Annotated in this window: 55 protein-coding genes (2 of these 55 running past the window's edge); 7 read left to right on the forward strand and 48 right to left on the reverse strand. The window is 37.4% G+C overall.

Annotated elements, in window-relative coordinates; all coding sequences use genetic code 11:
- Positions 1 to 573 carry the 5' portion of a metal-dependent phosphohydrolase gene (locus ACFVS2_RS21460; RefSeq protein ID WP_390237451.1) on the reverse strand. It extends 390 nt beyond the left edge of the window, so only the first 573 of its 963 coding nucleotides appear in the window; it begins with the start codon at positions 571 to 573; the stop codon falls past the left edge of the window.
- A gap of 426 nt (positions 574 to 999) precedes the next feature.
- Here ACFVS2_RS21460 and ACFVS2_RS21465 point away from each other — a divergent pair, with 426 nt between their 5' ends.
- Positions 1,000 to 1,431, forward strand: a complete 432-nt coding sequence (locus ACFVS2_RS21465; protein ID WP_390237453.1) for a hypothetical protein — start codon at positions 1,000 to 1,002, stop codon at positions 1,429 to 1,431.
- Positions 1,432 to 1,608: 177 nt separating this feature from the next.
- Here the strand turns inward: ACFVS2_RS21465 and ACFVS2_RS21470 are convergent, their stop codons facing one another.
- From ACFVS2_RS21470 to ACFVS2_RS21545, 16 genes are all read right to left on the reverse strand, one after another.
- Entirely contained in the window at positions 1,609 to 2,316 is a 708-nt protein-coding gene (locus ACFVS2_RS21470; RefSeq protein WP_390237456.1) for a hypothetical protein, read from the reverse strand.
- 15 nt (positions 2,317 to 2,331) lie between these two features.
- Positions 2,332 to 3,147, reverse strand: a complete 816-nt coding sequence (locus tag ACFVS2_RS21475) for a hypothetical protein (RefSeq protein WP_390237457.1) — start codon at positions 3,145 to 3,147, stop codon at positions 2,332 to 2,334.
- A 34-nt stretch (positions 3,148 to 3,181) separates the two neighbouring features.
- Entirely contained in the window at positions 3,182 to 3,679 is a 498-nt protein-coding gene (locus ACFVS2_RS21480; protein ID WP_390237459.1) for a hypothetical protein, read from the reverse strand.
- Between the two features lie 203 nt (positions 3,680 to 3,882).
- Positions 3,883 to 4,824 (reverse strand): hypothetical protein, encoded by a 942-nt coding sequence (locus tag ACFVS2_RS21485; protein ID WP_390237462.1) that lies wholly within the window; start codon positions 4,822 to 4,824, stop codon positions 3,883 to 3,885.
- A 15-nt stretch (positions 4,825 to 4,839) separates the two neighbouring features.
- Positions 4,840 to 5,784 carry a pilus assembly protein TadB gene (locus tag ACFVS2_RS21490; protein WP_390237463.1) on the reverse strand — a complete coding sequence of 315 codons (945 nt, stop codon included), beginning with the start codon at positions 5,782 to 5,784 and terminating at the stop codon, positions 4,840 to 4,842.
- A gap of 12 nt (positions 5,785 to 5,796) precedes the next feature.
- A complete protein-coding gene (locus tag ACFVS2_RS21495) occupies positions 5,797 to 7,401 on the reverse strand; it encodes an ATPase, T2SS/T4P/T4SS family (protein WP_390237466.1) in 1,605 nt (534 codons plus the stop codon).
- Positions 7,402 to 7,415: 14 nt separating this feature from the next.
- Positions 7,416 to 8,165 carry an AAA family ATPase gene (locus tag ACFVS2_RS21500; RefSeq protein ID WP_390237469.1) on the reverse strand — a complete coding sequence of 250 codons (750 nt, stop codon included), beginning with the start codon at positions 8,163 to 8,165 and terminating at the stop codon, positions 7,416 to 7,418.
- A 17-nt stretch (positions 8,166 to 8,182) separates the two neighbouring features.
- Entirely contained in the window at positions 8,183 to 9,034 is an 852-nt protein-coding gene (locus tag ACFVS2_RS21505; protein ID WP_390237472.1) for a LysM peptidoglycan-binding domain-containing protein, read from the reverse strand.
- Between the two features lie 92 nt (positions 9,035 to 9,126).
- Positions 9,127 to 9,627, reverse strand: coding sequence for a hypothetical protein (locus ACFVS2_RS21510; protein ID WP_390237475.1), 501 nt, complete (start codon positions 9,625 to 9,627; stop codon positions 9,127 to 9,129).
- A gap of 180 nt (positions 9,628 to 9,807) precedes the next feature.
- Positions 9,808 to 9,993, reverse strand: a complete 186-nt coding sequence (locus ACFVS2_RS21515) for a hypothetical protein (protein WP_390237478.1) — start codon at positions 9,991 to 9,993, stop codon at positions 9,808 to 9,810.
- Between the two features lie 115 nt (positions 9,994 to 10,108).
- The gene (locus tag ACFVS2_RS21520) at positions 10,109 to 10,294 is read right to left on the reverse strand and encodes a hypothetical protein (RefSeq protein WP_390237481.1); all 186 of its coding nucleotides are present in this window, start codon (positions 10,292 to 10,294) and stop codon (positions 10,109 to 10,111) included.
- Between the two features lie 65 nt (positions 10,295 to 10,359).
- Entirely contained in the window at positions 10,360 to 10,545 is a 186-nt protein-coding gene (locus ACFVS2_RS21525) for a hypothetical protein (RefSeq protein ID WP_390237483.1), read from the reverse strand.
- Between the two features lie 67 nt (positions 10,546 to 10,612).
- Positions 10,613 to 10,804: a hypothetical protein gene (locus ACFVS2_RS21530; protein ID WP_390237484.1), complete on the reverse strand. Its 192-nt coding sequence runs from the start codon at positions 10,802 to 10,804 to the stop codon at positions 10,613 to 10,615.
- A 151-nt stretch (positions 10,805 to 10,955) separates the two neighbouring features.
- On the reverse strand, positions 10,956 to 11,159 hold the full coding sequence (locus ACFVS2_RS21535) for a hypothetical protein (protein ID WP_390237486.1): 204 nt from the start codon (positions 11,157 to 11,159) through the stop codon (positions 10,956 to 10,958).
- Positions 11,160 to 11,298: 139 nt separating this feature from the next.
- On the reverse strand, positions 11,299 to 11,916 hold the full coding sequence (locus ACFVS2_RS21540) for a prepilin peptidase (RefSeq protein ID WP_390237489.1): 618 nt from the start codon (positions 11,914 to 11,916) through the stop codon (positions 11,299 to 11,301).
- Positions 11,917 to 11,930: 14 nt separating this feature from the next.
- Positions 11,931 to 12,944, reverse strand: coding sequence for a cobalt ABC transporter permease (locus ACFVS2_RS21545; protein WP_390237492.1), 1,014 nt, complete (start codon positions 12,942 to 12,944; stop codon positions 11,931 to 11,933).
- A gap of 203 nt (positions 12,945 to 13,147) precedes the next feature.
- Between ACFVS2_RS21545 and ACFVS2_RS21550 the strand changes: the two genes are divergently transcribed.
- A complete protein-coding gene (locus ACFVS2_RS21550; RefSeq protein WP_390237495.1) occupies positions 13,148 to 13,474 on the forward strand; it encodes a hypothetical protein in 327 nt (108 codons plus the stop codon).
- Positions 13,475 to 13,707: 233 nt separating this feature from the next.
- On the opposite strand, the gene ACFVS2_RS21555 is transcribed toward ACFVS2_RS21550, so the two are convergent.
- The 18 genes from ACFVS2_RS21555 to ACFVS2_RS21640 all read right to left on the reverse strand — a co-directional run bounded on the left by ACFVS2_RS21555 (position 13,708) and on the right by ACFVS2_RS21640 (position 33,935).
- Positions 13,708 to 14,136, reverse strand: a complete 429-nt coding sequence (locus ACFVS2_RS21555) for a hypothetical protein (RefSeq protein WP_390237498.1) — start codon at positions 14,134 to 14,136, stop codon at positions 13,708 to 13,710.
- Between the two features lie 56 nt (positions 14,137 to 14,192).
- Positions 14,193 to 16,031 carry an ATP-binding protein gene (locus tag ACFVS2_RS21560; RefSeq protein ID WP_390237499.1) on the reverse strand — a complete coding sequence of 613 codons (1,839 nt, stop codon included), beginning with the start codon at positions 16,029 to 16,031 and terminating at the stop codon, positions 14,193 to 14,195.
- 219 nt (positions 16,032 to 16,250) lie between these two features.
- Entirely contained in the window at positions 16,251 to 16,898 is a 648-nt protein-coding gene (locus ACFVS2_RS21565) for a P-loop NTPase family protein (protein ID WP_390237502.1), read from the reverse strand.
- 30 nt (positions 16,899 to 16,928) lie between these two features.
- Positions 16,929 to 17,219, reverse strand: coding sequence for a hypothetical protein (locus ACFVS2_RS21570; protein ID WP_390237503.1), 291 nt, complete (start codon positions 17,217 to 17,219; stop codon positions 16,929 to 16,931).
- Between the two features lie 53 nt (positions 17,220 to 17,272).
- Positions 17,273 to 19,828 (reverse strand): metallophosphoesterase family protein, encoded by a 2,556-nt coding sequence (locus ACFVS2_RS21575; protein WP_390237504.1) that lies wholly within the window; start codon positions 19,826 to 19,828, stop codon positions 17,273 to 17,275.
- 12 nt (positions 19,829 to 19,840) lie between these two features.
- Positions 19,841 to 20,368, reverse strand: coding sequence for a hypothetical protein (locus ACFVS2_RS21580; RefSeq protein WP_390237506.1), 528 nt, complete (start codon positions 20,366 to 20,368; stop codon positions 19,841 to 19,843).
- Between the two features lie 126 nt (positions 20,369 to 20,494).
- Positions 20,495 to 21,268 (reverse strand): hypothetical protein, encoded by a 774-nt coding sequence (locus tag ACFVS2_RS21585; protein WP_390237509.1) that lies wholly within the window; start codon positions 21,266 to 21,268, stop codon positions 20,495 to 20,497.
- Positions 21,269 to 21,273: 5 nt separating this feature from the next.
- Positions 21,274 to 22,374, reverse strand: a complete 1,101-nt coding sequence (locus ACFVS2_RS21590) for a cysteine protease StiP family protein (protein ID WP_390237512.1) — start codon at positions 22,372 to 22,374, stop codon at positions 21,274 to 21,276.
- Between the two features lie 16 nt (positions 22,375 to 22,390).
- Entirely contained in the window at positions 22,391 to 23,701 is a 1,311-nt protein-coding gene (locus ACFVS2_RS21595; RefSeq protein ID WP_390237515.1) for a phosphoribosyltransferase family protein, read from the reverse strand.
- Entirely contained in the window at positions 23,676 to 24,830 is a 1,155-nt protein-coding gene (locus ACFVS2_RS21600) for an HpcH/HpaI aldolase/citrate lyase family protein (protein WP_390237518.1), read from the reverse strand. The genes ACFVS2_RS21595 and ACFVS2_RS21600 overlap by 26 nt, the downstream gene beginning before the upstream one ends.
- A 108-nt stretch (positions 24,831 to 24,938) precedes the next feature.
- Positions 24,939 to 25,937: a DNA cytosine methyltransferase gene (locus ACFVS2_RS21605; RefSeq protein ID WP_390237520.1), complete on the reverse strand. Its 999-nt coding sequence runs from the start codon at positions 25,935 to 25,937 to the stop codon at positions 24,939 to 24,941.
- Positions 25,938 to 26,173: 236 nt separating this feature from the next.
- Positions 26,174 to 26,890, reverse strand: coding sequence for a hypothetical protein (locus ACFVS2_RS21610; protein ID WP_390237522.1), 717 nt, complete (start codon positions 26,888 to 26,890; stop codon positions 26,174 to 26,176).
- Positions 26,891 to 26,967: 77 nt separating this feature from the next.
- The gene (locus ACFVS2_RS21615) at positions 26,968 to 27,471 is read right to left on the reverse strand and encodes a hypothetical protein (protein WP_390237524.1); all 504 of its coding nucleotides are present in this window, start codon (positions 27,469 to 27,471) and stop codon (positions 26,968 to 26,970) included.
- A gap of 228 nt (positions 27,472 to 27,699) precedes the next feature.
- Entirely contained in the window at positions 27,700 to 28,947 is a 1,248-nt protein-coding gene (locus ACFVS2_RS21620; RefSeq protein WP_390237526.1) for a DNA cytosine methyltransferase, read from the reverse strand.
- A gap of 654 nt (positions 28,948 to 29,601) precedes the next feature.
- Positions 29,602 to 30,297 carry a methyltransferase domain-containing protein gene (locus ACFVS2_RS21625; protein WP_390237528.1) on the reverse strand — a complete coding sequence of 232 codons (696 nt, stop codon included), beginning with the start codon at positions 30,295 to 30,297 and terminating at the stop codon, positions 29,602 to 29,604.
- 340 nt (positions 30,298 to 30,637) lie between these two features.
- Positions 30,638 to 31,225, reverse strand: coding sequence for a hypothetical protein (locus tag ACFVS2_RS21630; protein WP_390237531.1), 588 nt, complete (start codon positions 31,223 to 31,225; stop codon positions 30,638 to 30,640).
- The gene (locus ACFVS2_RS21635) at positions 31,203 to 31,988 is read right to left on the reverse strand and encodes a ParA family protein (protein ID WP_390237534.1); all 786 of its coding nucleotides are present in this window, start codon (positions 31,986 to 31,988) and stop codon (positions 31,203 to 31,205) included. Before ACFVS2_RS21635 ends, ACFVS2_RS21630 begins: the two co-directional genes overlap by 23 nt.
- Positions 31,989 to 33,746: 1,758 nt before the next feature.
- Positions 33,747 to 33,935, reverse strand: a complete 189-nt coding sequence (locus ACFVS2_RS21640) for a zinc ribbon domain-containing protein (protein WP_390237536.1) — start codon at positions 33,933 to 33,935, stop codon at positions 33,747 to 33,749.
- 418 nt (positions 33,936 to 34,353) lie between these two features.
- On the opposite strand from ACFVS2_RS21640, the gene ACFVS2_RS21645 reads away from it, so the two are divergent.
- Together ACFVS2_RS21645 and ACFVS2_RS21650 are read left to right on the forward strand one after the other, a co-directional pair.
- Complete coding sequence (locus ACFVS2_RS21645; protein WP_390237538.1) at positions 34,354 to 34,917, forward strand: hypothetical protein; 564 nt, start codon at positions 34,354 to 34,356, stop codon at positions 34,915 to 34,917.
- A gap of 100 nt (positions 34,918 to 35,017) precedes the next feature.
- The gene (locus tag ACFVS2_RS21650) at positions 35,018 to 35,278 is read left to right on the forward strand and encodes a YgiT-type zinc finger protein (protein WP_390237540.1); all 261 of its coding nucleotides are present in this window, start codon (positions 35,018 to 35,020) and stop codon (positions 35,276 to 35,278) included.
- Positions 35,279 to 35,341: 63 nt separating this feature from the next.
- Here the strand turns inward: ACFVS2_RS21650 and ACFVS2_RS21655 are convergent, their stop codons facing one another.
- From ACFVS2_RS21655 to ACFVS2_RS21670, 4 genes are all read right to left on the reverse strand, one after another.
- Positions 35,342 to 37,210: a zinc-ribbon domain-containing protein gene (locus ACFVS2_RS21655; protein ID WP_390237543.1), complete on the reverse strand. Its 1,869-nt coding sequence runs from the start codon at positions 37,208 to 37,210 to the stop codon at positions 35,342 to 35,344.
- 148 nt (positions 37,211 to 37,358) lie between these two features.
- The gene (locus tag ACFVS2_RS21660) at positions 37,359 to 40,304 is read right to left on the reverse strand and encodes an Athe_2463 domain-containing protein (RefSeq protein WP_390237547.1); all 2,946 of its coding nucleotides are present in this window, start codon (positions 40,302 to 40,304) and stop codon (positions 37,359 to 37,361) included.
- Positions 40,305 to 40,557: 253 nt separating this feature from the next.
- Positions 40,558 to 42,444 (reverse strand): zinc-ribbon domain-containing protein, encoded by a 1,887-nt coding sequence (locus tag ACFVS2_RS21665; protein WP_390237550.1) that lies wholly within the window; start codon positions 42,442 to 42,444, stop codon positions 40,558 to 40,560.
- Positions 42,445 to 42,590: 146 nt separating this feature from the next.
- On the reverse strand, positions 42,591 to 43,595 hold the full coding sequence (locus ACFVS2_RS21670) for a stalk domain-containing protein (RefSeq protein WP_390237552.1): 1,005 nt from the start codon (positions 43,593 to 43,595) through the stop codon (positions 42,591 to 42,593).
- A gap of 1,011 nt (positions 43,596 to 44,606) precedes the next feature.
- Here ACFVS2_RS21670 and ACFVS2_RS21675 point away from each other — a divergent pair.
- The 3 genes from ACFVS2_RS21675 (at position 44,607) to ACFVS2_RS21685 (ending at position 46,851) form a co-directional block, all read left to right on the forward strand.
- A complete protein-coding gene (locus tag ACFVS2_RS21675) occupies positions 44,607 to 45,134 on the forward strand; it encodes an ADP-ribosyltransferase-containing protein (protein ID WP_390237554.1) in 528 nt (175 codons plus the stop codon).
- 482 nt (positions 45,135 to 45,616) lie between these two features.
- Positions 45,617 to 46,021, forward strand: coding sequence for a hypothetical protein (locus tag ACFVS2_RS21680; RefSeq protein WP_390237556.1), 405 nt, complete (start codon positions 45,617 to 45,619; stop codon positions 46,019 to 46,021).
- Positions 46,022 to 46,068: 47 nt separating this feature from the next.
- Complete coding sequence (locus ACFVS2_RS21685) at positions 46,069 to 46,851, forward strand: peptidase (RefSeq protein WP_390237558.1); 783 nt, start codon at positions 46,069 to 46,071, stop codon at positions 46,849 to 46,851.
- Between the two features lie 269 nt (positions 46,852 to 47,120).
- Here the strand turns inward: ACFVS2_RS21685 and ACFVS2_RS21690 are convergent, their stop codons facing one another.
- The 9 genes from ACFVS2_RS21690 to ACFVS2_RS21730 all read right to left on the reverse strand — a co-directional run.
- Positions 47,121 to 48,719 carry a stalk domain-containing protein gene (locus ACFVS2_RS21690; protein ID WP_390237561.1) on the reverse strand — a complete coding sequence of 533 codons (1,599 nt, stop codon included), beginning with the start codon at positions 48,717 to 48,719 and terminating at the stop codon, positions 47,121 to 47,123.
- Positions 48,720 to 48,744: 25 nt separating this feature from the next.
- Positions 48,745 to 50,055: a PhoH family protein gene (locus ACFVS2_RS21695; protein WP_390237563.1), complete on the reverse strand. Its 1,311-nt coding sequence runs from the start codon at positions 50,053 to 50,055 to the stop codon at positions 48,745 to 48,747.
- A gap of 814 nt (positions 50,056 to 50,869) precedes the next feature.
- The gene (locus ACFVS2_RS21700; RefSeq protein WP_390237565.1) at positions 50,870 to 52,093 is read right to left on the reverse strand and encodes a hypothetical protein; all 1,224 of its coding nucleotides are present in this window, start codon (positions 52,091 to 52,093) and stop codon (positions 50,870 to 50,872) included.
- Positions 52,094 to 53,270: 1,177 nt separating this feature from the next.
- Complete coding sequence (locus ACFVS2_RS21705) at positions 53,271 to 54,707, reverse strand: hypothetical protein (protein WP_390237566.1); 1,437 nt, start codon at positions 54,705 to 54,707, stop codon at positions 53,271 to 53,273.
- Between the two features lie 320 nt (positions 54,708 to 55,027).
- Positions 55,028 to 55,219 (reverse strand): hypothetical protein, encoded by a 192-nt coding sequence (locus ACFVS2_RS21710; RefSeq protein ID WP_390237568.1) that lies wholly within the window; start codon positions 55,217 to 55,219, stop codon positions 55,028 to 55,030.
- A 73-nt stretch (positions 55,220 to 55,292) separates the two neighbouring features.
- Entirely contained in the window at positions 55,293 to 56,330 is a 1,038-nt protein-coding gene (gene recA / locus ACFVS2_RS21715; RefSeq protein ID WP_390237571.1) for a recombinase RecA, read from the reverse strand.
- Positions 56,331 to 56,458: 128 nt separating this feature from the next.
- Positions 56,459 to 56,791: a hypothetical protein gene (locus ACFVS2_RS21720; RefSeq protein ID WP_390237573.1), complete on the reverse strand. Its 333-nt coding sequence runs from the start codon at positions 56,789 to 56,791 to the stop codon at positions 56,459 to 56,461.
- A gap of 54 nt (positions 56,792 to 56,845) precedes the next feature.
- Positions 56,846 to 57,175: a hypothetical protein gene (locus tag ACFVS2_RS21725; protein WP_390237575.1), complete on the reverse strand. Its 330-nt coding sequence runs from the start codon at positions 57,173 to 57,175 to the stop codon at positions 56,846 to 56,848.
- Between the two features lie 216 nt (positions 57,176 to 57,391).
- Positions 57,392 to 57,671, reverse strand: the 3' portion of a protein-coding gene (locus ACFVS2_RS21730) for a hypothetical protein (RefSeq protein ID WP_390237577.1). It continues 110 nt past the right edge of the window; only the last 280 of its 390 coding nucleotides appear in the window; its start codon lies beyond the right edge, outside the window — the gene reads right to left on this strand; it ends in the stop codon at positions 57,392 to 57,394.

The raw sequence follows: 57,671 nt of genomic DNA on the forward strand, positions 1-57,671 counted from the left end.
TAAAAAATCTTCGTTAATCTTAGTGACGAAATGATCAGAGTTGTGATTCCACTCGTTAAATACAGCCGCAACAGATTTTATCAATCGTATCGAACGAACGACGAAAGCAAGAACACCACCTTCAAAGCTATAACCACTCATCATGGTGGCTGGCGCTTTGAAATATGCTTCATTCATATCAGGACGAGAAAAAACTGCTTTAATGAGTTTTTTCAACTTTTCATCTTTCAATCCTGACAAAGCATCGCGAAGCTCTGCTTTCAATCCATCCACATCGATTAATCCTACCTCTTTCTTTTCAACAATCTCGAATGAACGGATCTCAACATTAATGTATTGTCCTGCCTCCGTACATTTGACCGTCGCCTCAATAGTTACTCCATCAGGCATCTCTTTAATTGTTGGATACAACTCTAAGTTATTCCAAATCTTCGCATAGCATGTCCCACTGTTATCCGTAAAAACAAGAAGAATCCACGGCTCCCCCTTTGTTTTTGTTTTCGGTTTTTTTGTAATTGATCCACTAATAACCGCTTCCTGACCCTTTTTCAAATCTTTGATTTTTGTTTTCATAAATAAAAAATCCCCTTCCAAAAAAAATTTCCTAATATAATCCCGTTTTCTTCTTAACCGCATTATATAACCGCTTCATTTTCGGTCAAATATTTTTTACCAAACAAAACGAAAATTGTAAAAAAGAACAACTGTCCCTCCTTCTTTTTACAAACTTCTATATTTTATTGTCCATACCGTTATTTATTCGATTGATAAAGGTTAGGAAAAAGAAAAGAACAACAATATGACCGTCTTCTTAAAAATACAAAACAGCCATCTTTAAAAGACGACTGTCAATTATCCGGTGTGATACTGTTATGCAATTTTTATGAATGAATTATATAACAAGCTCCTACTCCGTAAGATATACGAGATTAGATAAAAAATAACAGGTTGTATTTCTACTACTTTATTTAGAAAAGATTTGAACAGGAGGAATTTTACATGGAAAAAGCAATCGTATACAGTTTTGAAAGTAGAAAACCAGTGGAAACAGAGAAGGCAAAGAGATTGCGCATTCGATGGAATCGCGTTGCTTTAGCTCTTGGAGTTGCTATTTTATTGATTTACGGTGCAATTAGTCTTGTTTTGGATGTGTTTGATTCCATTTCGAGTTGGGCACAAGCACAAGAGGTACAACTTACTCAAAAGGCTATTTCTGAGTATGATCAGGTAAAAGTAGTCATCGAATCTGGGGATACAGCTTGGATGATACAAAGTAAACTAACACCAAATGAGCGCGACCTTCGCCATCCGCTTTATTTAGCAAAATCATTAAATCCTGGAGTTCAAATGGGGGATTTGAGAGCGGGACAAGTGTTGATTATGCTGAAAGAAAAAAGTGATGACAATTTAACTGCTCAAGCAAGTAAATGAGACGAGGCAACTCGTCTTTTTTTTCAACCTGCTTTACCTTTACTACGACATTTTGCATAGCATAAAACCCCTTATAATTTGTACAATATAAGGACATGTCAAGGCAGAAGGACGGAGATTGAGACACGGAAAAAGAAAAGGTCAATGTCCTTCACCATACATAAAGGCTCCCCTATTCTATGGGGAGCCTTCTGATTGTGTTTTTTTCAACGATTGTCCATATTTCTTTTCCATATCTCTCATATGTAGAATGCTGACCCCAATCTCACTTTCTATTTCCTGAAGGGATCTATTTTCGTTAATCATCCGCATAAACTCTTCTAAAAGAGTAAAGCCCTTATACTTCATAGAATATTTAGCAATGTCCTCTAATATTTCCTGATTCTCGTAAAGAAATTCAGTTGTTGCTCGAACCAAACCTGAATTGTCCAATTTTACTTGTGCTTGTTGGGAAAGTTTTATTTTCAATATATCAAAATGCTTTTTATTTTGATCCAGAAATAATAAATTATACCTCTTGAAGAGATCTGTCTCTTTTACAAGGGAGAGATCATCCTCATATTTTTTCTGCAACGTTCGATAATGCTCAATTGATACCCCTAATTGATTCTCGATTTCTTCTGGTGTTTTATGAAGACTCACCATTTGTTGAAAGCTTTCCAAGATGGTAAAACCCTTATACAATACTACATAGGAAACGATATGTGGTAGATGAGTTTGATGTTCAAATAAATACTCAATTATTGCTCGAAAAAATCCTGAGTTGTCGAGTTTTACATTTGAGATCATAGATAATTTTTCTTTTAGATCATCGAAACGTTCTTTGTTTCGATCCAGCAATAAAATGCTGAATTTTTTAAAGAGATCCGTTTCTTTCACTTCCATATCAATAACCTTCCTTTATCTTCGAGCTTGTCTTCTCATTGGAACAAGAGTATCCGGTGTTGTAGATTTTGTAGGTTCACTTTCTTCCATAGGAACGTCTTGTACAGATGCAATTGGATATACTTCTACTGCGATTTCTTCCTTTTGATAATCTACAGGCACTTCTTCCTCAATATTTATAGGATACTTCATTTTATTATCTATGTCATTCGTCTGTTTCCATGTGGCAAGCCCCTCTTTATGCTCATACAAAACTTTCTCCATTGCAACCTGCAAACTAAATCCTCGTTCTCTAACATATTGCATCACACGGATAGAAAAATCCTGAATACTTATGTAGCGATTTTTGTAGTAGAGTACATAAATGAACAAGAAAAAGATAATAGCTCCTGCAATTGCTCCATTCCCATTCAAATAGTTTAGCTTCATTCCTTCAACAAGCCCAGGCAAGTCTCTTTCTTCAAACGTGAAATACTGAATAAGAAAATTACCCACAAGCAAGCTTGACCGAAGGACAGCGCCAAACCATAAAGCTGTGTAGACGATGCTTAAAAAGGAACCTGTTGTTTTTGTGCGGTAGTGTTTTCGATAGTATGCCCGAATCGTACCATTCTTTATCAACGGTTTCACCACTACCGCATAAAGAATTGCTAACAATACCATGGTTGCATCCATCGATGCAAGGAAATTGGGGAATTCCCTGGTAAAATACAGGACGATATAAAACGGAATATGGACAAGAACGAAAAATCGAATAAACTCTTTACGAAACAACAGGTTCAATTCAGGATGACGTAAATATCTTGATTTATTTAGATTTTGATTAAACATAGTAATCACAAATCCTCTCTACACTCTTATTTTACTATTTTCCTTGTGATTGCTCTTTTTTTAAAGAATCAACTTGCTTTGATGTCATGACTTTTTGCAATTCTGTATGAGACTGTTTAATGGCCTCTTTTACTTCACCATCATTATAAGCTTCCAATTTAGTCTGTAGCTCCTTCAATAGTGCTTCCTTGTCTACTGAGTTAATTTGATTCCCAGCCTCTTGTATAGCGCTTTGAATCGTCGAATCAATCACTTTTTTAACCTCTTCTGTCTTAACTACACCAAATTGCTCACGTTTATCAGCAAAGGTTCCATACGTAGATTGAATCGATTTGTTAGCATCAGGATTAAAAAAACGATTCAATTGAAGTTTATCGTTAAGGTCATCTACCCCCCATATAAAACCGAAATGGAACAGTAGATAAATAATCGCTCCAATCAGAATAAACTTCATAAATGAACGAACCAAAAAGCTAACAACAACAACCAATACAATCCCAACTATCGCCATCATAAGAAATCCTGCATCCATTGTTTCACCTCCTAAGAATATTGATGAGGTATTATATTCATCTCATCGCGTTCTTATCGGGGTGAAAGGTGCTTATATACCCTGTATTTATTATACAATTAAAAAACATTTATGTAAATAATTTTTTACAAGGATATTCTATATCTTGTGCTTCAAACATCAAAAACTACCTATAGATAGAAAAAAAAGCCCCGAAGGACTTTTTACATATTCATCGAAGTGGTGAAAATCGTGATACCCATGATAACAACAGGCGCAGCTCCCAGTAGGATGATTGCCATAAATGGGATAACCATAGAAGCTTGAGAGTAAACCAGTTGTGATAAATCGTTTCTTCTTTTCACCATATTCGTTTCATCCACAAGATTCTTCATGTTACTCTCCATGATTGAAACACACTCGTCTTTTGCGTACTCAGCAATATCTTCAAGCAGATTAAACATTTCCGCAAAACGATCATTATCAAATTGAGAACGAAGATATGCCATTCCCTCGTGCTTATTTCGTAAGTACATCCGATATCCGCGTTCAAACACCTCTTTATAGTGCGTATTTAATTTCGTTAAGGCGTAAATAATCTCAGTTACCGTCTTATTCGAGCGGAGCATGAGAATCGTAAACATGTAGATCATCGGCAGATCACGACTGCGTGCTAAGATGGACTTCTTTGCTATGTTTTTCATTTTTATACTTGGAAACAAAGCAAACATCATAAAGAAGGCAATGGTTATAAAAATCACATTAAGAGGAACTCCCTTGCTATCTTGAGCCGTGACATTTTGAATATTCATAGCGGTATTCATCAACGTTGGCAATTTCTCCATGAGAAATAGTGCTAACGTTACCATCACCATAGATGCAAAAAATATCAACACCTTAAATGCCATAAAGCTTCTAACCGTGTAGTTTTTGTCATAGCCAGAAAGCTTGAGTAACTCTTTGACTTTTTCTCCCTTTGGAGTCAAATTTCTATCGTCTTCAACAAACCATTTAAAGGGCGCGATGAAGGACAAGCGATAGATTTCTTGATGAAATGGACTTCCGAATGTAGGTTCTCCACTTGTTGTCTCACGATCTCCTTTTGTTTGAAAATACACTACGATAGCCATTACTGCCCAAATGATGAGAAAAACTAAGTAAATCATATGATGGATCCCCCCTTAGAACGTTTTCTTCGTCAATACAAAGTTGATTAAGAATGTCCCCAGGATTGCTGTGAATCCAATTAATAAAGAGATCATTCCTCCTACTGAATTGAAGAAAAACTCAGTAGCATAACTATTAAATCCAAGATTAGCGACCAAAGCGAGTAAGGATATAACACCCAAACAGTAATTCAATATGACGATTGACTTTTTATCTGTTAGACTTTTATCTTTTAGGTAATTTTCTTTCTCCATCATATCTGCCAACGTCGTCAAATTCTTGATTACGTCTGTTTTCTTGCTCTGTTCCTTGTAACTCAATAAAAGAAAAGCGAATGCATACGTCCATGTATTATCAAGTTCTTCTGCAAACTCCATTAAGCTCTTCTCGTAATTTTCCGTAATCATCTTACGTGATAAATCAAAGAACTTTGAGCGAAGTGGCTCTTTCAAATTTTTACTTGTTTCATACATAACCGTTTTTAGATCACTCGTTTTGGTCATTGTTTTAATTAAATGCTTAATGGCAAGCGGGAGTTCTTTTTGAATAAAAGAGTGAATGCTATCTGCGAGCAACTCCAAAGCTTTGCATACAAACCAATGAATCATCAGTGGGAATAGTAAGGCAAATAAATACATTTTGTTGGCTGCAAACATCACAAACAATGATAGTTCTACCATTAAGATCGTTATATAGATGATATTTGCTTTTCGTTTGTTGTCTTTAAAGAAGAAATATATTTGAAGATTTCGTTTCAACTTTTTGAAATACATCAGCTCAAACTTCTTTTTTTCTTTCACTTTAATTTCAAGCTTTGAAAGGTTGAACAGTTCGGTTGTCTTTCGTCGTAGCTTCATACCTTTCAAGAAGAAGTAGAGAGAACCTCCCATCAACATAATCAACAGGAGATTGAAGCCACCCTTCCCTATCTGATGAAGTATAGATTCGATTATTTCCATAGAGACACTCCTTTACAGGTGTTCCATTTGAGTCATTGGAACACCATACTTATTTAGAAGGGCTTTTAATCTGTTGGAGATACGGTTGTCGGTGCGACGATACTCACCTTTCGTAGCATCTTCTGGATCTTGGTGCCAGTAGTATAAAACATTCATCTTGTCAAAATTTCGATTATCATCTAAGACAACTTCACTTACAGAATCAATTCGAATGCGAGTACCAACTTTTCGCATGATGACAATGATTGGAATTGTCTTGGCAAGTTTGTTCTTTAAATGATCTAAATCGAATCCAGAGCCATCCCCCACATACATATCGACGCACATATCCAGAAAGGCATAATCATCAAGGGCGTGTGCTGTAAACATGTTCCCTGCCGTTTTTCCATTAGCTTCGTATACTTGCTTAAACTCATTACCCCTTGTTTCAGGCACGATAATTCGGCTTGCTGTGGTGCGAAGAGATGCCCGAATATGGCGTGGGAAGGTGAAGTTTTTCTCATCATCGACATTAAGCATGACTACATCGTGCCCCTTGAGCACCCGATCAACATCCGTTTCACTTACCGAAGCGATAACAACTTTTCGTTCATCTGGCTTCGTGTAAGTCAAAAGGTAATTGATTAATGTAGTCTTACCTGTCCCCATTTCTCCGCCAATACCGATATTTGCTTTACCTTTCACCAATACCATAAATAAACGATCCAGATATTCATCGATAGTTCCAAATTTCTTCATGTTCTCTAAATCAGGAACAAAGTTTCCAAACTTACGAATATTCATCACGTAACTCTCAGAAGCATCTGGAATAATGATATTTACACGATCTCGGTTTGCTCTTGTTGCTTCAATGATCGCATTTTCTACGTTATTTAGTTCCTTCTTCGAAAATGCAATAGATCGGGAAAAGACATTGTACATATCCCCAAAATTCTTAAATGTCTTCTCGTACATGATCTTCTCTCCATTTTTGACATAATAGATGTCACAACGGAAAGATGGATATGTGTAACCATTCACCATGATCTCCCCAACTTCTGGATCATCATCAATTTCTTGTAGAATTCCCATACCATAAAAGTTTGCATAGATTCGATGGGTGAACCCTTCAACTTGACTATCAGATAAATCTGCGTTTTGAGCGACGATATGACGAATTTTGTTTTCTACATAACTTCTTGCGTCTTTATCCATCGTTGCCTTATTCATCATAAGGGTGTGATATTGAGTTTCCTTTGGAGATCCTTTTGGATTATCCATCAGCTCTTTGACTAATGTAGAAATCTTTTCATATAGCGCTTCTTCACTCAGTGATTTTATACTTTTTTCCTTTTCACTGTCCGACAAATTGAATGCTCGCATCAAATCAACACGTCTACGAAATATAACTGATTTATCATTAGGATCAACATACAGAAGGGTAATTGATCCAGAAGATGAATCAACGCTCAAGAACGTCTGTTCATCTACTTCGCCTTTAAACAATAGTTCATTTTTTTCATCAGAAATCTCTAAGACAAATTCTTTAGCGGTGTGGTCAAGATCAAGTTCAATGACTCCGACATTTTTATTCTTATGTTTTACAACAATTGGATTCGATGAAAATTTGTAGTTCAACAATATCCCCCTCCTTATACTAAATGCTTTTCGATCTCAGCAAAGGTTTTTGCATTTATTCGTTTTGATAGAAACATGGACTCTTTTTTATCTAAATCCACATTATCAATGGATCGTTCGTCATACTCCAATACGCCTGCAACCTTTAATTCAAAGGGGAATTCTTTCAACTTTTCGTTCACCTCAGCTTTTGATTGAACATTTTGCATGTTGTAAACGATCAAAGTTGGATTTTCCCCTTTCGCGTATTGATTGACAATTCTCATTGCTACATCTACACGCAAATAATTAGAATAATTATTACGCAAAACGAGAATGACTTGATCAGCATGAAACAGGGTATAAACTGTGCCCGCATTATTAACCTTTGGAGATACAACGACGATTACAATGTCGTAGAGTTTTCGAGCTGTATCCAAAATCGCTTCGATATGGAACTTTGAGAATTGTTTGTACTTCCCAATAAATTGAGTCCCCCTCAAAACATCCACATCGATACGTGTTGCAATGATGTTCTCTTGGAAAATTTCCTGACTAATCCCTGACTCATGAATATGTGGAAGGAGGTTGTCGATACCATGAGTTTTATCCTGTTTAACGAAGTCATATGCTAAGTACGGATTTTCAAAATCAAAATCCACAAGGAGGATTTTATTATTCTCCTTTTTTTCTTTTCGCTTCATCGCCCTCGCCAAATTGGTCGCTACATACTTTGCTCCGTTTCCTTGAACAACGGACATAATTGCGTAAACTTTACCGCTCACCTACATCTCCCCCTTCCTTATTTCTTTTTGATTTGCAATTTATCGCCTGGGTGTAAGGTGACAACTCCAGGGTTTTGCTCTTTGATTTCCCCTTCGGTAGAACCATGTGCTTTGGCAATACTTTCAAAAGTGTCACCTTTCTTTACAACATAACTAACAGTTGTATCAGTTTTATTACCTCCACGCTTTTTGGAATCCGCTTGTAATTGAAGCAACTCATCTGCATTTTCTTCAAATCGTGGAACCGTAGTCGTATCTTTTTCGGTTAGATCATGGTAGCGAATCACCAACAGATTTCCTGTTTTTTGAGCATCAAAGTATGTTACTGCTTCTTTGTCGGACAGCAGTAAATCAATTGATTGAACAACTGGTGTGTCTTTACCCGCTGAACTTTTCTTGTAATTTACCCCATACACTTCTTTCTTTTCAAAAACTTCGTATACTTTGCTACCTACTTCCGTTTGAACAAAGACGCGAACAGCATCTCCTTTCTTAATAGAGACAGGCATATTCTTCGCTTCTACACCTACCGAAAATTGACGCGTTCCATCTCCACCCTCATTAACACGAGGTTTTGTTACCACTTCATTGGCAAGAAGATCAGAAGTTGCGGTCTTACCCTTAACATCATCGAATTTTGTGATATAAGTCGGCAAAACCATCTCTTTATCAATTTTGATTGCACCAATGTTATCCGTTGAAAACTCCGTTCCTTTTGCAATATCTTTTTTCATAACCAGCACCGTTACTTTATTTGCTTGATCCTGTTTCTTTAAATATATATTGTCGTAATAAAACATTCCCGAAGTCGAAACAAAAGTGAGTAAAAGCACAGATAGCATCAACTTGTTTTTTCCCAGCAAACTCATACACCTCCGATTTTTCGTTGATTAGTTGTTAACATTTTACTTTCATTATGTCATTGACAATAGACAATTATAGTCGAATCTCGTTTGATTCATTAATACCGTTCAGACATAAACGTTTCCTTGAATGTATAGTGATCGATAACTCCACCAACGCCAAAAAAATTTGCTACAGGTTTTAATATTACATTTTGAGATGGAATACTCACTGTCAATTCAATGAAGTCTTTATTGTCTCGTTTTACATAATAAGTTCCTGCATCTTCTAACCCATCAATTCCAATAGCATCCATATTTCCAAGGATGGTATGTGCGTTTACCTCAACTACACCCTTTGTCAAATCTACAAATGCGTAATTTGCTATTCTATCTTCAAACCTCTGTACATCATCAACCGTTAATCCACCCTGGCGTTGTGCGAGAGTTGCCAATGTATGAACTTCACGATCTAATTTCGTGTACGGATGAACATATGAGAAGAAGCCGATACATAGAAGAAAAATGATTAAAAAAAATGACATTGCAAACACTGATTCAATTGAAACGTATCCTGAATTACTTCTCATTCGCTCTTTAATTTTTGAATGATTCTTCAAATTTACCCCTCCTTTACTCAATCAATTTATTGCCTATAAGCAATTTTGACTTTATCATACGATCAAGGTCTTTCCAATAGGCTTGCGTTGCTATCCTGATCTACAAAAAAAAGCTCTACGTCAACCAAATCAAGCTGAACATAAAGCCATTTTTATCGGGATTCATTGAGTAAAGAAGGATTAAGAAACTGTTACATCCAGAACTTTATTCACGTTGTCGATAGCTTTTTCAGTTGTGGATTGACCTGCCATGTAGAGCTGTGTCACAGCATAAGCACCCAATGCAATCATCAATCCTGCAACGATGACGGTTTCAATGGAAATGAAACCTGCTTTGCTTTTTAAAGTGTTCAATACTTGTTTCATCGTGAGTTATTCCTCCTTTTTTTAAGTTTTACATCCTATTGGTTTGCTTCTTTCAAATGTATGTTTTGTTAGAAGCCTCAACGATAAAATTGAGACTTCTATTAATCCCATCTGATTAAGAAACGGCTACATCGAGAACCTTATTCACGTTGTCGATAGCTTTTTCAGTTGTAGATTGACCTGCCATATACAGTTGTGTAACAGCATAAGCACCCAACGCGATCATCAATCCTGCAACGATGACGGTTTCAATGGAAATGAAACCCGCTTTATCTTTCAAAACATTCAGCACATTTTTCATATTGACATTTCCCCCTTTCTTTAATCTTGATCGTAGCAACTGTTCTCACTTCCTATCGTTTCCGATTAAGAAACGGCTACATCGAGAACTTTATTAACGTTGTCAATTGCTTTTTCAGTCGTCGTTTGACCTGCCATATACAGTTGGGTTACAGCGTAAGCTCCCAATGCAATCATCAGACCTGCAACGATGACGGTTTCAATGGAAATAAAACCTGCTTTATCTTTCAAAGCATTCAGTACACCTTTCATTCCTGGAACTACCTCCTCTTCAAATGAATTTTTTATAGTCAATGAAATAATTTACTAATCACTTCAATTAAGAAACCGCTACATCGAGAACTTTATTTACGTTGTCAATTGCTGTTTCTGTAGTCGATTGACCTGCCATATACAGTTGGGTTATAGCGTAAGCACCCAATGCGATCATCAGACCCGCAACAATGACAGTCTCGATAGAAATAAATCCTGCTTTGTTTTTCAGAATAGTTACTACTTGTTTCAATTCCATCTCCTCCTTTATAACAGTTTCTTGTTTGTCAATAAGATTTTTGTCTTATTGCTTATTGTCTATGAGATTATAACGATATTTTCTTTTTTTATTCGAAATGTTTGCTTGATAGTGTTTAATGCTGTTATCAAGCAAACATCATCTGGTTTTCTTACGGAATTGGAGTTTCTGTTACCGCAATATCGAGAACTTTGTTTACGTTATCGATGGATACTTCTGTGAGATTTTGACCACCCATGTAAAATTGAGTGATACCATAAGCACCCAAAGCAATCATCAATCCCGCAACAATAATCGTCTCAATGGAAATAAATCCAGTATCATCCTTCAGTTTTTCAAACGCCTTTGTAAACATTTCGCAACCCCCTCCTTTGTCAAGAGTTTATTTTCACTATTCATGTTTGTATGTTATGTAATGCCGTTGACTTTATAACACAAAAAAGAGGCATAAAGCAGGGTTAGACTACTTTATGCCTTGACTGAGTATTTTTTTATTATCCGAATGGAATGCTTAGAATTTTTTCATGAATCCCAAGTGTAAGATCGAAGAAAGCTATCACCATGTAAGGACCGAATGCAATCTTTCCTTTGATCGTATTTTTCTTTAAAATCAATAAGATAACGGACACTAACGCTCCCAACAAGAATGTCACGATCAAATAGTTCATTAAATACCCGATTCCCATCATCAATCCTATCGCAAGCGACATCTTCACATCTCCCATGCCAATTGACCCCTTAGTTACAAAAAAAATAACAAGAAATGTGAGTGCGAAAAAGAATCCACCTTTCACAAAAACTGTCCAATACTGCGAAGTATTTGCAACAAAGAAAATGGCTAACGCGAACAATGCCAGATTGTATTCATTCGGAATGATATAGTGTTTTAAATCGACGAAGAATATAGAAACCAAAATTGAACTTGCTAAACATAGCAGTAAGGTTTTTGTTGAGTATCCATACTTAGCAAGAAACCCCATCCAGATTGCCATATTTGTAATGATCGCGATAAACTGTTGAGTCTTACTGTAGCCAAAACCCTTTTTTTCACTGTATTTATTCAAGGCTAACACTGTAAGAATTGACAGTGCTAACATAATTACAATTGTCATGTAGTCCTCCCTAATTATTGTTGATAAACCTTTTGAAATCGAATGAGTTTATTTAAATTTGTCTCAATATCTCCAATGATTTCTCCTTCATCTTGAAAGCCTACCGCATCATTCCCTTTCAGTTGAGTGCCCGATATATTTTCAAACTCAATAGTTGTAAAATCAAGCGTTACAGTCGATCCAATTGGGACCTCATCAGGGAGTTGTATGGTGTCTGTTAATACGTTATTGCTTACTTTTTTCATGCTTCTCGAAATCTCACTTTTATATCTTTCTCCGTTCAGTCGAAGCACATAGTCTGCGTGTATTAAATCGGTATCTCCTAATGTGCTGTGAATCGAAACCTCGATATTACCACCAGCCGCCATTGGTAATGGCGAGAACTGCCAATCTAACGGAAAAGTTCCTGTAGGATGATTGAACCGAAGTGGATTCACGACTCTGTTCATCGTTACCACTAATCCATCTACTGAGATAATTGGGTTGCTTGATACATTTGGTTCTTGATCTTTCTTAAAGAAGCTTTCGTATGCTGATATGGATTTAATGGTTACGAAACGATTAAAGAATACTCCGTTTGGCTTCACTTCTGAATACACAATTACTGTTGGATTTTTTATCTTAAAAACAAAACCTTCATCTGTTATGAATTCGCTCGGTGATTCTCCATTGTTGTGATTTACTACATATACCTTTACCAAAGGCGCTTCTTTAACAAATGAATCTACAGCAGGTGTCATATCTTCATTCAGTATTAAGTTTTCCGATAAAATCCGATCAACAACTTCTTTCGCATCTTGATCGATCAATGTAATGTTTGCATCTTTTATTAGCTCTTTTTCCATTTGCATTACTGCCGCAGAAGCCGCCGCATCATTAAATCCTTGAAATTTATCCTTCATGCCATTCAGATAGGTCATTTCAACGAAATAAAAAAGCAACAATGGCAGTAAACTCGCTACAAAAAAAACCATAAGAATGGACATAAAGCCTTTTTCTTCACGTATTTTTTTAAGTTGCTTTATCAATATTTCACCTCCCTCGCTTTTGTCTATTTATTAAACAGTTACATTCATTAATTGATTATATTCAGTTTAGGAATTTCGTAGTTTATAGTCAATGTGATTTGTGTCTAATAAAGACTTATTGACCTCGAACCTTGTTAAACCATTTTTTGTCCTTTTTACCGATGTATATTTTTATAATTTCTATGAGAAAGGAGTTGAAAATGATGAATAATTTGCTTTTAAAATGGTATGTTTCTCGCAGAACAGAACAAATGATTTCTAAAACACCACACTACTGCTCTGATTGCAAAAAAACAGATATTACTGTGCGAAGAATGAGCGTTCTTTATTTGTTAGGGTACATTCTAATCGGGGTGGTTGTGGGGTACTTCTTCAATTGGTGGCTTGGATTTGTTGCCACGTTTGCTTGTCTTTTCATTAACGCAAAGGTAGCAAAACGTCAGTGCAAACATTGCTTATCAACTCATGTACACATTCCTAACGGTGAAGTCGAGCACGATGAGGTATCAAATGAACACACGCCATCATAATCAGAAATTGCGAGATCGTCCGTTTCATAAAATTAGTTCGAATGGAATGTTGTATGGACAAGGAAAAGTCATATCCCTACACCATCCAAAAAGCCTGGAGGCATTAAAGACAGGAATTAAAAGAGGAATATACAATGAAAATGATCTTTTAGGGATATCGATTGACGAAAAGGCCTAAATACAAAAAAGAGAGGGAATAAATCCCTCTCTTTTTCATGTAAGAAGCATAGCAGTTACTTCGTGTATTCAGATTTTAGTTCAATTTTAAGATCGAATCCCTTAACTATAAAAGAATACTGTACAGCTCGATGGTAGCTCATGTAAGGAGCAATAACGTTTGAGAAAGATAAAATATTAGCATCACTTTGTAAATCTGAAACAATCACAGTTACATAGGAATGTCCGTCTAATGATCTCCCGTTCTTATAAAGGGAGAGCCTATTACTTAGATCGCTTTTTGTTTTGGTTAGAAAAGATGAGAAAGCATCTTCGTTGTCATAGTAATAGCATTCTGGTAGCAATGCATTGATACGATTGGAGTCAGATGTTAAATCTAAATAGTGAACCTCACTTTTTTCTAACATTTTGTTTGCGAGTAGTTGTAAAGTTAGTTTTTCTACCGATTCATTATTAGAATGAAAAGTTATTAATTGATCACACATGGTGAGCACCCTATCCTTTGTCTTTTCACTTTTTTTACATTCCTTTCAGCTTTCTATCAATTTTTCAGCTTATACCTTGTCCCAAAAGGACTTTCTTCTTTTTCAACCTCTTTCAGTTTCACCATTGCTTCTAAGACATCCATGATTTCATAATTAGGGATCATTCTTCCTAATGCTTTATTTATATCGGAATGCTTTCTATTAATGGTATCAATAGACAATGGTAAGAAGGACATAAGTACATTTTTCGTTTTCGTATCTACTTCTCCAAACTCATCTAACTCATCGAAAGGATGTCCAGCATGTGGTGATGCTGTCTTCGTTGTCCTAAAACGAATATAGAACGTCTTCTTTAATGTAGCAGAAGATACAAAGGCATTTCCTGTCGGTAAATCAGGAAGCCGAGATACTTGTTCAGCACTCAAATTTGTCTCCGTTTGAATCATTTTCATATCTGATTCAATTCCAGTTCTGAAGATGAACTTTGTATTGAGTTGTGAGGCAATTGTTTTATCAAGTAGAGCTGGTCGTTGTGTTCCAAGTGCCAAGAACACACCATACTTACGACCTTCTTGGCTTACTTCTCGCAAGATAGCCTTAATAGGATTCATTCGCTCCCCATCAGGGGCGAAGATATGAGATTCGTCTGTAATACTAAAAAAGGGAGGAAACTTTGGTGGTTGGTCAACCCCTTGCTCATTTTTTCTCCAATCCCGATAAGCTCTTCTTTTTCCATACAGCCTCCGTGTGATATAAGAAGCAATCATCTTCAATTGACTAACTTTTCCTCGAATGATTGCCATTTTTCTTTTAAGCATACAAGCTTCTACCTTAGAGATATCATGATTGAAGATTCCCGTTTTATGCAATTGATCAAGTCTCCACGAGAGTGCTTGCAAAGTTGGCAAACCAGACACTTTGTCTTTCAATCGCTCATATAACTTCACGATTTCATCGGGCAATGTTACTTGATCCCTCTCATGCTTCGATAGCTCTTGAATTTCAAAAGCTTTTTTCAGATCAGTCAGACGCTTATACAAAGTTGTGAAACTATCATTCTTTTGATGAAGAGCTTCCATCGCTCCGCGCATCGGCATCGTCAAATCTCCGATAAACTCCAGTAAGTATAATAACTCCTCTGTATTTAACTCAGTGAAGTTGATTCCTACATTTTCTCCAATATTGAAAATTTCGTGTTTGGATGAGAAATCTTCCATATGCTCTTCTGCCAAGCCATCCGTTGGTTGATTAAATTCCAACTCATTATGAGGATCAAAAGCTACCGCTGGTATTGAATGTCGCATAATTTCCTCACATCCAACCCGAAGACCATACGTCTTTCCACTTCCTGTTCCACCAAAGTACCCGAGATGTGGATATTCTCGCAGTTGGTAATGAGGCAGGATAAAAGGGACACCTTTCTGATCAAGAATACCAATACCACGTTCATAAAGCGGTGATAGATTTCTTAAATAGTCAGGTAGAAGATCCTGGATTTTTTCTGTACCTCGGATAATACCGAGAACTAAACCTTTATTGGGCGGAGTAGGAATCAAGAGGTCTTCAATATCATCAAAACTTGGTGTTGTAACAGCAGAATGTGTAGTAACAGGTGTCGTGATTTCATCAAGCAATTTTAGCTTTGCTACAGAAACAGGTTTCCCATCTACATTCAAACCCAAATCTTTCAAACTCTGATAGATACCTGTTTCGGTTGAGAACGTGCCCGATTCTACTTTGTGGTACAGTTTCGTCTCGATGACTTCTCCAATCAAAGCTCCATTGTATGAATCTTTAATCAGCAAATATTCATCTAATACTAATCGTCTTTCAATCGACGCAATAACAATTTCTTTTGGGGTTGTACGTCCCACTACAAACATATTATTACTCATACATCAAACTCCTCTCTTCTGAATTATACTTTTAATATCTTATTTTGTAAATTTTAATTTACAAGTAAAACCGTCTGTTATTCATCGCAAATCAATCTACCTACTTCTTACGTTATTATAATTTATTATGAATAAATGATGAATTATCTACGTAATCACATACGGAATAATATTGTTAAACATAATAAGCCGACCAGGGAAACCCTAATCGGCTTATTATCATGCAAGCTTTGTTGCGATAGTGCTTCCATCTATTTTTTTGAATAGGTAAGCTACGTCTCCTACATTTGATAAATATTCATCATGCGTTACCATCATCGTTTGACGTTCAAAGTGACTACTGATTTCTGATAAGAATCGGGCAACTTTCTCAGAGTGACCTTTCGATACAAACTTAGAAGGTTCGTCCAAGAATAGTGGAGCTACGTTATAATCACCCGTTAATTGAAGCATCGCTGTTTGTGTCGAAATTGCTACAACATCGGCAGCTCCCCCGCCATCTTCTTCGGCAGGGTCTGTTTCAATTTGATAGTCTTCAGCTTCCTCTTCCTTTGTAAAAAAGTTGGCAATCCAATGCCTTGCTTGTTCTTTTAACTCGATCTCAAGAGATATGTTATCGCCCAAAATAAATTGTAATGCCCTTGTCCCCATATCTTGTAAAACATCTCTGGATTGTTCCCGAGCTTCTGTTGCGGCATCCGTGACCAATATCCTTTTCAATTCAACCTGGTCGCGCTCCTCAAGCAAGCACTTAACGGCATTCTCCTTTTCAGCCTTATTCCGTTGAAGTTGTTGCAGAACAGCACTTTCTTTGTGATAGATACTCCTTAGTGATTCCAAGTAATCATTTGCTTTAACTGCATTCACGGAATCCCCTCCTTTCTTCTCATGAATCCATTACTTCAGCATGTTGTATTTTTGTAACAGGTCAAACGGAATCATGCTTTTAATTTTTTCAAACTTATTCTCGATTTCAGCATCAATAGCCTGAACTTCTTTCTCAGCTTGTTCCGCAGTAGTTCCCAATGCTTTTAATTCCGCGTCATTTTCTTTCAATTGTGTAACATACGCATCTTTGTTGGCAATTGCTCTAAATCGTAGTTGTTCAGATGCTTTTAATGCTTTTTCTGTTTGTTGCAATTCTGCTACGAATGCTTCGTTATCGTTTGAATGAATGTGTTGACTCATCATATCCATCTCCTTTTAAATTCCTTTAATTCGATTTATATCCATGTCACGTTTTATGATGCCGCAAACTGTTCCGCAATTCGATTTACCGTTACGCGATCAATCGTTCCATAACAAACTGGACAAGAACCTGCTTGCTCTAACAAACTTTTGTATTTATTGACTAAAATAGCTGATTCATTATTTTGTTTTTTAATGGTTGAATCATCGTCAGTAATTTGCTTAATGATCTTTTTCCTTCCATCCATGGCTTTTTCAATGTTTGACTTCCGTTTAGTGATCGCGGCAAAACTATCAAACACCTTACGTGCTTCTTCAATATACTTAGTTTTTGCAAGTGTCTCATCGATCAAAGCAAGCTTTTTCGAGACTTCTTTTCTTGTTAGCTCCAAACGTTTCGCCCGTTCCGCCAATCCCTGCAACTCCTTGCGTCTAATCTGGGCGGTTTCAACTTCTTTTAGTAAACGATAAGCTTCATCAATTAGCTGTGTTTTTGTGAGAATTTGATTTTCTTGTTCTATCAAAGCGGTTATACGAGTTCGTCTCACCAAAATTTGCCGAATTTCCTGACTCTGTTTCTGTAGCAATGACACCGTTTCATGCATTTCCTTTGCTTTATCCAAATCACGTAAAGCTTGCAATGCTTCTTCTAACAAATTGTACTTCGTTTGCACAGCCTGTCTCTTGCTGAGTAGGGAAGCCAGTTGGCTTCTTTTCAATTCTTGTACTTTTACTTGTTCCAATTTAAGAGATAATTGCTCGATATCTTGTAAACGGGAGATAACGTGCTCATTTTCTTGAATAACAGCTTCTGTTTGCTTACGCTTGTTTATTAAAACAACGATCTTATCTCGTCTCTGGTTTAAAGCCTCGATTTCTTTTAATAGCCCTTCCACATTTGACATTGTTTGTTCCAAATCATCGAGGTGTGTATATTGCCGAATCTGTTCGTCCAGTTTTTGCACATCCGCCTGCGCCTTTTTTAATTCGTCATTCACTTTTCGATCCTCAGCGTCAAGCTCCCTTGCTACTGCATCCGCATAATGAGTCCCGTAAATTGCCCCGATAATCTTTGCTTTTACAGGAGCAGAGAATTGATCACCGATCAAGAACCAACCAGAGCCTTGCTTCATAAAGTTCAAATTAAACTGCAAGTCGCTGTCGATAACAAATGGATTGTAACCAAGAATTTTCTGTACTTCGGGTAACATCTTCGTATTATGATAAGCAACTTCACCAGTCATTGGATCTGTTATCTCATATCCGTTTCTACCGTTAGACTTCTTTTCCATAATTCGCGAAACAATATATCCATTTGATAAAAACAGCGTTACTTTTGCATATTTGGCACCTTTTTTAATAATCCGATCACCTAATGGTTTGTTTTCGTAAACCCACCTGAAGGCTCGAAGAACGGCTGTTTTCCCTTGACGACTTTCGCCTACAAAAATATTCAAACCTCTGGACAGTTCAAGCTCGGTATATTGGTGTGATTGGAAGTTTTCAAGAATGATCTTATCTACATGAGCATTATTTAAGACTTTTTCAACGACTTGAGACATTTCTCGTTTTTTTTCGCTAATTCGATCAATGACATCATCTCGAATAATGAGAGGCAATTCTTTTGTCTCAGCTTTATTTCGAATAATTTCAATGATATCCGTCGATTTTGTATTTCCTGCATCGCGTACTGCCTTTTTAAACTCTGATAGACGATCTTCCCGCTTTTTACGCTCTACAATTTTTCTGCGATTCAAGACTAATTCTCCGTCTTGCGCAGACTTCAAGAATATTTCCTTGAGTTGCAAACCGTTTTTTTTCGTAATATCAATGAGCAACACTTTCGGTTTGCGGTTCATTTCTTTTACATCATTTTTTGTCCGAGGAATTGCTCCAGGATTCACAAACCATTTACCATTGATTTCAGTAAGCGGAAAGCCAATGTGGTCATGTCCAGTAATCGTTAAATCCGCTTTAGTGTGCTGGATATGATCAATCAATGTATGACGAAACATGTTTCCCATGCTTTTATCACTCAAATATCCATGAACAATATGAATATGAAAATCGCCAAGTTTCTCTTCCACAATATAATCATCAATGTGTTCAGGAGCATCAATATCCAAGTGGTAGTGAGTGCCAGTGACAGCAACTTTAGCTCCATCTTCGGTGTAAAAGAAGTAGGGATTCTCTTTTGTTGCAAAGGTCATCAACCCCACCTTATTTAAAAAACCAATAGAAGTCTTCGGTAGCGTTTTAATGTTATTTCCATACAATTCATGATTACCTGCTACCCCAATGAGAGGTACATAATTCTTTAATTGACTCAGTGCTTTCTCTTTATCTGCATCACTATTCGAGGTCAATAAACGCAATGCTTCATAAACACTGACACCCGACCAAACTTCCATTAACCATGCAAGATGATTATCAGGTACATTGGGTGAATCTAAGAAATCACCTGGTTGAAGAAAACCGTTTACCTGATGTCTTCTTCCAATATCAATGATCTCAAGTGTTTTCAAACGTTGTGTCTCTACAAAATCATCCATTCGATTCTCTGGGCTTGTAACACGTTCATGTTTATCCCCAAAGTACAGGAGTCTCATGTTCCTTCCCCCTTACATATTCTTTTCTTTCAAAAACTGCTCAAGCGACATGGTTTCAATTCCCTTTGCTTCCAAGGTTTTCGAAATTGTCTCCAATACGTAACGCAAAGTAACAACCCACGTTTTGCTCTTTCGATAAAACCAATTGTCACTAACCTCACTATCATCTGTAATTAACAGATGCTTATATTTCAATCCAGAATCTTCCTTGTATGCAAGAAATGCTTCTGATACTGCATTCGCATAAGGCATCTTCGTCAATACGTCTCTTACGTGTTCGTTTTCGTACCATATATCAAGCGCCTTCGATTTAAGACCAAGATATTCAAATGTAACTTCCTTTTCATCAATCTCAAATACTTTTCCAGGCAGTTTCTTTTTCCTAAGCAAATTCATAAATACGATTCGATCCATGATCCATGTTCTCCCATCACCCAAAAGCTTTTGGTCAATCCATTGACGAATGGCACAATCTGCTACACCAATAAATTCATTAAATGCTTCTTTTGTCGTTAATACTATATTTACACTTTTTTTCATAGGTCTTCTTCCTTTTATATTGTCTGCCGTTTTTGTATTTTTCGTGTTGACTATAGTGTATATCTAATTTAACATTTCGTCAATTAAAAAGTAAATTATTTTTTACACAAAACAAAAAAGCCTGCTTTAAACGCAGAGCTTCTTTTTGGCATATGCAATGATTTCTTCACTTGCGTAAATGCCCGACTGCTGTGTAATTGAACACTTAGGGAGAAGAGAGATCGTATGATGGAGCGGCGCAATTCCATCAGAAGTAACCGCAAACATAGATGCGTCCATCTCTGCGTCACCTGAACTAACTGTTATAAGTGGGTTGTACAATTGGATCAGGTATCGAATGGCACTTGCCTTTGATATGCCCTGCGGAATGAGATAAACTTTCCTTCCTTGTATAAGGAGAAGGCATCCCCTTTCGTAGAACCAAGAATACATGTCCGATACCCGTTCTTTTTGATCTTTTGTCCAGCCATCAACTTTTGTCATTACCATATACTCATTGATGCTCCATGCTGGATATCCGAGTGCTTTCATCTCTACGAAAAATCGTTCCATTGCTTCTTTTCGGTCTTCTTGATTTGCTTCCATTAGATGGTAGATATGAGCATCCCAAAAAACATCGCGTCTTCCATTTCGGAATATAGATCTTCCCGCCTCACAAACAAGGATTTCAGGAGGGTCATTCTTAATAAATGATATACGCATTGCTTCTTCCCATTTACGTGCTGTTACAGGAACAAACGTTGTTAGGCTTCTCATCTCTTGCAAGGATATGTAAGAAGCGGGAGTCATATATGATATCTCTCTCCCGTCTTTCTCTTCAACCAGGACAAGTGGCGTATCAATTCCTTCTACAAATCGCTTGGAATAGATTAGAGTACGATCTAAATCACTAAAAAACATGATTATCACTCCTTTATCAATCCCATACAGGAATACGACATGTTCTTGTACATCTCAACAGGGACACCCTTATCATTTGCAAGCATTAGTATGTGTTTCATTTCAGGAGCATTCATGTTCTTCACAAGGATTTTCCATGGCACTCTTCTGAGTAACACTCTGGTGGTTTCTCCTATTCCTGGTTTAACCTTATTAATGCTGTTTATATTAAATCGCTGTTTAACTTCTTCCACTTCTCCCCATCCTCGATTCGTCACTTCTTCACGCACACGTCGATTCGGCAATGTGTCATCAAATTCTTTCTCGACTGTCTCAATAAACAAACGTGACAGATCTTCTTTTTCCCAACGCTCATAATATTTAGCTCCGTGGTAATCATAAGATCCAATGATGTCGTCTCGATGGACGGTTCGACTTGCTAATCCACTTACTATCGAATTCAAACAAGAAGAAGGCAGAAAGTAATCACTTCGCGTGCCGAAAATAGGAGCAGCCTGTGCTGGATCAGCCAATACTGCTAAATCTGACATAAGAGAAAGCTCATAACGTTTGTTAATCAACTCTATTGACTGATGAAGAACCTTGTTGATCGTGCCTTTACCTGTCCAACCATCAATAAATTGGATCGGATTTCCTTGATGCTGATTCGCAATATAAAGGATCGCATTAACATCTAACCCTTTTCCACGAATAATAGAAACACTATAATGAGCAACATTCATTCCATATCGATATTTAAGATAGCGTTTAACCAAAACACCAATTGGTGTACCTGCACGGGCTAACGACACAAGGACTACATCCTCACCTTTGTCCAGGAGGATCATTTCTGCAACATCCGCCACATACTGAGCCATTAATGGCGAAGAGGATTTGAGCGAGGAGTGAAACAAATTCAGATATTCCTTTGAGGGAAACGATTCAATCGGAAGCATTTCGGAATAATGAATCCCGCCATCCATTCGATCTTCTCGTTCTTCATTTCCCTCTTCTTGAATGGCATCTCCAATATCTTTAAGCATGAAAATACAATCTCCAGTTTCATAACTTCCTTTAAACGTTGGAGTTGATAAACACGCTACTGTTTGTTTGAATAAATCATTCATACAAATTCGCTCCTCTTTACAGAACTACAAGTGAAATATGTTCTATTCCTTTTTGATGAAGCAAGCTCGCTAATTCTTGCTTTAATCGATCCGATGGCTCTCGTTCAAAAAGCAAAAACACTTCATCATATTTCCCACTCATGTTGTACATGTAATACTGAGTGCCATCATCGTCTTTATAAGCAATTCGGTCATGGATAGGATAGGATATCATTGAATTTGGATAGATAGGACTTCTCGTTGTTGATTTGTGGGTTACACCATCACCCATGTAAGATGCAATGCGAGAAGGTAGATACATAAATTCTCCAACTCCCATCACCAGTGTACGTCCCCCCATCCGCTTTTCTTTCAACTTGTTTCCGACCTGTTTACAATCTTCTTCTAAAAAATCAGAAAGCAAAGAAGGTATACCGAATCGTCCAGTATCTGCGAGATATTCAACGGTTCCTTGATTTATATGTTCGTGAGTAATTTTCTGACTCAGTGGTTCATCAATCATTCGATAAGAGACAACTTCCATCTGTACTGGTTCTCCCTCATAAGAAAAAAACGCCTCTTTTGCCAGATCAATCTCACCTCGTATCAATGATAGAGTTGTGATCTCAACTCCAAGCTCCGTTTCCACTTGTGCATACGCCTGTTCTTGCACTTTTGTCCTCCAGTCCAATAACGATAAAACTACATATTTCTTTTTAGGATAAACGGCATTCAACGAACGTATCAGATTCAGAGTTGTTTTACCTGTTGTCATTTCATCGTCGATGAGTACAATTTGCTCAGCATCCTTAATCCAACGTTCATCGAATAAATAACAACGATGATCCACGGCATGAGAGTGCTCTTCTTCGAAATCAAAAATGGATGTCGCACTGACAATCTCTTCCCTTGTCGTGTGGACAAAAAAAGCATTATCAAAAGCAGAGTATACGGCATGACCAAGACCTGTAGCGGTTTCCGCAAAACCGATAAATAGAGTGGATTCAGGCAGTAGGTATCTGTATGACAACTCATTCTTTAGTTGCTGTGTAAATTGCCCTGTCTTTACAAGGTGTATAAGCTGATCCATATTCGATGAAAAATAGGCACCACTCAAATGTTTCACAAGAAGATTAGCGAGTAGATATCCCGTCGCTTTTGGTACGTCTGGTTGTACATCCAAGTGTTTTCCAATCAACTTGCTTATAAAAAGAAAGCTTCGTTTTGGGTTTACTCTTGCTCCCATATCAAACAGATCAGACAGTTCCAATCCAAAAGGATTAACATCTACTTTCACATTCAATTTAAGTTCATCCAAAATGTTAAAAGAGGTCAATGTAGCTGTCATTGTCCTTCACCACCCCATACAATTTTGCTCGAATCAGAATTTTCTTTGCCCACGACATATGAGGATTCATTTCATTCATTTTGTTTCCAGATGAGCTTTTGAGAACCCCGCCACCAGAATTATTTAGGATCATATCTGCATCCTCATACTCTTCTTTTGTGACTACTTGAAAGGCATTCACATAAGAAATGTGAGAAGGATGAATAATGGTTTTTCCACAAAATCCATTTGCTTTATCAAGAATCAGCTCTCGAATGAGTCCGTCAATCGCTTTATCAATAATGTGCTGCCGCTTCGTCAGCTTATTTTTTGCCTCAAATGGTGTAACCCTAATATTATTTTTGAGAATTCTTTGGTTCGGAAAGTATTCCCATACTGGAGCAGAGACTACAAATCCATCTCCTGAACGCATCAATACATTCTGGATGTCTTTGAGGACGTCTGCGACAACCATAATGTCATACATCGTAAAGTCAATTCCTCTACGTAGTCCAAATAGTGAGGAAAAGTCTGTTCCACCAACTCGCACATTCAGTATGTACTTTCTATAACGAGAGAGAAGCTGTTTCAGATTGATTAGCTCTGTCATACGAGTTTCTTGATGCATAATGGTCGATGACTCAAGAATAGGCAAACCATACAACTTTGTTTGATATCTCTTGTTTAATGATCTCAAGTATTCAAGATAATGCTCACCACTGAATGAATCGAACTTTGGAAATACAAAACCTGTTAACAATTGAACTTCTTCAAACGTAAGCATTTCGGAAAATTCCTGAAATTGAACAAAGTTTCTCACTCTAACAAAGAATAGTGGGACTTCCTCTTTTGCAAGTGTTCCAGATTGGATCGCACTTACAAGAGATGCAAGGATACGCTTTACATTCTCTTGCCCACGTTTCACATCTTCTACGCGGATTGCATCTTCAAAGCACATAACAAAGGATGTTAGACCGTTCATCTCTTTGTTCATGAGCTTTCCAAGAATATCTTGATAGGAGGGCATGTAAAGGGTTGCTCCTAACGCATAAGCCAACTCTTCACGATCTGTCTCTTTCGAAAATTCTTGAGGTTGAATTTCAAAGATCTGTTCCTTTTCTTTCACACTCAAATATTGAAAATGCTTCATTGATAGCCCCTCTCCACTCGTTCACAAAATTATAGACAACAAACCGATTATCATTGCCTATAGTCATCATAAGGCAAGTATAAGTAGTTCGTTGTCTACAGTCAATATTCAATGCGTATTTTTTTCAATATGTCTTAAAATTTCTTTTTCCAAGCAAACAGCAACTTGCTTCATCAAAAGGGGAGGAACAGACGAACAAATTTCTTTCCAATCGACACATTTATAGTCATCAGGAAACGATTGTATACGTTTTGCTTCTTGAATCGTAAGAAGCCTATCTACTTTTGGATGAAATGGTCGTATTGTTGAGTTAGGCAGAGGATGATAGGGCTGTTCCCATCGGTCGCGCTTATAGTAGGCGGGGTGAACGGAAAGTTCGTTTTCCTCTACAATTCGTTTCACTTCAACAAAGGAACAACCAGGAGGGAAGTATTTTTTAACCATTTCCATTCGTGTTGCATTTGGTTCTAAATCACTTTTCATATCCAATAGGTCGCCAATTGCCTTCTCGGTTGATTCCAGAACCTCACATGCTTCTGGAAAAACAGGTTTAATCGCAATATCTTTTCTAACACCAATCATAAATGTCCACGGTTTTTCTTGTGGAACGGAATAGTTCGATGCTTTTAATACCTCCATTTGTACTTGATAGCCCATGCTTTTTACCAAGGCTAACAACTCGTTTGCAAATAAGGCTCCCTTTCTTGTATCCATTCTGCCATGTGAGTGAATTACGATAATTTTGGGTTTGACTCGATAAACAATTCGCATCGCATTTAATACAAATGATTCTTGGTTTTCCCCCTTTTGCTTAAAATGTCGAAGGGGAACATACAAATCTAATACATCGACTTCATCAACAATCTTCGAATTGATCACCTTAATTTCCGATTCAGTCAACGCCTCTATTGACTTATCCAAAGTTGCAATATGAGGAAAGTTTATCCAATGAATCATATTATTTTTTTCATTACTATCTACTGAGAGAACTACATTTAGTCCTGATGCTGTATATCCTAATGTGCCTGCACCTATTCCACCACACAAGACAACAACATTGTATCCTTTTTCTTTTTGGTTAACGCTCTCCAATGCAGGAAACTTCATATGATTAGACCTCCCTTACCCATTTTTTGTTTACACTCAATCTTAGGTGGAATCTTCCCAAATAATAACGATCCTCTTGTGAGAATGAATCATTACATAGATCAATTTCTGACTCGTTTGACGTCTTCGTAAGTTAGTTCGAATCATATTGAGATCCTGATCAAAAAAAGAAGCCGCCCTTTGGACGACTCCTTGCTTTTGTCTTTATTGAGTTTCCTTGCACTATGTTCTGTTTCTTATTGCCGCCCTTTTCCAGCTTTCATCCACAAATCTATGGAACTTACATTTCCATCTGCGACAATCAATGCTTTTGATCTGGGATTATTGAAACACCAATAGACATAATCTACAAACTCTGCTCTTGATAATCCATTTAGATCCGCAAGGTAATCTACCAATCTATTGAATTTTTGTCGGTAACTTAACTTTTTTAGTTTTCGTTTCCACTCAAATGGATTCTCTGCGTCTTTCCATTCGTTAAATTCAAAACTCAATGGGAATACATTCCCAACATAAGTACCACCATGTCCGATACTTAATGGAATGAAATGATCGACACTGAGATTGAAAGTGCTTTCTGTAATGGCACAGCGATAGTTGAATTCCTGAGCTACATTCATAAAATCATCTACTGTAAAATCAAAAGGTAACTCTGCTTTGATGGTTCTCATTCTTAACCCATCGAGTCGCTTTTGAATCTCTTTGTACCTTCTTCGTTTTGCAGTTTTCCGATTTCTACGTTTTTTGATGGTACAAAGTTTGCAGTAAACTTCAAAGTAATATTTACTATTTTCTTCGCAATGCGTACAAATATCAATAAATGGTGTTCTTTTACTTGGAATTATACCAATCGGTTGGATTTGATTTATCTTTGAGTCACACACCGTGCAATACATTTGATCGTAGTATTTAGCATTGATTTCACATTCGGTGCATATGTCTGTGAGAATCATTTCTTCCACCACTTTATCGATTTTTCACAACCTGTGTAAATCGTTACTATCATTGCTTTCTAATCCATGTAGATAGCTTACTCTGTTACTTTGGATCTGCTTTTTCTCCGTTTGTACAGATCCTCATTTTCATAATACTCCTTCATAACCACTTCACAGACAATGTAGCTCGATCCAGATTTGTAAACCAGTCCACAATCCATAAAAGACTGTAACTTTGCTGGATTCCCATCTTTAGCGTGACAATCTCTTTTTATTGTTCCTTGAGGTAGACCGTACTTACTCTCCCACTCACTACTTACTTTAAACTTTGTATAAATAACTCTGCAATGCGGACATATTTTTATGCTTCCTACTCCTCTTGTTTCCTCTTCCTCGTATGAGCGATCACACAATCCACAACGATGACTATGAGCCTTGTTTTGAAAGTTCGACAACATTTGCTCGGTTTTGTTGATTTTTTGATCTATGGTAAAGATTATCGAACGCAACTCATAATCGACAGGATTTAGTTCCTGTAGAAACTCCTTTGTTTTCTTTAATTGCTCTAACCCTGTTTTATATTGTGAAACAAGATCCATGGCGAGCACCTCAACCTTAATCCTCTTTTGGATTAATATTACCGCAAAAGGATTATGAGATCAATATCACCTCGCCATATTAATACCAATGCGGATTAGTTCTCGTTTTTAAGGATTAATTTACTCACTCTCTTCGATTTCCCATCCTCTCAATTACCCGTTTTTTATAAAGAGGATGAAGAAAACCGCTATGTACCAACGGTTTTCTCCTGTTCCTCTCAAGATGTACTATCGCAAGGTGCTTTCCAATGCTATTCCTAATTTATAAGCCATCAAAGATGGTATCCCGCTGCACCTTTCGTATTGATGGGACAAGCTTACATCGTCTTCAAATGAAAACCAGTCAGGAACAGTTTGCAGACGCAAGCACTCTCGAACGGTAAATCGCCTTGGAGGTGGACAGTTTCTCACATTCATCACTCGAATGTCATAATTTGCAGGTTCAGGATGAAGCGGTAATTGTCTTGCTTGACTGACAATCGTAAAGGAAGGTTCATCCCATTGTTTTTGACGGTTCCGACTCATATAGCGAGAAGAATAACCACCGTTGTAATACTTATCTTGGTTATCAACAATTTGTGCATTGTTTTTACCATTCATCGTGGATGTAATAGTGAAAGCAGGATGATCAAACAACACTTTCCGCAAGAATCCAGTTCTGCCACCTCCTGAATAATATGCTTTTCCCAAAAACGCTATTTGATCTTCCACTGGCAAATCCCGCCAGTTCCCTCCTGGCGGCACTTTGTCGACAAATGGCAACTCGTCTTTTCTAATTCCGTAGCCATAATGATTGTTTTCTCCATCTGGATCAGGCAAGTCACCAATGGCATAGCGTATATTCCTTCGCTCCTCAATCGGAACTGGTTTTGGAAACGTAAATTTCTTTTTCAAATCCTTACGAATCCCCACTACAAATACTCTTTTCCGCAGTTGAGGAACGCCATACTCACAGCAATTAATCGCGGAAGGTTCCCCTTTCTTAGTAGTAGGAAAGTTCACATCATAGCCAGCTTCCTCAAACATCCTCATCAATTTCTTGAAGAACGTTATATGGTTTTTGCTCACTATCCCGTCAACGTTCTCCATAATAAAAGCTTTTGGCTGTTTATCTCTAATAATTCGATAAAAATGATATCCTAAATCGCCTTTTTCTTTATCAGATTCCCCCTTCCCGCTTCCACTGAAACTAAAGGGTTGGCATGGAAAACCCCCTGTGATCACATCTGCCCATGGAATATCATTTGAACAGACTTTTCGTATATCTAAACAAAAAGCATGTTCTCCAATATTTCGATTGTACGTATTTACTGCATACTTTTGATTGTCGATTGCGTAAATGGTTTGATAGCCTGCGAGTAAAAAACCAGAAGCACCAACACCAGCTCCGCAAAATAAATCAATCATAGTAAGTCCATTTTGATCACGTTGAACCATATTCCAACGCAATTCAGATAACTCTCGTATTTTCTTCATCCTTTCGCTCCCTTCCTAAATGACTTCAACTTTCGGAATACATAAAGTCATTTATTTTAGGGAAAAGCTCGAAGGATTATAAATGTTTAACTGTTCAACTTATCCGTAAATAGAAAGTGATTTTTTCGATTCTAACTTTCGGAATACATATACCTATATATTAGCGATCAAAAGTTTTGGCATGTTGTTCTGACATCCAAAATCAATAGACAAATCGCATAACGAATTGTAATCATCACATTAATGGGTTGGCAATTTCTACGTTTTTGCAACTCAAAAGGTGTGCTTGCGATTTCACTACGGTTAGCATTCACTAAACGCCTTCGCTAAAAGAAAAATGCCTATCAACCTGTTGGATTATTTCACCCGGTTAATAGACACCAAGAGATAATAACAACTTATCAACTTTCGGAATACATAAAGCTAATTTTACCTGTAAAATGCAAACCGTTATTTTCTTAGATTGGATTGCAAAACAACAACCTAATATCGCATGTGGCAGTGAATCAGTGTGCATTTCGATTAAATGTAACGACAAAAACAACCTGGTATCGTAGGCAGGTTGTTGAGGGCACTATCTGTGGAACGTAAAGATTCGTATAGATCTGAATGACGTTATTACTTTTATCATTCGTCACTATAGGGAGAGTAATCTTAAACGTATGGTTTTATTGCTATAAAGCCTGTGAATTGCCAATGCTTTAAGAAAATTTCAACATGAAACCCAGCATTGTGTAGAATTTGTAGATTGTCTTGTACAGTAATTGGCACCATCACACCTCTAAGTGCTTGTTGTTTGCGGAAAACTTCTTCATACGATAGTCCTGATTCCAACTTGATGTCGTACTGACTGTGGGTGAAGATGTCTTGGAAGATAGGCGAAGATGATAGGGTTTTCTCTACATATATAAACGCACCACCTTCATATAAACATGCATAAATGTTATGAATGATTTTCTTTCGTGCTTCGATTGGTAGAAATTGAAGAGTTAAGACCGAGAGAATACACCTACTCTTTTCTTCAAAATTATATTTTTCCAAGGGAGCATGACAAAATGATATCCGTTGGTTATCGCAATTCTTTAGTCGGGCTTTTTCAAGCATTTCAGCGGAACTGTCTATGCCGATATAGCGAAGGTTTTTATCTGGATGACGCCTTTCAATCAGTTGTATTGTTTCACCTGTCGCACATCCCAGGTCGTATATCAGACCGTGAGAGGAGACAAAGTAATCAGATAAGCTTGCAATAGAAGATTGAATCAAATCGTAAAAGGGAACGCTTTTACGAACATGATTATCAAATTGTTCACTGACCTCTTTTGAAAATGACCATGATGAGTTGCGGTACATTGCGATCCCTCCTTTCCTTACTTATCTTATTCAGAGGATTGAGGGAATACGAGAATCAGCGTGTCCTATATGTTCGTACACCAAGTTATGAATAATATTCATAACTAATCTTATTAAACATGAACTTATACGAAAACATTGCGGTGGATTGTATATTTTCTTTCGATAAGAGGGGGGATTTCTTCTGCTTTCCTCCTTACTCATTTCAATAAACCACATTTTTTATCCAATAATATTCATAACTTATTCATACCTATTTAATCATTATTTTTGCTTAATACCCTTCCATACTCAAAATAAAAAGTGGCGAGCATTTAGCCGCCACTAAGACTTCCATCTATTATTTTATTTTGATGCGATGGGCATACTCTGGGTATTCTTGATAGATTAGTAATTTCAACGCTTCATTAACAAATCTGTATTTTCCTCCAGTATCGTCTCCTACGATGTCTTCTATGATTTCTACAATTTCTTTTTCAATGTAATATGACTTTTGTTCATGTGTATCAATCAATCTCTCTTTTTTATGCCTTTTGGGTTTGTATGAAAGTGGTTGGCTGGGTGTAGAAACGGTAGACATTGGTTCGCCCCTACTTATCTGCGACTCAGCAGATTGTAATGTGTCTGTGCTTGTATTTGTGTCTGTGCTCGTACCTGTGCCTGTGTCTGGTTTTTCTTCTGATGTTGTTGCTACCGATGCTATGGATGGCTCACCCATATTCACTGGCCCTGTCACTGGTGAATCTATAGAATCCCCTATTGGTTCGGTTCCGACTTTCTGAGAGGTTCCAGGCGGGTTTGTATCTTTATCTTCTTGATTATTAGAAAGTGCATTCCCAGAGTTCGCTTGTGACTGCACCAGGTTAGGTATGAGTCGATCACGCGCATTCGCAGCCTGTTTGATTCTATTTCCGAACGTGCTTGACATTTTTCATCAACTCCTTGAAGAATGGTTCATATTGTTTAACGACTTGTTTGAGTTCTGGATTACCAATGATTCCGAATGCTGGCAGTCTACCGACAACCGCCGTACGTTGAATGATAGTTTTGAAACAGATTTCCTTGAATTCCTCCTGAATAAGCTCAGCATAATATTTATTATCGCTACGGCGGTTGTCGATCATTGCTCGAAGTATTCCAGCAACTTTAAGATCGTTATTTAATTTTTCTTGGACTGCTTCAATTGTTTTCAGGTAACTCAGTAAGGAGGAGTGACAAAATTTACTGGTTTCAAACATAACTACAACAAAATCAGAAGCCGTAAGTGAACAAATACTAATTTCGCCCAAGGCGGGTGGATTATCGATAATAATATAATCATACAGATGCGACACTTTTTCTAAGGCGTGTTTGAGTGTAGTGGCATATACCTTTCCAGCCTGTGGAAGAGTAACGTGAAAATAAGGGCCAAGTGTGTTGATATTTTCGTCACCGGCTAATATATGTAGTTTATCATTGATCTTAATGATGTGATTGGTTGCATCTTCTTCCATAATTGCATCGTAAACAGTGTTACCATCAAACTCAAATATATCTTCAACCCCAGTAAGAAGTTGCGTTAAATTACCCTGTCCGTCCATATCCACTGCTAATACCTTGTGTTTTTGACTGAGGAGGTACGCTACAATACTGGAAGTTGTGCTTTTTCCACTACCACCCTTCTGAATTCCAATGGAAATTGTGGTTGCCATTCTACATGCCTCCTATCATTTATATCTATGATTGTCTCATAATCTACTAATCAAAGTGTACGAGATAATGCATTTTTAAGTCAAACCATTATGAAATATGATTATAACCTTAATTGCCGTCTTAATAGTAGGGGTAAAAAGGGATTATATCACGCTTTTCATATCGATTAATAAGATGTATTTAATACCGGAATCCGAAATATTATGAGTTGTATTTATGCTTGTAAACATGCATGCATAAATACATGCAAATATAAAACTACAACTACATTTATGATTATTACTAAGAATACTGATATAAACATTTATAGATATTTAAGTGCAATTGATATTAGTTCTTGTTTTGGTTCTTATTATATATTTAATTTTGATACTGCTTTGGGTTGTGAAAGATAATCTGATTTATGTTGTGTTACGTATTTTAGTAAATGATTAACAAATAAAAGAGTAATAGCATCTCGTATAAATTATAGTTGTGTTATTAAATGCGTATTTTAAATCTCATTTGAAATCAAATATGCAGCTAAAAGTTAAAGTATTGATGTTTTTGTTTTATACACTTATAACAATTCAGAAAGAAAAAGCTCATTTACTTTTGGTATTAAAACTAATTTTAATACCGTCTTCGGAACTGCTTTTGTTGATGCAAGTGTCATTAAATTAAGGAACTCTTTTACTTGTATATACGGTTGATGATTTATTTTTACTAATCATTCTAATTTGAGTATGAATAGTAATACTAATAGAAGAAATAGAACGTGTTATACTTGAAGTATTAATAGAATTTTAAGTAGGGATACTAAATTTGCTTTTGATAATTGGTTTAAAATCTATTTCAAATAAGGAATTAAATATGCATACGGTTCATTAACCATAAGAGAAACTAACTCATCAAATGTTTTTCAATCTAAAGACGGAGGCGCTTAGGCTTCTGTCTTTACTTTTTGAATGATGAGTACAACTGCATTTGTAAATATAATAGAAAGCTATAACATCTGTGAAAGAAACTACTCGAATTGATTTTTTCATTAAATAACAGGTCTGGAGCTGTTTGTCTTGGGCACGCAGTATTCTATTCGCTTTTTCCCGGAGTTTTCTGCTCAAAAAGAAGGATCGATTAAATTATCATGCGTTTTGGAGCCGAACTGGAGTCAAAGCAGCAACAGTCAAAAGATCGACGTAGATTCGCTCATAATGTGTTCTGTGTGTTTGTTGATAGAAGTGGTCTATACTATTAAAAGAGAGGACAACAACGGTGTTCTTTATCAATGTGTTAGAATCTTTGAAAGGGGAAGAATCCCCCTTAAATCAACAGCAGGAAAAGAGGATGTATGTCGCTTAGCTTGCTCAATTTCAAGAGTGTACTTCCTTGATAATGTGCATGCATTTATAGTTATAGTTGTACAAGTATTTATGCATGCATGTTTAGTAGCACATATACTTTTCTCTTTGTTTTTGTTTTTAGTCTCAGTTTAGCAGGGATAGTAATGTTCCAGCGCAATTACGATTTTTTGAATACGTTGGGTCTTTACGCGTGATTTCGTCACTGTATATCCTATTTGGGTTGATACTCCCACAGCTAAAGTAGTGAGATTCGGAAGTGATTAAACGCCAATCCATTTCTGTTCAGCGAGTATGACCTTCCGTTCAGAGCTGTGCCATCAGCTCGTCCTACAACAGTGCGTATCGCATCGTAGGCTGATTGACTATCATGGCGTTATGCCATTACACCATCAATCACAGTTTGTCAGGACAAACCTAAGAAACAAACTTCTCCTTAACGGTCGCTTGCATAATATTGATGCCCGCTACCCGATCTCGTTGCGCCTGAAAGCCACACCCGCACGTATACCTTCGGTCTACTGCCTTATTGCGCATTCCGCATATTGGGCAAGTCTGTGATGTATACGCTGGGTTCACAAACCCGACATGGATCGGATGAATCAAGCGTTAATGATCGTTCTAACAAAATAGGGGAATGAAGGCAAGAAGGATTAAATGAGTAGTTCAGCAATAGAAGAGGCATTGAGAGAAGGACTAAATCCCAAATGTGACCATAATTCGAGGGTGTAATTGAAATCCACTTTCAATTACAGTAATATTTTTGCATGTAAACATGCATGCATAAATACATGCAAAAATAAATGTACAACTACTTTTATAATTGGAAGTATAATAGAAAATTTTTATATTAACGAAAGTGATTTGTTTATCTAAAGCTGGTGCTTCCTCTATAAAATATTGATTATCGACATTTGTAAAATATTCTTTACTATCACCCGATTGGATAGATTTGTGTTATAATTAAGTAGAAATCCGAGAAGAATGTCGAAGCGGAGAATCTGCTTATATATAGCAAAGGGTGATGCTTGTGAACAATCCTGAAATTTTCAAATCAATGGAAGGTACGGAATACAAGTGGGAAAGGGAGCAAGAAAAGATCATCGTTCTCAGCGATGATGAGGTCAAGCTCTTGCACTTCAAAGTTAACTTGATGAGTGACGAGGAGATTCTGAATCGAGTATCCGGGAATGGCGTACCTATGGGGATTCCGATTAAGTTGAGCGATGATCGTCTCAACGAGATCAAAGCAAAATTGGTTACTGTTCTAAAGGATGATGAGCTTTTCATCGATGTAGAAAATCATGTTTTAGATCGCCTTGTTTGGGATTCATTGCTGGAGGATGGACACCCAGATAAGCGAGGATGGGAAACACAAGAAGAGATCGAAGAGTGTATCTATAATGTTAAGAAAGTTCATGGGATTCGACTAAATGTGAACCATGAGCATCCTCAGAATACAGAGTCATTAAAACATCTTCACCCACATTTAGCTCTTGTGATTTCCGGAAGAAAAAAAGACGGTTCAGGTCGCTTAGTTCTGGTTGTTCTCAATAAAAACCAAATAAGCGTAATAACCATCTTATAATTTTCTTCACAATGAGGTATAATATCTACATAGATAATGTGGTATAATCACTTCAAGACTAAGATGGTATACCTATACTGATCGGAAAGAGGTGGGGAGTATGTTGGTAACAGAAGAGCGTCCACCACAAAAAATGGATGTGGCTTGCATGTGCGGTAGCCATGCTACTTATCACGTTGGAACCGTCGAACACTTTGTTGGTGCAAAACGTATTCTGGTTCACAATGTCCCGCACTATCATTGCTCGAATTGTGGAAAGAAGAAGTATGACATCAAAACAAATGTTTCGGCAGTATTAAAGTATGCCTATACAAATAATATGCGCGATGTAGATTGGGATAATAGAGGTTTATATGTGTAAAAGGAGCTGACAGTAAAATGTCGCTCCTTTTTGTTTTGTGTTAGCTTTATTTTTGAGACTTTTTCAGGGATTTACACTGGAAAGTATCCCAAGCTTACTTAGTTCGTTTCTCAATCTTTCATCAATTAGATCAATTTCATCATATTTTATCCGAATTAGATAGATATTGTTAGATTTACAGTATCTGTTTTTTATCTTGTCATTCATTTTTATATTTGTAAATCCATTTACACCTCCGAAAAAATCAATTGGTTTCTCGTGTTGAAGACCATCAAATTCTACAAGAGCTAAAAGTTCGCTTTTATCATTGAACAACGCAAAATCAAATCGGAGAACATTGATATTCCTACAATCAGCAAATGTAAACTGTCTCTCGTAAGTAATTTGATTTTCCATCAAAAAGATCTTAATCTTTTCCTCGCCCTTGCTTTGATTGCAAATTGGGCAACCACTTCCGTTTTTCTTTGTTCTGTTGTTAGGACTTGCCCTATATTCATGTCCTTCTTCACAGATCCACCAAACCTTTGCACTTCTACCTGGAAAAACCTCAAATGGGGTGAGGGTTCCATTTTTGATGGGATGCCAATCTTTTGCGATTTCTGGATGAGTAGTAGCTAAACAATTATCTAAGCACACAAGTTTGTTTTTGCAGTAGGGACACCCTGAGTTTTGACTGGTTCGACTATTTGGGTTGACCTTGTACTCATGTTGTTTATCTGGACAAATCCACCATACTTTTTTTACAGTACCAGCTAAAACATCATGTGCAGTCAATTTTCCGTTCTTTATTGGATGCCATTCTTTAGCTATTTCTGGATGAGTTGTTGCCAAACAATTGTCTTCACAAGCTCTGTGATTTGCACAATATGGACATCCTGTATTCATTCTTGTCCTAACAACTGGCTTTTCTTCAAACTCATGTTGTTTTTCGGAGCAGATCCACCACACTTTTTTATGGCTTCCAGCTACAAGATCATTTGGTGTCAAAGTTCCGTTTTTAGTTGGGTGCCATTCTAAGATCATTTTAGGATTTGTTGTCGCTAAGCAATTGTCGAGACAAACTTTTTGATTTGTGCAATAAGGACAACCTGCATTTTTTTCAATTCGATCATAAATAGTAGAGTAATAAGAGTGTTTCTTATTAGGGCATTGCCACCATACTTTTCGTTTTCCACCAGCAACAACTTCAAAAGGGGTAATTTTTCCATTTTTTGTAGGGTGCCATTCTTTAGCTAACTCTGGATAGTTGGTCGCTAAGCAGTTATCAACACTTACTTTGTGATGTGAACAATAAGGGCATCCTCTTCCTTTATTTCTTGTTCTCATTTTTGGAGATGATTCATAATTGTGCTGTTTTTTAGGACATACCCACCAAACTTTCTTAGCTGTTCCAGATAAAACATCTTGAGATGTTAATTCACCATTTTTTGTTGGGTGCCATTCTTTTGCTATCTTTGGATGAGTTGTGGCTAAAGAGTTATCTTCACACACCACTCGTCTGGTACAGTATGGACATCTTGAATTTTGGCTTATTCTGCTACTAATTACAGCTGAATAACTATGCTGTTTATCGGGGCAGATCCACCACACCTTCTTATTTGATCCACAAGTTACCATATTGGGCATTATACCAACATTTTTTGAATTATCCCATTCCTTTGCGATGTCAGGGCGTAGGATCAACAGTGAATTATCTTCACATACTTTTTTTCCTGTGCAATATGGACATTTAACTGATTGGATTTTTCGCGTCCTTGAGCAAATACTCGATAAGAAAGAGTGTCCCTTACTATTACATAACCACCACACTTTTCGATGAGAATGACATGTTACATTTGCAGGAGTAAGTGTACCATTCTTCGAATAATCCCATTCTTTTGTTATCTGAGGAAAATTTTCAGCTAAGGACTTGTTATTTTTTATTTGTCTCATCAATAATCCTCCTAAAGTAATAATGCTAATCAACATCCCAAGTTCATAATTATCTGTTGATATGATAAGCAAATTGTTGACTGTTAATAAAAGCAAAAGTTCCTCAGCAATACATTCGCTGAGGAACTTTTGTAAATTAATGGAATTTTTATTGAGTCACGTGACTTTTGACGTCATCACTATTGGCACCGAGAATTTGTATTATGACCTGCTTAGTGTCACACAAAATATCGTCAGTCGGTGGTTTGTCATATGAACCATAGAATGGGAAGGTATCTATACGAATGCTATATTTTGCATCTCTTGCCCACTCATTCACGAAAATTTCTCTCGTGGATTTCATGTTGAACGCATTTCGCATTGGCATTTCATATACCTCAGTCTTATTATCCCATGTTCCCGATGTGGAAGTTGGTGTCAAATTATAAACTACCGGTTCACCGCTTTGATCTGAATAAGGCATTGTCACTGTGATGCTTTGTGGCGTTTCCACTGAACTCCAGCCTGGATCTACCGTTTTACCGCTACATCCCGATCTCCACGGTTTAGGAGCTGCTGAATAGCTATTTGTTGTATATTGAACAACAAATTTTATTTCAAAGCCATAACCAGCCTTCACTTTGCCTGGCTGTTTCAAGATATCTACCCATCCACCTTGGGTATCATCGGTGAGTTTGCTTCGGAAGAATACATTTTTAATTTCATAACGCTCGTAATGAGATTTTGTTTCTTCCCATGCGTTGTCCCAATCCGTTACACAGTAAGTAACAGTCCGACAACTCTCTTCGCCATCTGAATTCGTGCGACACGACTCATAAGATTCTTGGTGTCCATGCCATTCATACAAGGAATAGGTTGTTGTCCAGTTGTTTTGCGGATGCACAATTTCACACTTCGCAATCGGCAACTGATTTTGGTAAACGTGAACGGCGTTATTTGCCTTGTTGTCGGTGTATGGGTCTGAACCATCTTTCTTAAATTCAATCCACTTACGAGGTGGTGGATTCACTTCTACTTCGAATGGAACTTCTCCAAAGAAGAGAGGGACATTCGGAACCGATACGTTTACAGGGATCGGCTTGTTTGCTGGAGCAGAAATAGTACCCTTGTAAACATCACGTCCTTGACTTCGAATCACATACGAAATATCTTTCGTTTGCTTTTCTCTGTTTTGATTCATGACTTGGAATTGGAAGGTCAAGTTCTCCTTGCCTGCTTCCTTGTCCTTCGGACGCATAATCGCTTGAGGTTTTACTCTAAAGTCTTTAACACTGATGTTGACCTCAGATGCCCACATTTTTGAACGCCAGCCATCATTCGTTGGAATCTGGCTTTGTCCATTGTCTCGGTGCTTCTGTGCAATTTGCCATCTGGCAAAGACAATAGGAGCTTTTGGTGTAATCGCATTTGGCACTTCGATAGCAATCGTGTCTCCTTTTTTCGTCAGAGAGTCTTTTGCTACTCTTCCTGGAAGGGTACGAGATACAGAACCTTTGTCAGTTACTTCAACGTCAATAGAAGCGTAAGGATTCTTTGGATCTTTTGGATCACCGACGATTCTATCACCTTCGAATTTTTTAACAAAGATGCGAAGACCATAGGTTTGATTTGGAATGACATCATCCACTACATTTCCTTTGCTGTCGATAAGTTGTGCATCGCCGATAGAGATGTCTTCTGGTTTGATGAAGAAGCGTAATCGACCAACATCGTCTTGTGCCCAAGTGTTTTCACGCTTTTTCTTGAAGCCGTCAACGATATCAGCTTCGAATACCATTTCCTTTTCAACTTCATTAGGAACTGTGTATTCCCAAGTTATTTCACCTGCTCCGCCTCGTTGTTGTTTCGAGAAGTCTACAGCTCCACCATACTTGATCGTTGTAGCTGGTTGAGTTGTTACAACAGAGTTAAGGTACGTTTCGTCCCATTCACCAAATGTGTGAGAAGTTAAATCATAAGCATATTTCTGATTTAACCGAATCGGAGTATAGGTAGTATCTTTTCCAGCTAATTCAGGCACAACCATGTTTTTGACTTTTGCCTTAATGAAATAGGTTTTACCTTTCTCTATAGAGGCTTTTTCAACTTTGTTTCCATTTGAGTCAAAGTAGTTGCGGGTTTCTGTAAAGTCTTTATTGTCGTTTGCATTTAATAATTGCTGTCCAATGAGTTTCCCCGTTTCTTTGTCGTACACCGAATATTCAACCATTCGCAAATTTGGTTGAGCAGGAGTTTTCAGCAAAAGGCTGGCGTAATACACACGACCATTTACAGTGTGATATCCAGTAACGACACCAGTTGATCGTGTAGGATCTGTTTGAAGCGTGAACTTGCTTGCCCAATCTGCCGCATCTGCTTGAATATTCATTTGAGGTCTGCGGAAATTTGGGTTAGCATCAAAAAAGTAGTCGATGAACCATTGCACTTTTTCTGGATTTTGATCGAATATAGTTTCTTTTGTGTATCCTTTATCCCACGGATAAGTAATCCAGTTTTTCTTCCAAGGCTCCCATTTTGATGGGGTGATATCGGGGGGGAAGTACACGTTTTCCACAGGGTTTCCCATGAATTCATATCCCAAATATCTCCATTCATATTTTTTCCCAGCATATGGACCCGATGAGATTAACGTTGTTCCCGTGTTATCTCCCCAATAATCTTGCTTCCCTGGGGTACTTCTACCTTTTTTAAGGTTCCAACTATAGCTTGGGCTTACTAACCAATCAGCATCATTTCCTCCCCAAACTCTCAGTCTGTTCTCATACATCGTGTACATGTCTTTATCTGCTTCTGTAGCATCAGAAGGTGGAACCTTTGAATACCAAAGAAATTCCCCACGATATAATTCCTCATAAAAACGAACTTTAGATCCATAGTATTTATTCTGAGGCCCATTATAGCTTGGGTTAAAAATAAAAGAATAAGGAGGTTCGTCAGAGTCCCTTCCAGCCATATCCCAAATTACTTTTTGAGTACCTCCAAATTCCGCCGCGTTACTATTTATTGTGGAGTTGTCATTGCTACCAAATCCCACAATGGATAGTCCACCTAAAAGTAACGTTGCAAAAATTCCTTTCCATATTCTGCTTTTCATTTTCTCCCTCCTTTTTCTCTATTTATTATCTTCCTAAGATAGATAGGGGAGTAGTCATGATCGGTCGAACCACGTCTGACTCCTTGTTCTTTTGTATGATTATCATATAGTTATGTAACGCGTTTAATAATCAAAGAGATTGAAAAGGCTTAGTAATTATTTGATAAGAACTAAACAAATTAAAGGTTATGGGAATACCAATGTGAGAAAATACAATTTAAATGCAATAAAAAAGAGCCTTGAAATTAAAGGCTCAAGTTATTGTACAGGTTGATTTCGTTTCAAACGTGAAACCTAATCGAGTGAATTCCTTTATTAGTATTACTTCAATCAGACTAAATTCAGAATATTTGATGCGAATGAGGTTGATGTTTCTGTTTTTACAATATTCATTTTTTATGTGATCCTTCCTTATAACTTCATTGAGTTTTTTAATTCCTCCCCAAGCTTCAACAGGTTTTTCATGCTGTATCCCATCATACTCGATAAGCGCAATAAGCTCTGTTTTACTGTTAAAAATCGCAAAGTCAAAGGGGATGACTCTCTTATATCTACAATCCTCAAATCCATACTGCCGTTGATGTGTAATATTTCTGCTTATAAGGAATTTCTCTATCTTCTTTTCACCTTTGCTTTGAATACATATTGGACATCCACTACCACTACCATCTTTTTTTGCTCTACTATTTGAATTAGCTTCCCACTCGTGTTTTCGTTCACATATCCACCACCTTTTCTTATTGCTTCCCGCAATTACATCATAGGGTGTTAATTTTCCGTTTTTTGTTGGATGCCATTCTTTCGCTAATTCTGGATGAGTGGTTGCTAAACAGTTGTCATAGCAGACTTTTTGGTTGGTGCAATAAGGGCACCTACTTGGCTTTTCTTTTCTTGCTCGATTTAATAACGAAGCAGGATATTCATGACCTTTTGAACAAATCCACCAAAACTTCTTATGATTTCCAGCAAGAACATTGAAGGGAGTATATTTGCCATTTTTAGTGGGGTGCCATTCTTTCGTAAGGTCAGGATGAGTAACAGCTAAGCAATTATCTTCGCAGGCTTCACGATTGTTACAATAAGGACATCCTCTGTCTGTGGTTGTACGGATATAAGGAGATGCTCGATAACTATGGCCTTTCGCTGGACAAAGCCACCATGTTTTAGCTTCTCTACCTGGGACAATATTGTAGGGAGTTATTGACCCGTTTTTTTCATAGTCCCATTCTTTTAATAGATCTGGAAATAACACAGCTAAACAATTATCTTCGGAAGCCTTCTTATTAGCACAATATGGACAATTTGTAGGATTGTCCTTTCTTGTTCTATCTACAGGTGCGGATTGATATTCATGTTTCCTCTCAGGACAAACCCACCATACTTTCGCATTTCTTCCTGGTAACACATCATTCGGAGTTAGATTCCCATTTAATTTCGAATGCCATTCTTTTGCTATTTCTGGGTGAGTTACAGCCAAACATGTTTCAGGTAAGGCTTTCCGCCCTGAACAATATGGGCAACCTGTTTTATTCACACCTGTTCTGTTTTTTGGGGATGCAGGATACTCATGTTTCTTTTCACATAGCCACCAGACATTTTTTCTGTATCCCGCAACAATATCGTTTGGACATAAATTCCCATTCCGCGTTGGATGCCATTCATTAGCAACAATTGGGTGAGTGGATACCAAACAATTTTCTTCATTTACCCTATAATTTGAACAGTATGGACAATTGGTTTTCTGATTGGAGCGAGTCTTTGGAGACTCCTTATAAGCGTGTTGTTTCTCTGGACACAGCCACCACACCATTTTAGGGCTTCCCGAGAGGATAGAATAAATTGTTAGTCCCTCATTTAATATTGGATGCCACTCTTTTGCTAACTCTGGATGAGTTGTTGCCAAACAATTGTCCAGGCAAACTTTTTGCCTTGCGCAATACGGACAACCTTTTGCTTTCGTCTTATTGGTACGATTATTTGGAGAAGCGTCATAGCTATGTTTTTTTTCAGGGCAAAGCCACCAAACTTTCGTCCCAGAGCCATATGATATATTGTCTGGTGTTAATACTCCATTTTTTTCGTAGTCCCACTCATTCGCAATATCAGGGAATCTACTTAACAAGTCATTTGTAATTCCCAACTATATAACCTCCTTTAATAACGAAACCTCTCCATTTCAATTTCTAATCAAGTTAAGATTTTTGATTCAAATTCAAGAACCATTTAGGATAATTTAAATATATTGATACAAAAACAGGAGCTTGGAAGCTCCTGTTAATTTTTAGACTATTTGATTACGTTCCAATCTTTGTCGTATTTTACTCCTGGTTTACCTACGATGATCACAAGACTACTTTGGACATTCATCATTTTAACTTGCCTATTTTCATATGCAAGCATTTTGTTTAGATACTTATCTACATTCTTACCATTGAATGCATCATCTGCGATTTTCCAAACATTCGATCCCTCTTTAGGAAAATACAGACGGAATAGTTCTTTTGCTACATAAGGCACTTTATGTGCCAGAGGCGTATTTGCGTCACCTTTCCAGTAATCGATAGTGATACTTGTATCATATGGACGATCATTTGCGGAAAGACGAATTGCCGCAGTATAGGCATTATCTCCATATGGACTGTAAGAAGCACCAGCACCAAGGTTCTTAAACTCCAACTCATCCGCCAAGATCTGCATATTCTTCTGTTTGTCAGAAGTCCAAGTTGATTTCAATTGTGGAGGAGTCCATCCAGATGGCAAAGGATAGCGTGGATCAATTAGAGGTACTGGAGTAAGAATAGGAGTACCTTGTCCTACAGTGATATCTTCCTTGCTACCGTTTTTCTTTACTTCAACAGGATATCCTAATACGGTCTTAAAGAAATCATAGGGTACATAAAGCATGTCATTTACAACAACTGGCTTTGCCTGCACTGGAACTTTAGTTCCTTGAAGTTCTAATGATGATATAGGTACACTTTTGCCATCTACCATAATTACGGACTTTGCAATTGTAACAGTTACTTCTTTACCGTTTTTAGTCTTCACATTAGCAACTCTTGGCATTGTTACCCAAGTAAAAGAATCGCCCATGCCTTTTACAACAGATTCGAGAGGAAGATACAAAACTCCAGCGCGATAGGTAGGCTCACCTTGGTTGGTTACGTCCTTTCCATTCACAGTGAGAGAAGTTGTATTTCCAGCAAAAGTGCTAATCACTATTAAAATTCCGACAATGATAGCAATTGCGAACGTTCTCCAGTTGAACATATAATTTTTTGCATTTTCCAATTTCGATTACCTCCTTGTAAGAATCGTTTGCTTTTTACAAACACCTGTTTTGTGAAACCATCCATTTATAGTAGATCATTCCTGTTACAATAATAACAGAAGTATCGCGAAACTTGAACATGGTTCTAACACATTGACTATATTCAATATTATATGTCTCATTGACTGTTTTGTCAATTATTTTTTACACTTTTGCTTCGAGATGACGAAGTAAAGGAGAAGAAGGGGGATAGAATAGTAAGTGAAGACTCATCGGACGTGTTTCATGAGAGAGAATAAAAGAATTTCGTTGAATAATTGAATAGATGTTATAATAGAATTCCAGTTTGAATTATTGACAGTATCCCATTATTTCTCTAAAATAAATGTAGGAAGTGTATCTTCCCTTTAATAAGAAAAAACCGTATCTGGCGGCAACCAAATACGGTTCACGACAACTGTGAAGCTAATGACCACGGCGTGCAGTTAAGTCATAAAACCTACCCTAAAGCGAACCCACCAAAGGCGACCAAACCTATGCGGTGGGTTTTTGCTTGCCAAAAACTTTACGTGCATACTGCGAACCACTTTGAGAACATTCCAGAATGTTTCCGGTACTCGATTATTCGAGTATACCAAACTAACAATGGAAGCAAGTGTAACGATTTGTGAAGGTCTGAGATCCTCTACCGTATAAGTAAAGGACGAAAAAAGGATGTTTTAGGTGGAAATCGTTGTTTCTGCCTTTTCGGTTAAGACAAAATTACGTGAGAAGAAGCCTATTACTCCGCTACTTTGGTCGATTGTGGAGCAATAGGCTTCTTTTTTGAGGCTCTTTTCGCACAGATTGTTGCTTTTCGATATAAAAGTAGAAATTAGACAATCCTTACGAATACAGAATTTATTATAGGAACTCTCCTTTAAAGATTGTTTTTTAGTAAAGTGGTATATGATATAAAGATTAGAAAAAAACAGGTTTTTATTAGGGAAAAATTTTATACAGGGAAGAATAGGAAAGTAGGGATAAATGTGTTGGTATATCATGGCTCAAGGGAATTGTTTGAGGTTTTTGATTATAGCAAGATAGGCACAAACGGAACAATGGAAGGAAAAGGATTTTATTTTACGGATAGTGTGGGTGTTGCTTCTGGTTACGGGGGAGATGGCTATTTATATACGGTTGAATTCCATAGTAAGAAACCACTTAGCAGTGAAAAGAAAACCATAACGAAAGAAGGGCTGAAAAAATATTTATTAGCCCTTCATGAAGCAACCGATTACTTATTCTATTGGGGGGATGTAGCCTGTGAAGGTTTAGAAAAGGTATTAAACAAAGCTGTAAGTGGCGAATATGATCATAGTGCTAACGATGTAGATATTATCTCTGGTATCGCAAACGCTTCTGGAAATATGGAAGCCAGTTTGTCATTAGTCTATCAAGTATTAGGTTATGACAGTATTGTTTTAGATGCAGATTGGGGAAATGGTCAAAAACTATATATTGCTTTAACCAATGACATCATTCAGATAATCGAGGTGAAAGAGCTTAAAAGATCATAAGGAAAATAAGAGTACAGTATAAAAACGGAAAAAGAGTCTGTCTTTAGGGCAGGCTCTTTTCAATTTTTAATCAGACATTATACCCCCAACAAGATATTGACCACATTGTTCTACGGATAAAATATAGATGATAACAAAGAAAAAGTTACGAGGAATGTGTTGAATGCGAGTCAATCGGTAAAGCAACAATTTTTAGAAAACATCCTTTTTTAATCATTGTTACGGCTGAAAGTTTCCATTACCAGGGAATAGTTCGGAACTTTTGAACTACTCATAAAGCCCCTTTTTTTTACAATTCACTTAAAAGTAGTGAACCTCAATGCAATGGTATGTTATGATTTGATCAAAAGGATAATTATTCCTTTTTTCTAACATAAGTATCATATCTTCCTCACATTTTGCGTTAACATAGAACATTTAGGACCCTTTTTGCGTCATAACAAACAGAATCTACTATCAAAAGAAGGGTAAGTGGTCATCAAATGAAAAAAAAGTTATTTATTGGTGCTGCGCTGGTCGTAATGGGTTTCGTAGCAGTGCTTGTAGTCAATCAGAGTGGAGCTTTGTTTTCTCCAATGAATTACAAAGGTGCTTCTAATTCAAACATTCCTAACTATCCAATAAACGATCAAGGACAAACTTATGGACAAGGGCCTTACCCTGTGGGTACAACACAAGTACCAGATTTAATTAGTGCAACTGGCGAAAATGGTGTCAATGGATATGTAAAAGCCACTGATTTGAATGCAAATGTTTCTACGCCAGAAGAAGCCTATGCTTATCAGAAATCGATGGAAAAACTCGGTTACAAATCAATACCTTTGTATAAATCAGATGGCAAAACTGTCATTGGAGAATTTAGACTGTATTCTTCAAGAAGGGATTAATGTAACAAAACATATAATCCAACACAATATGGTGAGGAGAGAGAAAAGTGAAAAAGAGGAATATCTTATTAATCCCAGCTTTATCATTGTTTCTGATTAGCACTCCAGCATCCGCAGATACGACTTCAGATCCGTATAATGTAAGGGTAAAGGGAATTGACTATTCGTTTACATCTGCTGTATGGGAGCGTTATGGGATGAGTGGACGTGATGATACAGTGGAAGCCGTTGTCTCTATCGATACGGATGAGAATGTACCTATCGGTTACATGGGCGGACAAGCATTTCTGTATGATGATAATGGAACTCTGAAAACAGCAAGTAGTATGGAGTACAATACCTCCAAACTTGCAGGCTGGATTGGGTATTCCCCACGTATAATAACTCCTGGAAGATATTATGCCCAAAGCAGAGCTGAGTTCTATAATGGGAATGGATATACCAAAGTGACAGGATATAAATCTCCTAAACAAGAACTAAAAAAGTCTTCTTTTGCAAAAGAAACTGAAACCTCGCCAATTATCGAGGAATTGCTATCGCTGGATGAATACGATGTAAACGACAACGGCGAAACCTATGGTTCTGGATTGTCTGAAAAGTCAGTAGGCGAATTCCCAGATTTGATTTCTGCCGTCGGTACAAATGGGGAAGAAGGATACGTACGAGTAGAGGATTTAACACCAGAAGTTACCACGCCTAAAGAAGCGCTTGAGCAGAATCACGATAAGGGCAATGTTCAAATTATCCCGCTTTATGCTGTTGATGGAGAAACTCAAATTGGAGAATTTGAATTGATCTCCAATCATGAGGCAGTCGAGGACAAAGAATAAGAAACGTGCTTCCAACATAGCCTTGTTTCAAGTATGACACAGAAGGATTGATAAGATGGAGATTCCGTCCTATCTCCTTCTGTTTTTTTGCATCCAAAATATATAAGAGGGGAGAGATGAATATCAATGTAAAACAAATGCATAAGGATACCAAAAAGACGACACAGCTTAGATGATCTCAAAAAACCGCCCTAAACAATGACAAACAAAAAAAGAGCCAGAACTTCATGGCTCTTTTTGTTATTTGCATTTACCTTAGAGATAACCGATTATCGAATCATTACGTTAGCATCTTCCATTTCAACTGAAAGATCAAAAGCATCTACGAGCGCACGAATTGGAGCCATCAAGATACCATCTTTATTGATTCGGATAGGGACATACGCATCGACTTTCTTATCATTTGAAAGAATCGTTGTACTACCATCTTCGTAAATAAGAGTTTGACTCTTGTTTTTAACGACGAGGGTTTTTCCGTTTTTCTCTGTTGTACCCCCAAGTGCTTTTGCAATTTGCTCGATAGGGAAGAGGGCAATAGAGTTATCAACAATCGGCTTAGAAACTAATTTGATTTCCTTGCCTTTGATAAACACAGACTTAATTCCTTTAATCTCCACAAGGTCAGCCAATTCTACCTGCTCTCCACTACGTGTATCCAATGCACGAACGCCTACATTCGTTTCACTAAACATTGTAGCAAATTCTCCGAAAGGCATTGCTTTACCTGGATCTGTGACCAGTATAATTTTCCCATTAATCAATGCGAGGGATTTCCCTTTATCTTCAACAAATTTACCTTTTGCTTGAACAGAAATCATGTGCAGAGCGTCTTTTGCTTTTGCATATGTCACCGTTTTATTCTCTGCTATGGCAATACCTGTATCATAGAAGTATGGTGACTCAGATGATTTGTCAAAAGTATATTGAACCGTGATTTGATCCACAATGGGTTGCTTTGTATTTTCTTGTTGTTGAATTTGTTCAACTGATTTTTGATTATAAGGATCAAATCCAGTGTAAGTGCTTTTTGAAGAATTAAATGAAGTACCAGATTTAGGAGGCTCTGCTGTCCCACAAAATGCCATTTCCATTTTATCAGGAGATTGTTTCTCCGTTTTCATCAACTTCCCATTCTTATAATGCTCCAATATTTTGTAGCATTTTCCACCCTCTGTGCGATATTGAATTTCGGTGCGATCATAAGGTGATGCTGGGGGAGGGGGAGTTCCTCCTTTTCCACCATTTTGATATGCCTCTTTATCAAAGTCATCAGGAAGATTATCATACTCATAATTCGGAGGTGGATCCAAAAAATCATTGAGATTATTAGGTGGATTATTCCAATCGATATAATCACTCGGCCCTTTTGGTAAAATATTTTTGGATATCTCCAATTTTGATGCGAGTTCTGTCCTTGCAGCTCCTTCTGGCAACAATTTGATGAGGCTATTAGCGACACCAAAGTCATTAAAACTCTTTGTTTCGTAAATAAGATCAACCACTTGTGTAGCAAAGTAAGTTGTTACTTCTAATTTCTCAACATCATCAGATAAACGATTGATTTCAGCAAGTATTTTTTCTGCAAAATCTTTTTTGTCGTTGACGTAATCAATTTTTGGATAATCCTCCAATGTTGGTAATTGAAGATACGTATCAATAGTTTCCTTCAATGTCTCTTTCGAAAATTCTTCCTTCGTTGCTTCTAAGGCGTCCTCAATCGCTTTACGTTGCTGTTCATAGGTTAACTCTTGTTTACCCTCTGATACCGTCTCAGCGTATGCCGTAGAGGACAAGACACTGACGGGGATGCTGGATAGCATCACAGCCGTCAGTAGGGAAGGAACCCACTTCTTTGTCCATCTCTTCACTGAAAAACCTCCTTTCTTGTTCGGTTTACAACTTCATTGAACCAAATGTAGCCAGCTTGCCGCGTTTTGATTCTGGAGTCAGATCCATGCAGATATGCCCGATGAATTCTTCCTCTTTTCCCGCTTCAATTAGATGGGTAAGACCGTTATTAAATTTATTGAGATTTCGGTCATCGATTTGTTCAATATCACCAGTAACGATCAGTTTGGAGCTGTCATTCATACGAGTAACTAAGCTCTTAATCATATGGTTTGTAGTATTTTGTGCTTCATCCAGCATCACAATCTTTTCATCAACAGACATCCCCCGAATATTTGCAAGAGGGTAGAAGCGAAGATGATCTGTTAAAAGGAGTTCTTCCACCTTCTGATCAACAGAGCGTCGTTGCTTGGGATTCTTATATAGCTCCTTTTTGTAGAGGTACTCAATCGAAGAGTATAGTGGTTGAAGATGCGGCTTCAATTTATCTCCTACGTCTCCCGGATAAAATCCAAGTTCCTCACGCTTATCTACAGCAATCGTTGATTTTGTGTACATGAATTGATTAAAGAGATTTGCTTGCACACTTCCGAGAGCGTAATCAACAGCCATTAAGCTCTTTCCTTTACCGGACGTGCCTGTTGCCGTGACGCATGTGATTGATTTATCCAGCATCAAGTACAGCAGCATTTGTTGCTCCAAATTTAATGGTGTTAGCTTGAGTTTGAGTCCACCTGTATCCAACATTTTAAAGTCGAGCGGGAGGATTCGATCCTTTTTGAAAATGCCAATACCTCTGTGCTCAGGATTTTCGTTGCTTTCAAGAATGACAAATTCATTCGGATACAAATCATACTCATTCTCTAAACGCTTCGAATATAGTTGTTCTATTTTCCCTGGATTGACAACTTGCTTTCGATATCCTTTGTATAACTCCTGAACTTTGACTCTATCCGCATGATATTCTTCGACCATTACAAAATCTCTGGCAATGACACGCATCATGCGATCTCTGGTAATGAGGATCGATTTATTGTTTTTTGCACAGGCGATGATTTTGTAATCGTTTTTGTTCATCATGAGTGCTTTCTTAATATCTTCATCATGAATGTCGTAACTGGTTCGGATTTTCGTTTTTCCAAGCATGACTCCGTTTCGCAGCGGAGCCTTTTGGGAGAGTTGATCCAGTATTTCGGCTACTTTGCGAGCATAGTAACCTCGTTCGGAATCTTCCTCTTTGAGATTATTAATTTCTTCATAAACGACACTCGGGATGATCACTTCATTGTCTTCAAAGTTATAAAGACTATCTACATCGTAAATAAGAACGCTGGTATCAAGAGTGAACTTTTTCATCAAGGGCAAATCTCCTCTCATTTTTGGATTTAGAAGCAGGTTAATGGATTATACGCACTTATCTTCTCATTGATAAAAAAAGGGAGATATACATTATTGGTAGTACCGTGTTCGAGCAATTTCATAGATTCGAGGTTCATTTTGTGAGTAGGAGACTTTTAGTTCTAAATGAGCTTTTACTTTCATAGATTTATGAAAAGAGTAGGGAAGTATTTTTTCGATGCCTGTATAAGATCATTCCTTAATAAAATTTGTTAGTATCATTATTCAAATCCATTAGATAAAACCATAGAGTTAGTGCTATTCGTTAATACCTTTCTATGAGACTGTTTTGACACCAAAAATCCTTGATATGACAGGGTTCTGGAGATGGCAACAAATTGGAAAAAGAAAGAGAAGATCGGAATCCAACTGATAAGACTGTTTATCCCTAACCACAAACATATTATCAAGAGGGCTGGATTGGTAATTCACGATCATCTAATTGTTATTCATCGCCATAATTTTTTTATCCACAAGTAGAAATGGTTTATCCGATGTAAAAATAACGTTATCCACAGCTTTTGCTTTAAAAAATCCATATATAGGAAGTAGGTACGTGAATAAATATACAGAAGACAATAGATTTCAGTTAGTTTCATACGAAAATATGGAGTCTGGACAAAGAAAGGGAGGAGTGGAGTTTAAAGGGAGGGGATAAAAAACACGCAAAATAACGGTCGCTCCATTATAGTGAAGCCACCGTTGAATCAGAGGTGTCGATTTAAGGAAAATAGACATAGCAAAAAAGCCTCAAGCGTGGAAGGTGTTTATGTTATATAGCCCAATTCGCATTATGCAGCTCCTTTTCCGCTTGCTGGGTCATATAGATTTTTATTTTCTTTTGAATCTCGTAAAAAGGGGACTCAGGTAAGGTGAGTATCCTCTGACGATTTTTAACAAACCAGTTAGGATTCTGTGTAAATCGAATCAACCAGCAACGTTGCATGTGAAGAAGTTTCTCCCAAACGACTTCTCGCTGTAGACTTGCTTCTTCAATGATCTGCTCGTTGATGGTAGAAATCTCACCATCTTTAAATAGATGTTGTTCGGCATACCGCTTCTTTTGTGTGAGCGCATCAAGCTCCATTGACATTTGCACAGCATAAGTAAGCTCAGCCGATTCCATGACTGCGCGAAAATAGGCGCTAATTTCATCAAGCTCATTCTTCTCATCGGTAATAAGGTATTCCGATTCATCCTTATAGATCAGATGAAAAAAAGCTTGTGAGCGCATTTTGTTCTTTTGAATATTGTACAACGCCGTATCAAAAATCTCGGTTGCATATTCATAACCAAATTTAGCATAGTAGTCTTCCATGACTTTTGCTAATTGCCATTGAGCTTTTCGAGATATGAAGTCACAGCAAAAACGATGCTTTTTAAGCTGTTTGAAAACCCACAGCTCTGCACCTTCCGAATAGATTTCTCCCATATCTAACCACTGCTGTTGAACGCCGATCACTTGATAGTTTTCTTGATATACCTTCATTTTAAGGTACTTGGATGCTTTTTCTAAAATCACAAGAGCTTCTTTGCGAGTACGAATATTAAGCAAGCCCTCTGAACCATATAGATCTTTAACGTGTCCCCATTTCCAATTACCAGGGATATAAACAAGCTCTTTCCCAACATAGTGAAGAACAAAGCGCTGCACATTTCTTTCCTCGCCTAAGAACTCCTCGCATGTAAAAAATTCAAAATGCTTGGAGTAAAGCTCGTCTACAGTTGTTTCCTCTTTTTCCTGTACGAATACATAACGATTGAAAAATAGTTTTCCATAATCGTCATAATGAACAATACCTTCAAAAATTAACTTTTGGAGAAGGGTACGAATACGATAGGTAGAAGTTCCCATTCTTTTTGCAATTTCAGAATGAGAAAGAGGGATTTCGCCACCATAAGCACAAATAGTGCCGAGCAATAATTTGAGCTTAAATAGTAAACGAGTATCATTGTGTAGAGTTCGGGCATCGAAAAGGTCAGGATGATGCTTCATATCACTGGATTCCTTTCTAACCCAACCATAAAAAGGTATGACAAAATAGAGGTTTTGGCTTCCACTTTTAATAAAAACGTGATAAAATCAAATCACGAAAATTAAACATGGTTATACCAAAACCCTTCCGCTTCTTTTCTATCAAGTGCCAGTCGCCAAACTATTCACTTGATAGAAGCCTGGTTGGGTTTTTTTATTTCTATCGGTTTCTTTATGTATTAGAGACATTATAGCAATGAATATTTGATAGTGTAAGACGGCTGTCAAGTGCGCCGTTTTTGTAAAATGTGCCAAAGTCCTATGATTTACGGACATTTCATTGCTACATTGCAGTGCGTGATTTTTGTAAAAAGGCTGAGAAGCCGGATGTGACAAGGATTTTTAAGTATTCATACTTTTTGAAAATAAATTTAATCGAACGTAGTGCGGAACTTTTGTAAAATCTAATTGCAGGTGCGCAATATTTGTAAAATGATCTCTCTAAGTGCGCCATTTTTGTAAAACTCACTTTGCAGGTGCGTCACTTTTGTAAAAAGAACCTGAATGAGAGCAGTTGACCTTCTATGGTCTGATGTATCAGGTGCATGAGTTTTGTAAAAAGATGCTTTTTGGTGCGTTAGATTTGTAAAAGAACAATATACAGTGCGCTACTTTTGTAAATAAATGCTGTTGAGGTGCGTCATTTTTGTAAAAAGATATTGCTTGTCGGTAAAACAGAATACAAGCATACACAAGGACATTTCAAAGAAAGTAATAGATTACAAGGCATGCTCATTTCGTTTTCTTGTCTATAAAGGATTTTAACCCACCTTGTACACTATAGTCAATTTTTTAAATAACGGTTTTAGTGCGTGATTTTTGTAAAAAGGGAGGGAAGTGTTCTTTCAGAGACTAAGTGCGTCATTTTTGTAAAAAGAGGGGTTACGAAGGAAACAAGTTTTTCAATTTGCGTGTAATGGTGCGTCATTTTTGTAAAAAGACGATTAATTAGGTTGAGAACAATACTTTTTACATTTCTACAGTGCGTCTTTTATGTAAAAAGTGATAGCAAGAATACCGAAGTAATCGGCAACGGCTAACAAGTAAGGATACAGAGAATCGAGGCGTGGAATCAAACAGAGTGCGTCTTTTATGTAAAAAGTCGCTTTTTTAAATAAAAAAGAAGGATAGCTTTTAACTATCCTTCAAGCAATTGCAGTGAAGCAGCTGAGAAAAAATCTTCTTTTTCGTCGTCTGTGATCGGATGGAGTTCAATGTCAAATCCATTTCCATTTCGTTTGTAATTGCCAACGAGAACGTGTAGATCCTTGAATTCTTGAAGAGATGTCTGGATAGTCTTCAAGTTGGATTCAAGGCGCTTTGATCGAAACCGGATTCTGTCATGAAAATAATTGTAGTCAAAGAATCTACGCGGTTCACGCCCTTGTAAATATGCATCCATTCGTTCCTTTTGGAAAGCATAAACCAGTAATCGAGATATCGGATTTTCTAATCGCTTGATTAAGTGACTGTAAATTTGTACGGTTTGTTTGTCAATGTACTGTTGTTGCAAGAAATCGGAAAAGGTGATTTCAGCGTATACTCTTCCAGTTGCAGGGTCTTTAATGATGTCAACTGATTGGAAGAAGTTGAACAAGAATTCACGGTACGCTTCTTTGTTTTGATTAAGTACTCGTCCTTCAATTGAAAATTGCCCGATTTTCATCAAACGTTTTTTAGCAAGATCGTAAGCCTTATTACTCTCCGATTTATACACCTCTCGGACAATATCCCTCAAATCAATAGCGATTTTCTTTTCTTTGTAGAAACGTTCGCCCCTGGAATCTAAAGTGATCTGGAGAATCGACGAATCTTTCTCGTCAAGAAGGGTCATTTTGTCTAAAACAATCTCATCGCTTTCATCAGGCTGGAGGATTGAAATAATAAGCTTATCGTTACTGAGTTTGTACTGATCGTATAAAACCGTTTTTTTTGATTCAGGATTGACCATCAAATTCCCTTGAGTCACTTTATGAGAAACGTCAAAGACGGAGGATACCTCAATCATTTGGTTGGCACGTTCAGTGATCCATTTACTCGGACTATCTTTTAGAAAATCACTGACGATATAAATGATGTCAGTTTCAAAGGCTTTTTCCAATTGGTACTGTTTTTTGGTTTCCAAATAAGGGTAGTCTGCTAAATTAGAACTTTTGTTAGTTGCCCAAGCTTCTATCTCGCTTAGGCGGATATCAATTAACTCAGAAGGATCTTCTGTAGAAAAAAGTTCTTTAATGTTTTCATTTCCTTGTTTTCGTTCCAGCAACCTCTCAAGAATCTTCATTTCATCATGAATAGGTGTGTGCTTATTTTTATCCAGGTCACTCTTCAAGGCGTTATACCAATTTTTCTTCGTTAATTGTCTTCTTCGATGATACGTATTCTTTATTTCGCTAAAATCAACGATATCATCTTCAAAAAACACCGTTGAAACTAAGGTTTTGATGTAGTCTTCCAACAAGACGCTTGCATTTTCTTCTTCATCTTTATAGAGATATTTAATCATTTGAGATTTTATTTGATCGCCAATACTATCCATGATTTCGGAAAGGACGACTCTCGGTATGTCTTGCATATGTACACCTCCCTCATTGAAATATGCAAGTCAATACTGTTTCTACTATAACACAAATCAAAAAACGTGAGGAGTAGGAGGGGAGAGGAGGATTCGAAATCGATTAGCATTTATGCGTGCAAAAATACTTAAATAATTACATGTATAATTGCATGTATTTTTACAAGTATAAAAACAGGAGCTATTTGAGCTATGCTGGAATTATAGAAAGATTTGAGTAGGCTCAAGACAAAGTATAGACAATCACTTTTTTGCTACATAATCTTTTTTGATTTCAATGAAAAAGACACCCAATAGAGGGTGTCTTCCTTCATCCATTATTATTGAAAATTCGTGTTGCCTACTTCATCAAGAAACGATTCGATTTGTTCAATTTCTTCTTCTCCGTCGAATCGCTTCCCCAAAATGGTTACACTGTTGGCAAAAAGACTGATGAATTTTTTGTAATGATTGGCGTCAGTAACACAATAACGAGTGTCATCAAATGCTCCAGAGCGATCAGGATTGGTCAACTCAGCTCCACATATAGGGCAGTTCCGTCGATTGAAGGTTTTACCCGACAAAGAATGATTCCATTTTGACTCTTTACTCATTGGCAAGGAGTGGATCGGTTTCTTCGGTGTTGTCAATTTGGATGTTGTACCTCATTGTTTCCAGAACGTTTGCCTCAATTTCTTTGCGAATCCGGTCATTCTCTGCTAAGAATTGTTTTGAATTTTCACGTCCTTGACCAAGACGTTCATTATTGTAAGAGTACCATGCTCCTGCTTTCTCAATGATTCCGCGATCTACACCGAGATCAATGAGTTCACCATTACGGTCAATTCCCTTGCCGTACATGATATCTACATCAACTTGTTTAAATGGGGGAGACACTTTGTTTTTTACGACTTTAATTTTTGCTTTAGACCCAATAATGTCGTTTCCCATTTTTATCGCTTCACCTTTTCGAACGTCCAAACGAACGGAAGCGTAGAATTTCAGCGCACGACCACCAGGAGTAACTTCTGGGTTCCCAAACATCACGCCAACCTTTTCGCGGAGTTGGTTGATGAAGATGGCAATTACTTTTGAGCGGTTAATTGCACCAGAGAGTTTTCTCATTGCTTGAGACATCAAACGTGCTTGTAGTCCAACGTGAGAATCGCCCATGTCACCTTCAATTTCTGCCTTTGGAACTAAAGCGGCTACAGAGTCAAGCACAAGAATGTCAACAGCATCGCTTCGAACAAGGGCTTCAGCAATCTCTAACGCCATTTCACCCGTATCAGGTTGAGAGAGGAGGAGTTCTTCTACATTAACGCCAAGTTTAGCTGCATAAATAGGATCTAACGCATGCTCAACGTCAATAAAAGCGGCTTGTCCACCAGCTTTTTGAACTTCTGCAATAGCATGAAGAGCAACAGTGGTTTTACCCGCCGATTCAGGTCCGTAAATTTCAATAATACGACCCTTTGGATAACCACCGATTCCAATCGCTTCATCGAGATAGAGAGAGCCTGAAGAAGAGGATTCAACTCGCATGTTTGTTTTCTCCCCAAGCTTCATAATGGAACCTTTACCAAATTGTTTTTCGATTTGACGCAATGCAGATTCGAGTGCCGCTTTTTTATCTTTACTCAATTCAAATCATCTCCTGAATAGTAGTTGTTATGAATAATTGATGAATGATGTCGTATAAATTACCGAATTTAATTCAGAATAAGCTGTCCTACAAGCGCCATTCTCTCGGGTTTCAGCATAGTTTTTGATTACAATCCCCACTCAAAGCGCTTTTGTTGTTTAACTTCTTTAGGTGTATGATCGAGCCATTCGTCAGAAACAAAATAACTTTTCATTAAACCGTCTTGCTCTGCTGTTGTGCCGAGAACCCAATAACCATCAGGACGCTTGGGTGACCCTTCTTTCCATAAGGTTCGATTTATTTCGAGTTGCCCTTCACTGAGAGATTGACCAGGAAGTTTTGTCGTAACAACGGTTCCAGCAAATACAAGCACATTTCCTTGATCATCTTTTTCAACGATATCAACTTTAATATGCTTAAAATTGTATTTCTTGCTTTGTAATTGCTTTTCAGTAATCATTTTAGATTACCCTCCTATATGATCTTATGAGTCTGACGGTTCCAGAAAGGGATATTATAATCCCCATTCTGTTTCTTTTGCTTTTATGATTTCTTTAGGTGTATTTTTAAGCCACTCATCAGATACAAAATAGCATGTCAAAAGACCATCTTTCTCAACAGAACCAGCGCTTAGATATCCTTTTGGTCGTTTAGAAGAGGAAGGATCCCACAGCGTTTTGTTGATTTCCATCATACCTTCGCTCATTGCTTGTCCTGGAAGTTTTGTTTTGACGACACTTGCAGAAAAAACAAGAACGTTTTCATCGTTATCTTTTTCAATGACTTTCACATCGATATGTTTGAAACTGTATTTCTTTCCGAAAAGCTGTTCTTTTGTAATCATAGATTTTCATCTCCCATTTTTATTGAATATTATATGTGTACTTTATGTTATACACGTAAACCGTTCGTTTAATCGCTGCTAAGCAAGGATTCCCTTTACTTGAAGAAATATCAAACTGACTGCATGTGGTGCTGTTGAAACAGTAGTGGTTGCTTCGTGGTGTATCTGGTATTCACCATTTTTAAAAACACAACCTAATATTGCTCGATACGAAAGTTACATGAGTCCCTCGTTTTTCAGAGCTGTTGCGAAACAATAGGGGATATCATCCTGATGGTTTTCGTGCTTGTCATAAAAGTCTTTGGCTAAGCGTACAATTTTTTTCAAGGATACCCCGCAATCGATCAGAGCATATTGTATATTTTCATATATTTGCTCGAAGGTACTATCAGAAGGTTCGAAACCAAATGTTCGTATAAATAGATCGTACAGGCTTACCTCTTCTTCAATGACTTGTATACTCAGACACTCGGTTGTAACCGTTCGTGCGTTCTCC

The sequence above is a fragment of the Brevibacillus sp. NPDC058079 genome (assembly GCF_042885155.1).
Taxonomy (GTDB): Bacteria; Bacillota; Bacilli; order Brevibacillales; family Brevibacillaceae; genus Brevibacillus.

What these genes read in the sequence shown, in the direction of transcription:
- ACFVS2_RS21480 (WP_390237459.1), bottom strand. Translation starts at nt 3,679, where the DNA reads ATGGATGCAGGATTTCTTATGATGGCGATAGTTGGGATTGTATTGGTT.
- ACFVS2_RS21515 (WP_390237478.1), bottom strand. Translation starts at nt 9,993, where the DNA reads ATGAAACAAGTATTGAACACTTTAAAAAGCAAAGCAGGTTTCATTTCC.
- ACFVS2_RS21540 (WP_390237489.1), bottom strand. Translation starts at nt 11,916, where the DNA reads ATGACAATTGTAATTATGTTAGCACTGTCAATTCTTACAGTGTTAGCC.
- ACFVS2_RS21720 (WP_390237573.1), bottom strand. Translation starts at nt 56,791, where the DNA reads ATGATTACTGAAAAGCAATTACAAAGCAAGAAATACAATTTTAAGCAT.
- ACFVS2_RS21645 (WP_390237538.1), top strand. Translation starts at nt 34,354, where the DNA reads ATGCTTGTGAACAATCCTGAAATTTTCAAATCAATGGAAGGTACGGAA.
- ACFVS2_RS21555 (WP_390237498.1), bottom strand. Translation starts at nt 14,136, where the DNA reads ATGTGTGATCAATTAATAACTTTTCATTCTAATAATGAATCGGTAGAA.
- ACFVS2_RS21505 (WP_390237472.1), bottom strand. Translation starts at nt 9,034, where the DNA reads ATGAGTTTGCTGGGAAAAAACAAGTTGATGCTATCTGTGCTTTTACTC.
- ACFVS2_RS21525 (WP_390237483.1), bottom strand. Translation starts at nt 10,545, where the DNA reads ATGAAAGGTGTACTGAATGCTTTGAAAGATAAAGCAGGTTTTATTTCC.
- ACFVS2_RS21630 (WP_390237531.1), bottom strand. Translation starts at nt 31,225, where the DNA reads ATGTCAAGCACGTTCGGAAATAGAATCAAACAGGCTGCGAATGCGCGT.
- ACFVS2_RS21635 (WP_390237534.1), bottom strand. Translation starts at nt 31,988, where the DNA reads ATGGCAACCACAATTTCCATTGGAATTCAGAAGGGTGGTAGTGGAAAA.
- ACFVS2_RS21600 (WP_390237518.1), bottom strand. Translation starts at nt 24,830, where the DNA reads ATGAAGCATTTTCAATATTTGAGTGTGAAAGAAAAGGAACAGATCTTT.
- ACFVS2_RS21575 (WP_390237504.1), bottom strand. Translation starts at nt 19,828, where the DNA reads ATGAGACTCCTGTACTTTGGGGATAAACATGAACGTGTTACAAGCCCA.
- ACFVS2_RS21615 (WP_390237524.1), bottom strand. Translation starts at nt 27,471, where the DNA reads ATGGATCTTGTTTCACAATATAAAACAGGGTTAGAGCAATTAAAGAAA.
- ACFVS2_RS21660 (WP_390237547.1), bottom strand. Translation starts at nt 40,304, where the DNA reads ATGAAAAGCAGAATATGGAAAGGAATTTTTGCAACGTTACTTTTAGGT.
- ACFVS2_RS21485 (WP_390237462.1), bottom strand. Translation starts at nt 4,824, where the DNA reads ATGATTTACTTAGTTTTTCTCATCATTTGGGCAGTAATGGCTATCGTA.
- ACFVS2_RS21590 (WP_390237512.1), bottom strand. Translation starts at nt 22,374, where the DNA reads ATGAATGATTTATTCAAACAAACAGTAGCGTGTTTATCAACTCCAACG.
- ACFVS2_RS21610 (WP_390237522.1), bottom strand. Translation starts at nt 26,890, where the DNA reads ATGATTCTCACAGACATATGCACCGAATGTGAAATCAATGCTAAATAC.
- ACFVS2_RS21465 (WP_390237453.1), top strand. Translation starts at nt 1,000, where the DNA reads ATGGAAAAAGCAATCGTATACAGTTTTGAAAGTAGAAAACCAGTGGAA.
- ACFVS2_RS21580 (WP_390237506.1), bottom strand. Translation starts at nt 20,368, where the DNA reads ATGAAAAAAAGTGTAAATATAGTATTAACGACAAAAGAAGCATTTAAT.
- ACFVS2_RS21650 (WP_390237540.1), top strand. Translation starts at nt 35,018, where the DNA reads ATGTTGGTAACAGAAGAGCGTCCACCACAAAAAATGGATGTGGCTTGC.
- ACFVS2_RS21625 (WP_390237528.1), bottom strand. Translation starts at nt 30,297, where the DNA reads ATGTACCGCAACTCATCATGGTCATTTTCAAAAGAGGTCAGTGAACAA.
- ACFVS2_RS21705 (WP_390237566.1), bottom strand. Translation starts at nt 54,707, where the DNA reads ATGCAAGACATACCGAGAGTCGTCCTTTCCGAAATCATGGATAGTATT.
- ACFVS2_RS21595 (WP_390237515.1), bottom strand. Translation starts at nt 23,701, where the DNA reads ATGACAGCTACATTGACCTCTTTTAACATTTTGGATGAACTTAAATTG.
- ACFVS2_RS21585 (WP_390237509.1), bottom strand. Translation starts at nt 21,268, where the DNA reads ATGTTTTTTAGTGATTTAGATCGTACTCTAATCTATTCCAAGCGATTT.
- ACFVS2_RS21570 (WP_390237503.1), bottom strand. Translation starts at nt 17,219, where the DNA reads ATGAGTCAACACATTCATTCAAACGATAACGAAGCATTCGTAGCAGAA.
- ACFVS2_RS21535 (WP_390237486.1), bottom strand. Translation starts at nt 11,159, where the DNA reads ATGTTTACAAAGGCGTTTGAAAAACTGAAGGATGATACTGGATTTATT.
- ACFVS2_RS21680 (WP_390237556.1), top strand. Translation starts at nt 45,617, where the DNA reads ATGAAAAAAAAGTTATTTATTGGTGCTGCGCTGGTCGTAATGGGTTTC.
- ACFVS2_RS21475 (WP_390237457.1), bottom strand. Translation starts at nt 3,147, where the DNA reads ATGTTTAATCAAAATCTAAATAAATCAAGATATTTACGTCATCCTGAA.
- ACFVS2_RS21550 (WP_390237495.1), top strand. Translation starts at nt 13,148, where the DNA reads ATGAATAATTTGCTTTTAAAATGGTATGTTTCTCGCAGAACAGAACAA.
- ACFVS2_RS21655 (WP_390237543.1), bottom strand. Translation starts at nt 37,210, where the DNA reads ATGAGACAAATAAAAAATAACAAGTCCTTAGCTGAAAATTTTCCTCAG.
- ACFVS2_RS21560 (WP_390237499.1), bottom strand. Translation starts at nt 16,031, where the DNA reads ATGAGTAATAATATGTTTGTAGTGGGACGTACAACCCCAAAAGAAATT.
- ACFVS2_RS21520 (WP_390237481.1), bottom strand. Translation starts at nt 10,294, where the DNA reads ATGAAAAATGTGCTGAATGTTTTGAAAGATAAAGCGGGTTTCATTTCC.
- ACFVS2_RS21700 (WP_390237565.1), bottom strand. Translation starts at nt 52,093, where the DNA reads ATGAAGCATCATCCTGACCTTTTCGATGCCCGAACTCTACACAATGAT.
- ACFVS2_RS21605 (WP_390237520.1), bottom strand. Translation starts at nt 25,937, where the DNA reads ATGAAGTTTCCTGCATTGGAGAGCGTTAACCAAAAAGAAAAAGGATAC.
- ACFVS2_RS21620 (WP_390237526.1), bottom strand. Translation starts at nt 28,947, where the DNA reads ATGAAGAAAATACGAGAGTTATCTGAATTGCGTTGGAATATGGTTCAA.
- ACFVS2_RS21725 (WP_390237575.1), bottom strand. Translation starts at nt 57,175, where the DNA reads ATGATTACAAAAGAACAGCTTTTCGGAAAGAAATACAGTTTCAAACAT.
- ACFVS2_RS21470 (WP_390237456.1), bottom strand. Translation starts at nt 2,316, where the DNA reads ATGGAAGTGAAAGAAACGGATCTCTTTAAAAAATTCAGCATTTTATTG.
- ACFVS2_RS21530 (WP_390237484.1), bottom strand. Translation starts at nt 10,804, where the DNA reads ATGGAATTGAAACAAGTAGTAACTATTCTGAAAAACAAAGCAGGATTT.
- ACFVS2_RS21490 (WP_390237463.1), bottom strand. Translation starts at nt 5,784, where the DNA reads ATGGAAATAATCGAATCTATACTTCATCAGATAGGGAAGGGTGGCTTC.
- ACFVS2_RS21695 (WP_390237563.1), bottom strand. Translation starts at nt 50,055, where the DNA reads ATGAAAAAGTTCACTCTTGATACCAGCGTTCTTATTTACGATGTAGAT.